We start from the raw sequence: 57,671 nt of genomic DNA on the forward strand, positions 1-57,671 counted from the left end.
GCAAGGATCTTGGGATGCGAGGCGAGGCTCAGGAAATCCTGCGAGGCCATATTTATTCCCGCCAGCCCGCGCCCTGCCCGATCACGCGCCACCACGCGCGGGCCGATGCGGCAGGCATTGGCCTTGCATGTGGCATCAAGCCCAGATTTCAGCCGCTCGTCATACCATTCCGTCATCGGCTGCCAGCGATCCATCAGCGAGACGCATCCGGCATCGAACTGGTCCATCGCCGTGGCGCTGGCAACTTCAGTGCTGTCGAGAGTGCAGGTCATCGTTCGGTCCTCGGCGATGCGGCAACAGCCGCGGTGCTTGAAAGGACAATGACCTGCCTTGCGTCAGCGCATCGTCATTCCTGTCTGACGCAGCAAATGACGGAGCGGATTTTCATTCGGACGCGGCCACAGTGGCGCTGACGGCGCGGGTCCAGCGCGCGTATCTCGCGTCCCGTTCTGCCCCGCCCATAGCCGGTACGAAACGGCGTTCCAGCGCCCAGGTCCTGGCGAATTGCTCGGGTCCGGGGTAAAGACCGGCCCGGTAGCCGGCAAGCCAGGCCGCTCCGAGCGCGGTGGTTTCCGTCACCACCGGACGATCTACCGGAGCGCCAAGAATGTCGGCCAGAAACTGCATCGTCCAGTCACTCGCCACCATGCCGCCATCAACCCGCAGCACCCCCCCGGCTGCGGTGGCCCAGTCTGCGCGCATCGCCTCCAGAAGGTCGCGGGTCTGGTAGCCCACGCTTTCCAGCGCCGCCCGCGCCAGTTCGGCCGGGCCGGAGTTGCGCGTCAGGCCGAAGATGGCCCCCCTGCATTCCGGCCGCCAGTAGGGCGCGCCAAGGCCGGTGAAGGCGGGCACCAGGATCACCTCTTGCGACGGATCGGCACTTTCGGCGAGGGGCTGGGTTTCCGGTGCGCTGCGGATGATCTTCAGCCCGTCGCGCAACCATTGCACCACCGCCCCCGCGATGAAGATGGAGCCTTCCAGCGCATAGCTGGTCTTGCCGTTCAGGCGGCTGGCAATGGTGGTCAGCAGCCGGTTGGTCGAGGGCACCCGATCCGCCCCGGTGTTCAGCAGGGCAAAACATCCGGTGCCATAGGTCGACTTCATCATGCCGGGCTGAAAACACGCCTGGCCCATTGCCGCCGCCTGCTGGTCGCCCGCGACACCGAGGATCGGGATTTCCCGCCCGAACAGATCGGGCCGCGTGGTGCCGAAATCATCGGCGCAGTCGCGTACTTCGGGCAGCAGCGCCATCGGAATATCCAGAAGCGCGCAGATATCAGGATCCCAGCGGTTCGCGCCGATGTCGTAAAGCAACGTGCGCGAGGCATTGGTGGCATCGGTGGCATGCACCTTGCCGCCGGTCAGGTTCCAGATCAGCCAGCTGTCGACCGTACCGAAAGCGAGTTCCCCCTTCGCCGCACGCGCGCGGGCACCGGGGATCGTATCGAGCAGCCATTTCAGCTTGGTGCCCGAGAAATACGGATCCAGCAGAAGGCCGGTGCGCTCGGTAATCAGCGCGGCATGACCGGCAGCGCGCAGACTTTCGCAGATCGGGGCAGTGCGGCGGTCCTGCCAGACAATCGCATTGTGCAGCGGCTGGCCGCTCGCGCGGTCCCACAGCAAGGTGGTTTCGCGCTGGTTGGTGATGCCAATGGCCGACACGGCGCCGACGCCCAGCCCTGCCCTTTCGATGGCCGCCCGCGCGGTCGCCGCCGTGGTGGCCCAAAGATCCGCCGGATCATGTTCGACCCAGCCGGAGGCGGGATAGTGCTGCGGAAACTCCTCTTGCGCCGAAGCGACCGGGCGAAGATCCGCGTCGAACAGGATCGCCCGTGACGAGGTGGTGCCCTGGTCGATGGCAAGGATATGGGTCATGGCAGCGCGGTCCCGTGGTCGTGGAAGAGACAGGTCCGGGCGACCGCAGCCGCCCGGACCCTTCATGGCATCAGTTCTGCCAGGATTTGATCAGCTCGTCATAGGACACGGTTTCGCCCTGCGGCTTTTCGTTGTCCAGCTTGCCGACCGGCGCGCCCGGCTGGTCGATCCAGTATTGCGGGTCCTGCTCTTCGTTCATCTTCGGGCCGATGTCGCCCTGAACGCCCGATTTCTCAAGCCGGATCAGCACCTTTTCCTGATCGGCGCACAGCGCGTCCAGCGCCTCCTGCGGGGATTTGGCCCCCGACAGCGCGTCGCCGATATTCTGCCACCACAGCTGCGCCAGCTTCGGATAGTCCGGGATATTGGTGCCGGTGGGCGACCACTGGGTCCGGGCGGGCGAGCGGTAGAACTCGATCAACCCGCCAAGTTTCGGCGCACGGTCGGTGAAGTGCTGGCTGTCGATGGTGGACTGACGGATGAAGGTCAGGCCGACATCGGATTTCTTCAGATCAACCAGCTTCGAGGTCACGAATTGCGCATAAAGCCATGCGGCCTGCGCACGATCCACCGGGGTGGATTTCATCAGCGTCCACGACCCCACATCCTGATAGCCGATCTTGGTGCCCTCGGTCCAATACGCACCATGCGGGCTGGGAGCCATGCGCCATTTCGGCGTGCCATCCTCGTTCATCACCGGCAGGCCCGGCTTCACCATGTCGGCGGTGAAAGCAGTATACCAGAACATCTGTTGCGCGATGGAACCCTGCGCCGGAACCGGACCGGCCTCACCGAAGGTCATGCCCATGGCTTCCGGCGGGGTATATTTCTGCAACCAGTCGATCGCCTTGGTCACGGCATAGACCGCCGCCGCGTCATTGGTTGCCCCACCCCGCGCCACGCAAGAGCCGACGGGCCGCGAGTTTTCATCGACCCGGACACCCCATTCATCGACCGGCAAGCCGTTCGGCTCGCCCTTGTCGCCCATGCCAGCCATCGACATCCAGGCATCGGTATAGCGCCAGCCGAGGCTCGGGTCTTTCTTGCCGTAGTCCATGTTGCCATAGACGCCCGAGGACGGCCCGCCCGCATAGCTCATGTCGCGGCCGGTGAAGAATTCGGCGATATCCTCATAGGCCGACCAGTTGACCGGCACGCCGAGGTCATAGCCATATTTGGCCTTGAAATCCTCCATGGTCTTGGGATCAGTGAACCAGTCGTAGCGGAACCAGTAGAGGTTGGCGAACTGCTGGTCAGGAAGCTGGTAGAGCTTGCCATCCGGCGCGGTGGTGAACTGGGTGCCGATGAAATCAGCCAGATCGAGACCGGGGTTGGTAACATCCTTGCCCTCGCCCGCCATCCAGTCGGTCAGGTTGCGGGCCTGCTGATAGCGCCAGTGCGTCCCGATCAGGTCGGAATCGTTGACATAGGCGTCATAGATGTTCTCGCCGGTCTGCATCTGGGTTTGCAGCTTCTCGACGACATCACCCTCGCCGATCAGATCATGGGTGATCTTGATGCCGGTGATGGCAGTGAAGGCCGGGGCCAGAACCTTGGATTCATATTCATGCGTCGCGATGGTTTCGGACACGACCTTGATATCCATGCCCGAAAAGGGCTTGGCCGCGTCGATGAACCACTGCATTTCCTTTTCCTGATCTTCGGGCGACAGGACGGTCATGCCCGCGATTTCGGAATCGAGGAATTTCTTGGCGGCGTCCATGTCGGCCCAGGCGGGGGCCCCCACGGCCAGCAGCGCCAGCGCCATTGCGGTTGATGTCAGTCTCATTGTATTCCTCCCTTGGAATGTGAAACAGGCGTTGAGCATTCTTGCCCTCTGGCGCGGGGTCCAGCCGCACCAGAGGGATCTTCCGGTCTAAACCCAGACGAAAACCGCCACGGCATAGACAAGGCACAGTGCGAGCCCGCCCCAGACAGGGGGGCCCGCGCAGAACAGCCAGGCCAGACAGATGAAGGCCGAGCCGAGAAGCGAGATGAACAGCCGGTCGCCGCGCGTCGTCTCGATCCGCAGGAGGCCGACGCGCGGGGTTTCGGGAAACCGGATCGCAAGGATGGTGAAGGTCACGAGCAGGCTCGCGATGATCCAGAAGAACAGCGCGACCGGGAAGGTCCAGGCCATCCAGCCGCCCTTGATCATCGGCGCGAACCAATCCTTCGCGCCGTCTTTTACCGGGGTAGCCCAGATCAGGAAGATCAGTGCGGCGCCAAGGACTGCGGCGGCGGTAACGTAGATCGCGGGCCAGTTGACGCGGTTTGCCGTGGTTGCAGACATGATCCAGCCCTCCTTCACACGCGGCCCAGGGCAAAGCCCTTGGCGATGTAGTTGCGGACGAACCAGATCACCAGCGCGCCCGGAATGATGGTCAGCACCCCTGCGGCGGCCAGAACACCCCAGTCCATCCCGCTGGCCGATACCGTGCGCGTCATGGTGGCTGCGATGGGCTTGGCGTTCACGCTGGTCAGTGTGCGGCTCAGCAACAGTTCCACCCATGAGAACATGAAGCAGAAGAAGGCCGCGACACCGATCCCGCTGGCCACCAGCGGCATGAAGATGCGGATGAAGAAGCGCGGGAAGGAATAGCCGTCGATGTAGGCGGTCTCGTCAATCTCTTTCGGCACGCCGCGCATGAAGCCTTCCAGAATCCACACCGCCAGCGGCACGTTGAACAGGCAATGCGCCAGCGCCACCGCGATGTGCGTGTCGAACAGCCCGATGGAGGAATAAAGCTGGAAGAACGGCAGTGCGAAGACGGCGGGCGGCGACATGCGGTTGGTCAGCAGCCAGAAGAACAGGTGCTTGTCACCCATGAAGCTGTAACGGCTGAAGGCATAGGCGGCGGGCAGCGCCACGGCGATGGAAATGACCGTGTTCAGCACCACATAGATGATCGAATTGACGTAGCCCATGTACCAGCTCGGGTCGGTCAGGATCACCATGTAGTTGCGGAAGGTCAGCTCGCGCGGAAAGATCGAGAAGGTTCCGGTGATCTCGGCATTGGTCTTCAGGCTCATGTTCACAAGCCAGTAGATCGGCACCATGAGGAACAGAAGATAAAATGTCATCACAAGGGCGGAGGAGCGGCTGCGCATCACTTGGCCTCCTGACGGTCGAGATTGGTCATCACGGTGTAGAACACCCAGCTCACCAGCAGGATCACGAGGAAATACATGATCGAGAAGGCGGCGGCGGGGCCAAGATCGAACTGACCCACGGCCATCTTCACAAGGTCGATTGACAGGAAGGTGGTCGAATTGCCGGGGCCGCCGCCGGTGACGACGAAAGGTTCTGTATAGATCATGAAGCTGTCCATGAAGCGCAGCAGAACCGCGATCAGCAGGACGCCCTTCATCTTCGGCAGCTCGATGTAGCGGAACACGGCCCAGCGGCTCGCCTGGTCGATGCGCGCGGCCTGATAATAGGCCTGCGGAATGGATTGCAGACCGGCATAGGCCAGCAGCGCCACCAGCGAGGTCCAGTGCCAGACATCCATCACCACCACCGTGGCCCATGCATCGAACGGGTCGGAGGTATAGTTGTAGTCGATCCCGATGGCGGCCAGCGTATGCCCCAGCAGGCCAATGTCACCGCGACCAAAGATCTGCCAGATGGTGCCGACGACGTTGAACGGGATCAGCAGCGGCAGCGCCATGACCACAAGGCAGAACGAGGACCAGAAGCCCTTCTTGGGCATGTTCAGCGCGACGAAGATGCCGAGCGGGACCTCGATGGCCAGAATGATGGCCGAGAACATCGCCTGCCGCAGCAGCGCGCCATGAATACGGTCGGAATGCACGGCCTCATCGAACCAGTCGAGCCCGGCCCAGAAAAATTCGTTGTTCCCGAAAGTATCGTTGACCGAATAGTTCACCACGGTCATCAGCGGGATCACCGCCGAAAAGGCGACCAGCACCAGCACCGGCAGCACCAGAAACCAGGCGCGGTTGTTCTGTGTCTTTTCCATCAGGCCGCCCTCCCCTGCGGTGCGACGCGCCAGTCGTCGGCATAGACGTTGATCTTGCCAGGCACGAAGGCCACGCGCGGCAGCGCCGGAACGGGCTGCCCTTCCGGCTGAACAATGTTGAAAGGCTGCCCCTCCAGTTCGGCCCGCAGGATGCGATGGCGCCCGACATCCTCGACCCGGCGAATGGTGACCGGCAGCCCCTGCCCTTCCGTCAGAACAGCATGTTCAGGGCGAATGCCGATCTGTACACGACCCGAGGGGGTCCCGTGATCGTCGCCCAGATCCACCCCTGCCCCGCTGACCAGCATGGCATGGGTGCCCGATACTCGCGCATCCAGAAAGTTCATGCCGGGGGAGCCGATGAAATACCCCACGAATGTATGTGCCGGGGTTTCGAAAAGTTCCTCAGGCGTGCCGAGCTGCACTACGCGACCGTCATACATCACCACCACCTTGTCGGCGAAGGTCAGCGCTTCGGTCTGGTCATGCGTGACATAGATCATCGTATGGCCGAACTCGCGGTGCAGCTGCTTGAGCTGTGTGCGCAGCTCCCACTTCATGTGTGGGTCGATGACGGTCAGTGGCTCGTCGAACAGGATCGCGTTGACATCCTCGCGCACCATGCCACGGCCAAGGCTGATCTTCTGCTTGGCATCGGCGGTCAGGCCCTGCGCCTTTCGCGACAGCATCGCCTCCATCCCGATCATCTGCGCAATCTGATCGACGCGGCGGTTGATATAGGCTGCGTCCTGCCCGCGATTGCGCAGCGGGAAGGCCAGATTGTCGCGGACGGTCATCGTGTCGTATACGACCGGGAACTGGAACACCTGCGCGATATTGCGCTCGGCCGTGGCGGCATCGGTCACATCGCGGTCGCCGAACAACACCCTCCCATGGCTTGGCCGCAGCAGGCCCGAGATGATGTTCAGCAGCGTAGTCTTGCCGCAGCCGGACGAGCCCAGCAGGGCATAGGCGCCACCATCCTGCCAGACATGATCCATTTCCTTCAGCGCGTAATCCTGTTCGCCCTTCGGATTGGGCAGGTAGCTGTGCGCGAGGTTCTTCAGCGTGATCTGGGCCATGGCTCAGGCCACCTGTGCATAGGCGGCAGGCGCAGCAAGCTGCCCGTCCGCGTCAAACAGATAGACATGCGCCGGGTCCAGCCAGACCTGCACCCCCTGCCCCGGTGTCAGGTCATGCACCCCGCCGACCAGACCGACCCAGCGATCCGTGCCATGGCTGACGTGGATGAAGGTTTCCGATCCGGTGATTTCCGTCACCGCGAGTTTGCAGGCAAATTCCACAGCCGCCCCGGACGGGCGATGCAGCGCCAGATGATTGGCCCTGAACCCGGCCAGATAGCGACCATCAGGCAAAGCGGACATCGCTCCGTCCGCCGCAACGGAGGCACTTTCGCCAAAGTGGACCTGCCCGCCCGTCTTGACCGCCGGCACGAAGTTCATTGGCGGGTCCGAGAAGACTCTTGCCGTAGTCGCATCATGAGGATTTCTATACACCTTTGCGGTAGGTCCGAACTGCGTTACCCGGCCTTCCCAAAGTGTCGCGGTATGGCCACCCAGCAGCAGCGCCTCTTCCGGTTCAGTGGTCGCATAAACGAAGATCGCGCCCGAAGCCTCGAAGATCTTCGGGATTTCGACCCGCAACTCCTCGCGCAGTTTGTAATCGAGGTTCGCCAGCGGCTCGTCCAGCAGCACCAGCCCTGCCCCTTTCACCAACGCCCGCGCCAGCGCACAGCGTTGTTGCTGCCCGCCCGACAGCTCCAGTGGCTTGCGCTCCAGCATCGGGGTCAGGCGCAGCATCTCGGCTGTCTGTCGCACGGCACGATCAATCTCGGCCGTGCTGCGGCGCAGGATACGCAGCGGCGAGGCGATGTTTTCATACACCGTCAGACCGGGGTAATTGATGAACTGCTGATAGACCATGGCAACGCCCCGGTCCTGCACCCGCAAGCCGGTCACGTCGCGGCCTTCCCACAGGATGCGTCCGGCACTTGGCTTATCCAGCCCGGCCATCAACCGCATCAGGCTGGTCTTGCCCGACAGCGTCGGCCCCAGCAGCACGTTCATCGTGCCGTTTCGCAATGTCATGCTGGTCGGGTGGATGTGATCCCGCCCGCCGACCACGCGCGACACGCCTTGCAGTTCCAACGTCATTCGATCTCCTCCACGATGCGCCTGCCCTCCTCTGGCTGACGCGCCGCCTATTCCGCTGCGGGACTGGCCATCCGGCCGGTCGATGTTGCACCGCGCTCAGCCATGAAGCCCTCCAGCGCGGCAATCTGTTCCGGGGTCATGTGCAGCCCGAGCTTGGTACGCCGCCACAGGATATCCTCGGCGCTGCGGGCAAATTCCTTTTCGACCAGCCAGTTCACTTCTGCCGCGGTCAGCCCGGCCCCAAACGACTGCCCGAGTTCAGCGAGGCTTGTTGCCCCGCCCAGAACATCGAACACATCTGTTCCATAGGTGCGTACAAGACGAAGGCTGTCTCGGGCGTCGAGAAACGGATATTCCGCGATCAGACGGTTTTGCAGGGCACCGACGCCGTCATGCGGGAAATCCCCGCCCGGCAGCGGAACGCGGGCTGTCCACGGCCCTTTCGCCTTGGGGAAATAAGGCGAGAGTTTCGCAAGCGCACTTTCCGCAAGCCGCCGGTAGGTCGTGATCTTGCCCCCGAACACATTGAGCAATGGTGCCCCGTCGGCATGCAGGCTCAGCACATAGTCGCGCGTCGCGGCTGTCGCGGATTTCGCCCCGTCATTGTAAAGCGGTCGCACCCCCGAATAGGTCCAGACCACATCATCGGGCGTCACCGGCCGGGCGAAATACTGGCTCGCGAAGGCGCACAGATAATCCCGCTCTGCCTCGGAACAACGCGCCTCCCCCGGCGCGCCGTGATGATCCTGGTCGGTGGTTCCGATCAGGGTGAAGTCCTGCTCATAAGGAATGGCGAAGATGATCCGCCCGTCACCGCCCTGAAAGAAATAGCAGCGATCATGGTCATACAGCCGCCTCGTCACGATATGGCTGCCACGCACCAGTCGGACGCCTTCGGTCGAAGGCACGCGGGCAACATTGCGGATCACATCCTCAACCCACGGCCCGCCCGCATTGACCAGCGCGCGCGCCTGATGAATTTGCGGGCCATGCACCCCGTCGGTTTCAACCCGCCACAGATCACCTTCGCGCGAGGCAGAAACGACCCGCGTGCCCACCATGATCCGGGCGCCCCGATCTGCCGCATCACGCGCATTCAGCGAGACCAGACGGGAGTCCTGCACCCAGCAATCAGAATATTCATAGGCCAACCGGAACCCCGGCCGCAGCGGCTTGCCCGCCTCGTCCTGCGTCAGATCCAGGCGGCGCGTGCCCGGCAAAATCTGCCGCCCCCCCAGCGTGTCATACAGGAACAGCCCCAGCCGGATCAGCCAGGCCGGACGGCGCCCCTTCAGCCAGGGCATGACCATGGACAACAGACGCGAGGTCGGCGTGCTTCCCTCAAACCGCATCTCGGGTGAGATTGGCAGCACGAACCGCATCGGCCAGCTGATATGCGGCATCGCAACCAGCAGCGTCTCACGTTCCTCCAGAGCCTCGCGCACCAGACGAAACTCGAAATATTCCAGATACCGCAACCCGCCGTGAAACATCTTGGTGGAGGCGGATGACGTTGCCTGCGCCAGATCGCCCTGTTCAGCCAGCGTGACAGACAGACCCCGCCCGGCGGCGTCGCGGGCAATGCCACAGCCGTTGATGCCGCCGCCAATGACGAACAAATCGGTTATCGCTGGCGAGCCGGTTACAGGCACGTCGCCCTCCGTTGGCAGGTCATCTTGATGTGTTCAAGGAGTAGCCAGTTTGCGCTATCGGTCAAGCGTTTATTTTCGGTTTTCATCTTTTTTAGAGCAAACACCGCTGGAAACGTTCGATTCAGGGCTAAAGTGAGCCTGATTCATGCTGTGTCGCAGAAATTTTGACCCAATACGAACATTGATGCGGAATTTCGAAAGAGAATGAACATGCATTTGCTGGCATTGAATGATCGAAGGGTTCCACATGGACGTTGAGGCACGCAGGGTCACTTCGATTTGATCGCCGTCATTGGATCATGTTGCCGCGACGGGCGGGTTGCCTCCGCAGGCATATTGTTGTCCGCGGACAATTCTCTGATGCCCTCCGCGCTTGCGAAGTTTCTCCAGCAATTGCCAGGGACAGAACGTTTCGCTCCGGGCGCCCAGCATTACCGACCTGAAATATGCACCGAGCTGATGAATGCGATCCTGCATTTCCAGTAAAAGCCAGATCGTCAGGGCAGCTTCCATGGCTCCTCGCTTGTCTTCGGCACGTTCGTAGCATTGACGTTCAATGCCCATCATTGGAGCCATCTGTCTTGCATGTGAGGTGATGTCCGCTGCGTTACGAATTGATGTCTGAAGGAAGGAGGCCGCTTGTGGGCAGATCTGAGTGATTTCTGACAGTACGGAAGTGTCAGGCTCAGTTTCCGCTGCCTTCTTATCAATAAGTTCTTTTTTTGAACTATGATGGTGGCGGACATTTTGGCCGTTGCTGGCGGACAGTTCTTCTGCCGGTTCTTCGCTTTCTGCCTGCAAAGTTTCAGCAGACAGAAGTGACAGCCAATGCCCCAGTTCTTCGGCAGACGGTTTGCGGCGCAGGACGCGCCTGGCGTCTTCCAGCAGAGGGGTCTCACCCTGCTTGGCGAGGCATGAGGCGATGGTCGACCGAAGCTTCGTGCGAAGGTAATCCAGATGGGCCTGTTGATCGGCTACCTGCCTTGCGAGGCTGCAAAGCCGCTCATAGGCATTGAAAAGAGGCGAGAGGTCGAGGCCGAAGCGCAGGACCGTGCCCATCTCGGGGTCGTGCTTGCAGTATCGCTTGCCGTTCGGACTGTCGATCCGCAGGAGGAAGCCCGCTTCGATCAGTTCAGCGAAGTGCCGTCGCAACGTGCGATCAGACACGCCGTTGCGGCGCAGTGCCAAGGTGGCATTTGAGGCGAAGACGCGGTTGTGATTGCGCTTGGGCGGCAAGCAGGACAGCAGCGTATCCAGCGTCGCAATGACAGGGGGGCGCAGGCCAAGAGCCGGCGCCGCGCGCCGCAGCGCCTCCATCATGGCAAATCGATCAGGGGTAGAATTGTCCGCGGACAATGAAGAATCAGTCTGCGACCGGATCGGCGCAGAGGCATGTCTGAAAGCCATGGCATTTCACGGCAAACCCAGGGTGAGTGCCCTGACCAATGGCCGAGCATTTTGCCAGAAACAGGCAAAATTCCATCAATCAGCCGAATCGGCTGTCTTGACTGGAGCGGAGAAGCTGGTAAATCTGTGGGTGCTAAGCAACAGATTGGGCTCTCCGAGGGTGACCTTGGGGGGCTCTTTCTTTTCCTGTGGCTGCGATGTGCTCCTTGTTGTTGTGTTGCTCGATATCGTCAGTCGCTGCGCTGTCCGGCTTTCCACGTCCGGTACAGGCGCAGGATCTCGTGTTCGGCGTTTGCACGCATCCAGCTTGTGAATGCGGCGTCGCCCTGGCCAAGGCGGATCGTGACCGAGCGCGGGGTGGCCTTCACCTCTGCAATTGTCGCGCCGGTCGCGTCTTTTACCGTGAGGCCGGGCGAGGCAGGAGCTGGTTGCGCCGCTGGTGTGGTTGCTCTGGTCGCTGCGGACTGAAGCTGCGCAAAGCGGTCGTCAGAGGGCAGGGCGGCGGCCGCAGGTGGAAGGGCCTGCACCAGATCCACAAGATCCAGCCCGTGATCCCGCGCGGCATCGGCCAGCTCTTCCCAGCGGCGGCGACCGATCCCGTGGGCGGGGCCAACGAAACGGATGACCTCACCCGGAATGGTGCGCGCCACTTTCGTCATGCGTGACAGCATAGGCTTGTCGATGGCAAGTGCGTCCAGAATCACCGCAGGCTCATAGCCGTTTTCGGCCAGTTCAGAGACGAAAACCGCCTTTTCGATGAAGCTCGGATCGACCCGAAGGCTGTTTTCCTGACCTTGCGCAAGAATGGCCTGTTCATCGGTCAATGACCGGATCAGGGCCTTCGCAGGAAGTCCGGCCAGTTTCAGCGCCTGCAACCGGCGGCGGCCATAGACGATGCGATACCGTCCGGGCGCCTCGGCCAGCGGGCGCACCATGATCGGCACTTGTTGTCCGTGCAGCCGGATGCTTTCAGCCAGATCAGCGACATCCGCATCCGTGATCGCAAGGCGGTCACGGGGGCCATCATCCTCGATCAATGCGGGATCAAGCTCCCGGATCGCATTGGAGGACAGGTCGCGCAGGGTCGATTTCACACCAGACATCGGCCCGGTATTCGGGAAACGTGGGCGCGATTCCGCAGGAACAGTCTCTGTTTGCGGGGAGGGCGGCGGGGGAGGTTGAAAGATGTTGCGGCGCGCCATCAGCTGTTCCTCCGACCCCAGGCCTGCTGGATCACCGCCTCAAACTCGTCAGCGACGCCATTCACGCTTTCCAGAATGCGATCCAGCGTCTTGCGGACGACCTGATTGGGGTCCAGCTCGTAAATCGTCTGTTGCGTCATCCCCGCATCGGAAATCGCGGTGGATTTGAGCATCGGCGTATTCAGCACCTGCTCCAGCAGGATCGAACGCAGAAAGCCCGCCATCTGCGCCTGTGGCACATCGGTCGGCTCGTACCGGGCGATGAGGAATTTGAGGAACTTCCAATCGGTCGGTCCCATGGATTCCTCCAGCGTTCTGACAGTTTCACCTGCCATTTCAAGGAATTGCGCCATAGAGGCGACATCCAGCATGCTGGGCACCACTGTAATCAGCAGGCCGGTAGAGGCCAGCAGCGAAGACATGGTGGTAAAGCCAAGTTGCGGCGGGCAGTCGATGATCACCAGATCATAGGCGTTCTCGACCTCGCTGAGCGCGATGGCCAGCCGCTGCGTGAACGGCGGCTCGATCCGGTGTTGCAAGGCATAGGCGGTTTCGGTCTCGTATTCCGAAAGCAGCAGCCCAGCCGGCGCAAGGTCGAGATTGTGGAAATAGGTCTTGCGGATGATTTGGCTCAGCGGCACCGGGTCTTCATAGCGCAAGGCATCATAAACAGTCCCTGCTTCCGCGAATTCGATCTCGGGGCGGTAGCCGAACATGGTGGTCAGACTGGCCTGCGGGTCCATGTCGATGGCCAGAACCCGATAGCCGCGCAGGGCATAGCGCTGCGCCAGATGGATCGCGGTCGTGGTCTTGCTGGACCCGCCCTTGAAATTGACGATGGAAATGACCTGCAAACCATCGCCTTCGCGCCGACCTGGGCGATAGGTCTCGCCATTGCGTCCCGTGCGGGCCATGACATCGCGGATCTGGTCGATCTCTTCAGCGGAATAGAGTCTGCGACCGCGGGAATCCGTCTCTACATCCGGGAAATCGCCCTCCTGGTGGCGCGTTCTCAGATTGGACATCGAGATGCCCGTCAGTTCCGATACTTCGGCGGGATGAAACTTGCGCAGCGTTTTGCGGCTTCCGGGGTGGAAGCTGTTCCGCATATGGTTGTTCAGCGCCTCGGAAAGCCGGGTGGCGTTGGCGCTGATCATGCCGGCAATGCTGCCGGGTTCGGGGAGTCTGTCGCTCGTCATCCTATCCTCGATGGTCTCTTTGCGGACCACTTTCTCTTTCGTCGCAGAAGGGCGTCAAAAACGAAACCATGCGACAACTGGAGTGATGGCACGCAACTTGTCACGCGGCAACAGAATTTTTCGTCGCTATGGCGCGCAGTCGTGCCAGGAAGTTCATCCTGTGGTCGAAATCATGCGGGCAAATAGCTGATATAACTTGAAAAAGTCAAACATCTCGCCCCACGCGCGGCCTCAGGGCCATCTGCTGCCAGACGTGCGGGTGTTGCTGAAAGATATCCACAAGAGTTATCCACAGGTGAGCGGGCCGGTCCTGTGGCGAATCCTGCGGGGATATTTTGTCGCGGCGGGACAAGAACGGCAACCGACGGATTCGGCGCGGATATCCGTATCATGCAAGGGCCGTCGACGGGCGGCGCATCGGAAGGCGGGACAGCATGCCGGATCAGGGCACAGAGGATATCCAGCGGATGATCGCGGGGGCAGGGCGGCGCAATCGCGGGCGCTGGCTGCTGCTCCCCTTGCTGATCATCCTTTTGGCGGGGGCGTTATGGCTCTGGCGCAGTCCCGATTCAGGCGGAACAGTCTATGTGACCGAGCCTGTCCTGCGTGGCGACCTGACCGCCACGGTCACGGCGACCGGCACGGTGCAGCCGACCACCGAGGTCGAGGTATCGTCCGAACTGTCGGGAACGCTGTTGTCCGTCGATGTCGATTACAACGACGAGGTTTCGGTGGGACAGGTGCTGGCGCGGCTGGATGATACCAAGTTGCGGGCGCAGGTTGCCAATGCCGAAGCGGCGCTGGCCGCGGCGCGCGCCCAGCTTGTGCAGGCCGAGGCGACACAGCGCGAAACGGAAGAGCTTTATGAAACCCAGGCCGAGTTGCAGAAGCGCGGGGTGGTGAAGCACAGCGACTTCATCACCTATGAGGCGAACCGTGACCGTGCTCGCGCGGCGACGGAGGCGGCGCGGGCATCCCTGACACTGGCCGAGGCCAATCTGTCACTGCAACGCACCGATCTGGACAAGACCGCCATCCGCTCGCCAATTGCCGGGGTGGTGCTGAAGCGCGATGTTTCGGCCGGGCAGATCGTTGCCGCCTCGCTGTCGGCGCCGACGCTGTTCACTCTGGCAGAGGATCTGCGCCGCATGCAGGTGCTGGTGGATATCGACGAGGCCGATATTGGTGAAATCGCGGTGGGCAACGCGGCCAGCTTCACTGTCGATGCCTATTCGGGCCGCAGTTTCCCCGCGACGATCACCCAGGTTCGCTATGCGCCCGAAACCACGGATGATGTGGTGACCTACAAGGGCGTGCTGGCGGTGGACAACGCCGATCTGACCCTGCGCCCCGGCATGACGGCGACTGCGACCATCGTGGTGACCGAGGCAAAGGGTGTAATCCAGGTGCCAAACGCCGCGCTGCGTTATGCGCCGCCGCAGATAGCGGAAGATACGGGCGGCGGCGGGGCAGGGGGGCTGATCGGTTTGATCATGCCCGCGCCTTCGGGCACTCAAAGCGGGGTTGCCAGTGGCAAGACGGTCTGGGTGTTGCGGGCGGGTGTGCCGGTCGAGGTACAGGTGATCCCCGGCGCTTCCGACGGCAGGCGCACCGTCATCACCTCGGGCGAGCTAGCCGAGGGTGATCAGGTCATCACCGATCAGCACGAAGCGCCCAAATGACCGCGCCGCTGATCGAATTGCGCGGCATTACCCGTCTCTATGGGAGCGGCGAGGCGCTGGTGCGGGCGCTGGACGGGGTGGACCTGACCATCAGCCGCGGCGAGTTCGTCGCCATCATGGGGCCGTCCGGGTCCGGCAAGTCGACCGCGATGAACATCATCGGTTGCCTCGACCGGCCGAGTTCCGGCAACTACCTGTTCAACGGCGTCGAGGTCGCGACGCTGGATCAGGATCAGCGCGCGCTTCTGCGCCGTCACTACCTCGGCTTCGTGTTTCAGGGCTTCAATCTGCTGCCGCGCACCACGGCGCTGGAAAATGTGGAACTGCCGCTGATCTACAAGGGCCAGCCCAAGGCAGAGCGAGTGGCGCGCGCGCGGCAGGCACTGGCCCGTGTCGGGCTGGACGGGCGGGAAGATCACACCCCCGCGCAGCTGTCGGGGGGGCAGCAACAGCGCGTGGCCATCGCGCGTGCGCTGGCGGGCGAGCCGATGGTGATGCTGGCGGATGAACCGACCGGCAACCTCGATACCCGCCGCAGCGTCGAGATCATGGAGCTGCTGCAACAGCTCAACCGCGATGCCGGGCTGACCATTATCATGGTGACACACGAGGAAGACATGGCCGCCTATGCCGGGCGGCTGGTGGTTTTTACAGATGGCAAGGTGGTGCGCGATGCGCCGACCCGCGCAAGGGGGACGTAATGCTGCTTGAAACCATTCGTCTCGCGCTGACCGCCATCATCCGCAATGCGCTGCGGTCCTTCCTGACCGTGCTGGGCGTCGTGATCGGCGTTGCGGCCGTCATCGCCATGGTCACAGTGGGGCAGGGATCGTCAGAGCAGGTTTCGGCCAATGTCGAGGCGCTTGGCACCAACATGCTTATCCTCCGCCCCGGCACCCGCATGATGGGGCCGGGCGCCCGCAATACCGCGCCCGCTTTCCGGCTGGCCGATATTCAGGCGCTTCAGGATCTCGACAGTCTGTCGTCGGTGGCGCCCGTCGTCTCGACCTCGGAGACCGCCGTTTTCGGCAATACCAACCGTACCACCAGCGTGACGGGAACGACCTCGGCCTATCTTGACATCGGCGCCTGGCAGATCGCGCGCGGGCGTGGCTTCACGCCGGCCGAGGACCGCAGCGGGGCCAATGTGTGTATCATTGGCGAGACGGTACGCACCGCATTGTTCGGCGCGACAGATCCGACGGGCGAGAAAATCCGCATCAAGGCGATTTCCTGCGAGGTGATCGGGCTGCTGGTGGCCAAGGGCGCGGGTTCCTTCGGGCAGGATCAGGACGATATGGTCATCATGCCTGTGCGGACGGTGCAGCGCCGGTTGCTGGGCAGCCAGGATGTGGCCTCCGTCATGGTACAGGTTGCGCCGGGCCGGTCCAGCGAACGTGCGATGTCGGATATCCAGACCCTGATGCGCGACCGGCGGCATATCGCGCCGGGGCAGGAGGATAATTTCGCGGTCAATGATATGAAGGAACTGGCCTCGATGCTCAATTCCGTCAATTCCGTGCTGACGGGGCTTCTGTCCTCGGTCGCGGCGGTCAGCCTGCTGGTCGGCGGAATCGGAATCATGAACATCATGCTCGTCTCCGTCACCGAACGGACTCGCGAAATCGGCATCCGTCTTTCGGTTGGTGCGCAGGCCAGCCAGGTGCTGATGCAGTTTCTGGTGGAGGCGGTCGTGCTTTCGGTGCTGGGCGGGATTGTTGGTATTCTGGCCGGTCTGGGGCTGGCCTTCGTAGCGGCGCAGATCATGGCGATCCCGTTTTCTCCCAGCCCCGGAGTTGTGTCCCTTGCCTTCGGGTTTTCGGCGGTGGTCGGGATGGTGTTCGGCTATTTTCCGGCCCGCGCTGCGGCGCGGCTCGACCCGATCGAGGCCCTGCGACACCAATAGCCGCAGGGCCGCTCCAGGTTCGGCTTACGCGCCGCTCTGCCGCCAGGCCTGGGCCAGCCGGTCTTTCAGCCGGGCATGGAACAGCCGGTCTCCGATGATGTGCAGGTGATTGGTGCCGGGCACGATCTCGGAGGCTGTAGCGCGCGGCGACAGGCGCCGCCAGTCCACGAGATTGAGCCCGCGGCTGAGGCTGTCCCCCGCGCTGAACGAGGCGACAGGCACGTCCAGCGCGGCCAGCCGGTGCCTGCGAAACACCAGCGCATTGTCGATCAGCACCCAGAACGTATGTTCGCGGCTGGACACTTCCGGGCCGTCGAAGGGCAGGGGGTCGGCCTCGTTGCCGATGAAGCGCAGAAACTGGTCGAAGCAGTCGGCATCCATAAGCCCGATCAGCCGGTCCCATTCCGGCCGCATCCGGGTGCGGGCCAGCCAGGCGTCAAGCTCGGCTTTCAGCCGCGCGCGTTCGCCGGGGGCGAACTGCGGGGCGGCGCCGGGCGCGAAGTCGGTGCCCAGATCGCAGACATCGACCTGTGCGACCAGCCTCAGGTCGATCTCGTCCTGCAACTGCCGCGCTGCCTCCCAGGCCAGAAGCCCGCCCCACGACCAGCCCAGAAAGGCGCAAGGGCCGCCGCGCGCCTCGGCCCGGATATGGGCAACGTAATCTGCCACCACCGCCTCGACCGAAACATTCAGCGCCTTCTGCTCGTTCAGCGAATGGCACAGGAAGCCGGTGACGGGCTGGTCCGGCCCAAGGTAATCGGTCAGCCGTTGATATTCGCGGGTCGAGACCAGCAATCCGGGGAAGCAATACAGCCGGGGCAGGGTGCCTGTGGCGCGCAGGGCAATGGCGTTGCGCCCTGTGGCATTTCCCGCGTCTATCCGGCCAGAAAGTGCGCGGACCGTCGGGGCGTCGAACAGGTCGGCCACCGTCAGCGCCACACCGGGCCACAGCCCGCGCAGCCGGGCCAGAACCTTCAGCGCCACCAGAGACCGCCCGCCCATAGCAAAGAAATCATCGGTCACTCCGATCCCGTCATGCCCGATCTCGGCCCGCCAGACGGACAGCATCCGGGCTTCGGTGTCTGTCGCCGGGGTCACGCCTTCCGCTTTCCGCTGCACCCGGCCCGGCGGAGGCAGGGCGGCCCGATCCAGCTTGGCATTCGGATTGGTTGGCATCCTGTCCAGTACCACCACCGCCTGCGGCAGCATGTGGCGCGGCAACCGGCTCTCCAGCGCGGCCAGCAGATCCTCGCCTGTCACGGTTGCGGGCGCGACGACATAGCCGATCAGCCGCTTCTCGCCCTCCTCCTCGCGCAGCAGCACAAGGGCCTCGCTGACGCCCGGCTCGGCCAGAAGCGCGGCCTCGATCTCGCCGGGTTCGATCCGGTAGCCATTCAGCTTTACCTGAAGATCGGCCCGGCCAAGGAATTCGATGGTACCGTCTTCACGCCAGCGCCCCAGATCGCCGGAACGGTAAAGCCGCGCGCCCGCAGGCCCGCCAAGGCGCGGCCCGAAAGGATCGGGAACAAACCGGTCTGCGGTGGTTCCGGGCCGCCCGACATAGCCCCGCGCCACGCCCGAGCCGCCCAGATGGATCTCGCCAACCACACCGATGGGGCAGGGCATCATGTCTGGGTCCAGCACATAGGCCCGACGGTCGCCTACCGCCCGACCCAGCGGGGCATAGGCCCCGTCGAACCGCGTGCCCGCTGCGACCTTCCAAACCATCGGCGTCATGATGGTTTCGGTCGGGCCATAGCCGTTGATGAGCGTCCGGGCCTTCAGCGCGCGGCTCAGCAGGTCGAAGGTGCTTTGGGCCAGACCCTCGCCGCCAAAGGAATAAAGCCGCATCGGTGGTGCCTCTCCCGTCGTTTCGGCCCATTCGGCAAGCTGTTGCAGATAGGTGGTCGGGATAGAGGCATTGTTGCAGCCGTGTTCCCGCATCGCCGCCAGGGTCTGCTCCGGCGTCCACAGTGGCCCGTCGGGGATCACGACGGAACCGCCCATCATAAGCGGCACCATCCAGCGTTCATGCCCGCCATCGGACGAAAACGGCAGGAAGGGCAGTTCGCGGCTCTCCGCGCTCATCTCATAGACGCGGGCGGTGGTCTGGTTGTGCAGGCTCAGCGGCCCGTGTTCGACCGCCACCCCCTTTGGCTTGCCGGTCGAGCCGGAGGTGTACATCACATAGGCAAGCTGGTCGGGATGGATCGTGACTGCCGGATCGGTGTCAGGGAAATCCCCGTGCGGCAGGTCATCAAGGCACAGCACATGCGCCGCAAGCCCGGCAGGCAGCCGATCACGGTAACGGCGGCGGGTCAGGACGACGCGAACCCCCGCATCAGTCAGAATGTGATGGTTGCGGCTGGCGGGGTGATCCGGCTCGACCGGAATATAGGCGCCGCCAGCCTTCAGCGTGGCAAGGATCGCGATCACCGCTTCGGCGCCGCGCTCGACCAGAATGGCCACCGGCACCTCGGCGCCCACGCCCAGCGTGATCAGCCGATGTGCCAGCCGGTTCGCCGCCCGGTTCATGGCATCGTGGCTCAGCCGGTCCGGCCCGCAGATGATGGCCAGCTTGTCGGGCGTCTGTGCGGCATGGGCCGCGATGATTTCATGCGTGGCGCGCGGATCGGCCGGGGTGTCATCAGGATAAGGGGCCGACAGACCGGCCAGTTCCGTATCGCTGAGCAGGGGAAAAAGAGCCAGCGGGCGCTGCGGATCGGTCAGCGCCGCAGCCAGCAGGCGGTCGAGGTGTTCAAGCAACCGCGCGATCAGCGCCGGTTCATGCAGCCCTTCTGCATGATCAGCGCTGAGCGTTACCTGCCCGTCTGCCGCCACCTCGGCCAGAACCACGCATTCACCCTGTGAGGCGGGCCGGGGGCGGGTGATCCGGGTCACACCGTCCGGCAGCGGATTGGCCGGCCATATATGCAGCGTCAGCGCACCCAGCGGATGCCGGTCTGCCCCGGCATGGCGCAGCATGTCCTGCACCAGAAGCTCCGAGGGCAGGGCGTCGGCCCGCGCCTCGTTGATAGCCGCCGCGATCCGGTCACCGAAAGCGGCAAAGCCTTCGCCCGGATCGTAGCTGACCAGCAGTGGCAACAGATCCTCTCCCCGCCGCGCAGGATCGGGCGAGGGCTGCCCGAGTGCGAACCGTAGCCTGTCCTGTCCGCAGTAGCGGGCCAGCAGGGCTGCAAACCCGGTGGCCAGGATATGTTCTGCCTCTGCCGGGGGCAGAGGGATCGAAAGGGGGGGCGTGGTCAGCAACCGCACTCTGCCTTCCGACCCGCCATGGCGCTGCGGCAGCCGGGCGAGGGCATGGCCCTGGCCCAGCCGGTCCCGCCAGCGCTGCATCTTTGCCCGGGGTGCGCTTTCCGGCATCTGCGCGCCCAGCAAGAGCGGTGTCGGGCTTTGTCCGGCAAGGGCTGCAAACAGCGCCCGCTCCATCGCGGCCAGCGTCGCCGCATCGCCAAGGACCGGATGCAGGGCGATGGCCAGCGCATGTGTCCCGCCAAAGCCCGGAACAAGATCGACCGTGGCCAGCGGCCCCGCGTCCAGCGCAAGGTGCCGGTCGGCCAGCAATGCAACGGCGCGGGCTGCCGGGTCGGTGGCGGGGTCGTGCCGCCGCAGCTCGGTGCGGGGAGGGGCGGATTGCAGACGCAACACCTCGCCGCCCGGCCGGCGCAGCAACTCTGCGCTGAAGGCCGGATGCGCGGCAATCATCGCTTCGGCCGCCATCGTCAGGGTCGCTCCGCCGAAACGGGCAGGAAAGTGCAATACCAGATCGGGCCGCGCGAAGGGGCCAAGCTCACCCACCTGATCATGGGCAAGGATCTGGCGCTCTTTTGCTGTCAGCGCAAATCCGTTCTGTGCGGGTGTGGGATGCAGGTCGTTCATGCGTCCATCACCTTCCGCAGCGCAGCCGGGCGCGGATCGGCCCAGAGGGTTTCGATCTGCGCGAGGCAGGCATCGCGCGTCCCTTTGGCACCCTCCGCGATCCACCCTTCGGGCAGCGGAAGCAGGGCGGGCCAGACGGAATGGCGGCCCTCGCCATTGCGGACGATATGCCAGTCGCCACCGGCAGTCAGAGAACGGGTCATGCTACTCCCTCGTGCATCTCGGTCGCCTCAATGACGTGGGGCCGGGAGGATAATTCACATCTGCGGCAAATATTTTCGGCGCGAGGTGAATTTTCGCGCGGCTCTTCCGTCCTGACGATGAAACAGCTGTGATTGACCGATGACCGCGACAGACCTTGGCGCCACTGACCTGACACGAACGCTCTGGCGTTGCGGCCTGCCCGCGATGGCGGGACTTGCAATCAACGCGGTTCATCAGAGTGTGGATGGTGCCTATCTGGGCCATTTGGGCACCGGGGCACTGGCCGCGGTGAGCCTTGTGCTGCCGCTCACCGGGGTGACGGCGGCACTTGGTGTCGGGCTGGGGGCGGGCACCGCGACCGCCATCGCGCGGCGCCTTGGTGCAGGGCGGCAGGAGGAGGCCGGGCAAATTGCCTCTGCCGCCATGGGCCTCTGTCTCGGATTGGCGCTGCTGGCGGCGGTTGTGCTGTTTCTGGCGCGGGGCCCATTGCTGACTCTGCTGGGGACAGAGGCCGACCTTAGGCCGCAGGCAGACATCTATCTGCGGCTGATGGCGGTTTCCGCCGGGCTGGGCACAGTGCAGATCCTGTGTGATTTCATTGCGATTGGCGAGGGCAACGCGCGCTTCAGCCTGCAGAGCCTGATCCTGTGTTTCGGCCTGAACCTCGGGCTTGATCCGTTGCTGATCTTCGGCGCGGGCTGGGGGGTGGCAGGCGCGGCCCTTGCCACGATCATCGCGCAGCTTGTGACGCTGGGTGTATACCTTTGGTATTTCCACACGTGGCGCGGGTCGGTGCGCCTGCATCTGCCTTCTTCCGCATGGCGCCGGATCGGCCCCGTCCTTCGGGTCGGCGCGCCCGAGGCACTGGCACTGCTTGCCACCACCGGCGCGACCTTGCTGCTCTATCGCCTCGCCGCGATGGAGGCCGGGGTGGAGGGGCTTGCCGCGTTGGGTATGGTGCTGCGGTTGCTGACACTGGCGGTTCTGCCGGTCGAGGGGTTTTGTCTGGGGGCGCAGGCCGTGCTGGCCCATGCCGCCGGGCGGGGCGATACCGGGCGGCTGGCACGGGCGGTCTGGCGTCTGGCTGCGGTGACGGCGGGGGCCACCGCCGTTGCGGCGGTTCTGCTGGTGCTGGTGCCCGATCTGGCGCTGCGGGCTTTCGCCGCCACGCCGGAAACGGCGGCGCTGGCGCGGCCTGCCTTGCTGCTGCTTCTGCCGGCCCTGCCGCTGATGGCGCTGCGGGCGGTGGCGCAGGTCTTGCTGCAAGCGACCGAACGCGCCGGAACCGCGCTGGCGCTTGGTCTCGCCACCTGGGGCTGGCTTCTGCTTCCGCTGCTCGCCGTGCTGGTCCCGCAGCACGGCTTCCTTGCCCTGCCATTGTCGCTTTCCTTAGCTGCCGGGCTTGCCGGTCTGGCGGCGCTTGTTCTTCTTTGGCGCGCGACCCGCGTGCCCCTGACCGGAGCCCCCGCATGACCCATCTGCCGCCCCTATCACCCGACCTGACCCAAGCCCTGCTTGCCGCCGCCGCCCAGCCGCATCACGCCACATCGGTGCCGATCTTCCAGACCTCCTCTTTTCTTTTCGACCGCTACGAGGAGATGGCGGCGGCTTTCGACGGCAGTTCTGACAGGTTCATCTACACTCGCGGCAACAACCCGACCGTGGCAGAGCTGGAGCGCCTGATCGCCGGGCTGGAGGGCACCGAAGCCGCACGAGGCTTCGCCTCGGGCATGGCCGCGATTGCGGCGGCGGTGATGCCTTTCGTACAGTCGGGCGACCGGGTTGTCGCGGTGGAAAACCTTTATTCCGATGCGTTCCGGCTGTTCGAGGTGGTGCTGAAGAAATTCGGTGTCACCACCACCTATGTGGATGGCAGCGACAGCGCGGCGGTGATCGCCGCCCTGCCGGGCGCGAAACTGCTCTACCTTGAAAGCCCGACAAGCTGGACCTTTACCCTGCAAGACCTGCCCGTGATCGCCCGTGCCGCGCGGGCGGAAGGTGTGATCTCGGTCATCGACAATTCCTGGGCCACGCCGCTGTACCAGCGCCCGGCCGAGGCGGGGATCGACCTCGTGATCCATGCCGCCTCCAAATACCTTGCCGGGCACAGTGACACGATTGCCGGGCTGGTGGCCGGGCCGAAGCATCTGATCGCGCGCATCAATCACGAAGCCTACCACTACCTTGGCGGCAAGATGTCGCCTTTCGATGCCTGGCTCGTCCTGCGCGGGATGCGCAGCCTGCATCTGCGCATGGCCCGGCATATGGAAAACGGCCTTGCGCTGGGGCGGGCGCTGTCTGACCACCCCGAGGTGACTGCCCTGCGGCACCCGGCTTTCCATCCCCATCCGGGGCGGGCCGGGTTGTCGGGGTTCGGCGCGCTGTTCGCCTTCGATCTGGCCGAAACTATCGACATCCCCCGTTTTGCCAATGCGCTGCGACTGACGAAGATCGGCGTCAGCTGGGGCGGGCCGGAAAGCCTGATCATCCCGGCTAAGGCCGCGCTGGATCTGGCGGGCAGCGCCAATTCCTTCCGGCGCTTCGGGGTCAGCGGGCGGTCGATCCGTTTTGCGGCAGGGTTGGAGGAGACCGGGGCGCTTGTCGCCGATGTGCTGGCAGCCATCGACGAGGCGCGGCTGTGATCCCGGTGGCCGAGGGCCTGGCGCAATGCGGCGGCGCCCGCTGGTTCGATCTGGCCGACCGCGTGACCGGCGTCGTACGGCGGGTGTTCCTTTGGGTGCCTCCGGGCGAGGCTCCGGCGGAGGGTTGGCCTTCGCTTTTGATGACGGATGGCAATGCGGTGATCGGCACGGCGGTCGATGCGATGCGGGCGCAAGCCTTCTATCCGACCGGCACCAATCTGGGCTGGGGCGTGCTGATCGCGGTCGGCTATCCCACCGATGACGCCTATGACCCGTTTCGCCGCAGCTGGGATCTGGGGCCGCCGCCCGGCGCCAGCTATCCGCCCTTCTGGCCCGATACGCCGGAGGTCAGAACCGGCGGCGGGGCCGAGATGGCGCGCTTTCTCCTGGAGGATCTGCGCGATTTCCTTTCAACCCGCGTGGCACTTGATCCGGCGCACGCCGGGCTGTTCGGCCATTCCTTCGGCGGGCTTTTCGCGCTTTGGCTGCTGTTCACCCGACCGGATGCCTTCACCCACTGGATCGCGGCCAGCCCGGCCATCACCTGGGAAAACAGCTTCCTGCTGACGCACCGCGACGGCTTCGATCCCGCCGGACGACGGTTGGTGGTGCTTCTGTCAGCGGGCGAATGGGAAGGCGATGATCTGGCGCCATTCCAGCGTGCGGCACCGGATGCCGAAAGGCGGCTGGCGGAAAAGGCGACAACCCGCACCATCGCGGCCGCGCAGGAGATGGCCGCTCATCTTGCCGCTTTGGGTCTGGCTGTCCGCTATGAAACTTACGCAGGTGAAACCCATATGTCTGTTCTGCCGGTGGCGGTGAACCGGGCGCTGCACTGCGTCTTTGCGCTGGGGGCGCCGCAATGAAAATCGCCGCGCGGGGTGAATATCCCCCGGCGTCGCGCGTCACAGGGGTATGACCCCTGCAAATCCGAAGGATCATTCATGAGCTTCGACGCTATTCCTGTTCCTCTCCTCGCGCGGCGCGACGGAGACCGCATCCTGATCGGCGACCCGGTGGAAGAGGTGCTTTCACTGGCCGATGACGGGGCGGGTCGCCTGCGGCTTGCGGCCCCCGCAGGCGGCCTGACCACCGCACTCGCGGCCTTCGAGGCTCTGACCGCGACGGGCGATGAAACGGTGGTCCTGCTGGAGGGGCCGGGATGGGAGCGGTTGGCACCCGACCTGACCGAACGCGGGATCGCTGTACCCTTCGACGGCACGCTGGCGGTGTTTCCGGCGCTGTTCTGGCAGGTGCCTGACCGCTGGCTGATGCACCCGGCCCCGGCATGGCCCGAACTTTTCTGCCGTGGCCCGCACGGCCGTCACCCCTTGCGTCCGCCCAAGCCGCAGGGGCTGCTGTATCGCCGCCATATTCCGTGGCTGGACCAGTGGTTCACGCTGCGGGCCCTGCATATGGGCGACCTGCCAGCCTTCCATCGCTGGCAGAACGATCCCCGCGTTGCGGCCTTCTTTGAAGAGGCGGGCACGCTTGAGGATCATCGCGCCTATATCGCGCGCCTCGCTGCCGATCCGCATATGCTGCCGGTCATCGGGGCACTGGACGGCCGGGACTTTGCCTATTTCGAGCTTTATTGGGCGCGCGAGAACCGGCTCGGGGCTGTGCACGACTGTGGCGCATGGGATCGGGGCTGGCATGTGCTGATCGGCGAGGAAGATGTGCGCGGCGCCGATTATGTCACCGCCTGGCTGCCCTCGCTGATGCATTACATGTTCCTTGCCGAACCGCGCACGCGCAGCCTTCTGGGCGAGCCGAAGGCCAGCCATGCGCAGCAATTGCGAAATCTGATGCGCGGCGGTTTCGCCCGGCTGCGCGATTTCGACTTTTCACACAAGCGCGCCACGCTGGTGCAGCTTGATCGCCAGCACTTCTTTGAAAGCAGGCTCTGGGCCAGGCCGCCTGAAACCGACGGCCTGCCGCTGCGCCTGTCCCCCGCCACGTTACTTTGAGGCAGATATGACCGAGACCATTCACGATCTGATCGGCGTGGGCTTCGGCCCGTCGAACCTTGCACTGGCCATTGCGCTGCACGAACGTCAAAGCCCGGTTGACGCGCTGTTTCTTGAGGCGCGGCCCGGCTTTGCCTGGCATCCGGGCATGATGATCCCCGGTGCCGACATGCAGGTGTCGTTTCTCAAGGATCTTGTCACGCTGCACAATCCCGCCTCGGGGTTTTCCTTCCTCAGCTACCTGCACGAAAGGGGGCGGCTGGAACGCTTCGTCAACCGTAAAAGCTTTTTCCCCAGCCGGGTGGAGTTCAACGATTATCTCGGCTGGGCGGCGGCAAAGCTGGGCACCATCTGCGCCTATGACCAGCGGGTGACAGCCATCGAGCCGGTGGAACGGCAGGGGCAGATCACGCTGTTGCGCATTCGGGCCGAAGACGAATGTGGCCGCGTCACCACCCGCCTGGCGCGGCAGATCGTGCTGGCGCCCGGTGGGGCACCGCATTGGCCCGCCCCTTTCGCCGATCATCAGGGCGTGCCGGGGCTGAGCCATTCCAGTGATTTCACCCATGCCGTGCTGCCCCGTGTGAGGCCGGGCCAAAGCGTCGCGGTGATCGGCGGCGGGCAAAGCGCCTCTGAAATCTTTGCCGCGCTGGCCGCGCATCCGGCGGGCCTTTCGGTCGATCTGATCCTGCGGGGGCATGCGCTGAAACCGGCGGATGACAGCCCCTTCGTCAATGAGATCTTTGACATTGCGCATACTGATCTTCTGTTCGGAATGCCGCCCCGGCAGCAGCAGGCGTTCCGGCAGGATTTCGCGGCGACCAACTATGCGGTGACGGATATCGACCTGCTTCAGCAGATCCATGGCCTGCTCTACGAACAGTCGGTCATCGGCGAAGAACGGCTTGCACTGCGGCGTGATACGGCGGTGGCGGGCCTCCGGCCTGGCCCGGCGGGGCTGGCTCTGACACTGAAGACCCCGCAGGGGCGGCAGGACCGGCATTATGACCATGTGATCCTGTGCACCGGCTACCGGCGCGAGGCTGAAACACTTGGCCTGACTGGTATTGCCTCGTGGATTCAGTGCGGGCAGCCCGACCGGCAGTATCGCCTGCCGATGCGGCCGGGGTTCCTTCCGGCGATCCATGTGCAGGGCTATAGCGAACAGACCCATGGTCTGTCGGATACGCTGCTATCCGTTCTGGCCGTGCGTGCGCAGGAAATCGCCGCTTCGGTCGAAGCGGCGCACCGGGGGCAGCTTCTGGCAGCGGAATAGCTGGATAAGGGCTTGAGCGCAGCCTGAGGTTGTGCAATCTGGCGGTATCCACCCACGCAGAGCGTCGGCAGACAGCAACCGCCTCGCCGTCCGTTCCCCGGACGGCCCTGCCCGTGGAGTCTGGCTGTGACCTCTGTCGCCCCGCTGCCCGTGCGTTCTGCACCGGCCCTGCCTTCGTCCTTTGCCCATCTCTTGCAGGAAATGATCGACAAGCGGCAAATGCTGCTGTGCGACGCCATCCGCATCCTTGGCGCGACCGACCGCGCCGAGGATGTGCTGCAAGAGGCGATGTTGCGCTGCCTTGACCGCAGCGACCCGCCCCGGATCGACCGGCCCACACAATTCGCCCGACGGATGGTGCGCAATCTTGCCATTGACCGGCTGCGGCGCGAACGTCATCTGGTGACGGGAACGCAGGAAGAACCCGCGACCAGCATCGACAATCCCGAGGCGCGACTGGCTGGCCGGCAAGCCCTGCGCCAGCTTGACGCCCGGCTCAGGGACTGCCCGCCCCGCGACCGTGAACTGTTCCTGCGGCATCGGCTGCTGGGCGAGCCGCAGAACCGTCTCGCGGCCGAATTCGGCCTGTCGACGGCGCGGGTCAATGCGATCATCGCGCGGCTGCACAGCCAGCTTGCACCTTTGCGCCCGGAGCCTGTGCCGGAATAGGCTCACAGCCCCGCAGGCAGCACCACCGGACCGCCGCTGCCCGGCAGGTGCAGGCAGTCAAAGCCGATGCCGAAGGTCTCGCGCAGCGGGCCATCGGCCAGCACATCGGACGGTGGCCCGCTGGCCACCAGCCGCCCGTCACGCAGTGCAAGCACATGGTCGCACAGCCGCGCGGCAATCGTCAGGTCATGCAGGATCATCACAACGCTGCGGCTTTCTCCCAGACGCCGCAGCATCTGCACTAGCCCGGCCTGATGCGGCAGATCCAGAAAGTTCAGCGGCTCGTCCAGCAGCAGGGTGCCGGAGGCCTGCGCCAGTACCAGCGCAATCCAGGCCCTTTGCCGCTGCCCACCCGACAGGCTTTCGACCGCGCGATCCGCAAGCGGGGTCAGCCCAACCTCGTCCAGCGCCCCCGCCACCGCGGCCTCGTCCGCGCGGGTCATTGGCCGAAAGGGCCGCAACCACGGTGTACGACCGCGCGCGACCAGCTGACGGACAGTCAGGCCCGGCGGTGCGATGGCGCTTTGCGGCATCAGCGCGATGCGTCGCGCGCGGTCGCGGTGGGTCAGGCTGGCGACGGGCTGGCCCGCGTGGTGCAGGCTGCCGCTTTCCGGTGGCAACAATCCGGCGAGGCAGCGCAGAAGGGTGGTCTTGCCACAACCGTTCGGGCCGATGATGCCGGTGATCCCCCCTTGTGGCAGGGCAAAGCTCAGCCCGTGCAGCACTTCGGTGCGGCCAAGCCGCAGGGTCAGATCCTGCACGGCGAAAGGCATGGCGGTCTCCTAGCTCGACTTGTCAGACATCTGGCGGCGCAATACGACCAGCAGGATCGGTGCGCCGATCAGCGCGGTGTAAAGCCCGGTCGGCAACAGCGCTGCGGGGGCCAGACCGCGTGCCAGCACATCGGCCAGCGTCACGAACCCGGCGCCCACCAGCGCGGCCAGAAACGGGTCGGGGCGCCCGCGTGCGAGCCAGCGCGATACCGGCCCCGCCGCCAGCGCGACAAAGCCAAGCGGCCCGCAGAGTGACACCGCGCCCGCCGCGATCAATGCGGCAAGCAGACCCAGCGCGGCGCGCAACACCCCGACCCGCAGGCCCAGCGACCGGGCCAGATCATCACCCAGTTCCAGCCGGTCAAGGATGCGCCGCGCGGTAAACAGCGGCGCCAGCAGCGGCACCAGCCAGAGCGCGTGGCCCACCTCGGGCCAGCCTGCGCCATTCAGCGTGCCGGTCAGCCAGGCCATCGCCATCGAGGCATTGCCGTCGCCCGCCCGCAGGATCAGTGCCTCGGTTCCCGCTCCGGCCAGCAGGGCAAGGCCCAGCCCCTGAAGCACGACCGCGCGCGGGGCCAGCCCTTCGCGCGGATGTGCGGCCAGCCAGCCCAGCAGGATGATGGCCGAAACCGCCCCCACCCATGCGCCTGCCATCGGGGGTAATCCCGCCATAAGCGCCGCCACGGCGCCAAAGGCGGCGCATTGCGTCAGCCCGATGACATCGGGCGAGGCCAGCGGATTGCGCAGCAGTGTCTGGAACACCAGACCCGCCGCGCCAAGGCACATGCCCGCAACCAGCCCGGTGATCAGGCGCGGCAGCCGCAGCGACCACAGCATCCGTCCCACCCCCTCGGGACCGGAGAACAGCGCCTGCATAACCTCGACCGGCCCAAGCCAGCTTCGCCCGGCGGCCAATGCCAGACCCGCGAGGGCGACCAGTACCAGAAGTATCAGAACAAGCCGCATCAGTCTTCCTTTCGCAGGATCGACCGGATGAGCAGCATGAACATCGGCGCCCCGATCATCGCCAGAACGATGCCCAGCGGCAGTTGTGCGGGGCGCATCAACCAGCGCCCGGCAATATCGGCAAGCAGGGTCAAACCGGCGCCCAGCGGGCAGGCCAGAAGCATTGTGGCCCCCAGCCCCGCGCCCGATGCCAGCCGCCGTGCCAGATGCGGCGCAATCAGGCCGATGAAGCCAACCGGCCCCGCGATGGCGACCGCCGCCCCTGCTGTCATCGCGATGGCGGCCAGCGCGAGGCTCAGCACCCGGCCCGGATGCAGACCAAGGGCGGCCCCCAGATCCTCGCCCAGCATCAGCGATTCCACCTGACGTGAAACGGCAAGGCCGAGGCAGATGCCCGTAAGGCCCAGCGGCGCGAGGGCGGCCAACCGCCCGGTATCGGCCAGCGCAAGCGAGCCCACCATCCAGAAGCGATAGAGGTTGCGGGCCTCGGGGTTCATCAGCACGACGAAAGACACGACCGACAGGCAGAGGCTTGCGAAAGCTGCGCCCGCCAGTGGCAGCCGCAGCGTGCCACCGCCGGAACCGGCCAGCAACCGCACCAGCACGGCGGCAGCGGCCGCCCCGCTCAGCGCGAAGGCCGCGGTTGCGGCCGATCCCATCGGACCCAGAAACCACAGCCCTGCGACGACGGCCAGTGCTGCCCCCGCGTTGACGCCGGTCAGGCCGGGATCGGCCAGCGGATTGCGCGTCAGCGCCTGCATCATCAGGCCGGAAACTGCCAGCGCCGCCCCGATCATCAGCGCGGCCAGTGCGCGGGGCAGCCGCATCTCCACCACCACGGCCTGCGCAAGATCCTTCGGGTCGCGCGCGACCAGCGCCTGCCACAGCAGGCCGGGGCCATAATCCTGTGCGCCCAGGCACAGCGCCGCCACGAATACCACGGCAACCCCGGCGCACAGCAGCGGCAGGGCAGGGGGAACGGAGCGTTGCGGAAGAACGGAAGAGGGCACGATGAAAACCTGCGCGGGGAAGGAGGGGCGGCTGGCTTCGTGCTGACTGCGGAATGATCCATGCCCGCCCGGACGGCGCGGGTCAACCCCTTCGCTTGACCCGCGCCGGAGATCACGGTAGCCCGGTCCTGTCCCCAGCCCGTCGCCAGGCATTCCGTCAACTGAAAGGTCGACCATGCCCCGGCTGCTGCCTGCCCTCTGCCTCCTGTTTCTGCTTTGCCTGTTTTCCGCGCCGCGCGCGCAGGCCGATCCGGTGCAATTGCGCCATGCCTTCGGCGAAATCACGGTCGATCCGGCCAAAGTGCGACGCATCGTATCGGTCGGCTACCACGAACAGGATTTCCTCTATGCGCTGGGGCTGGCCCCGGTAGGGGTGCATGAATGGTTCGGCGGCCACCCCTATGCGACCTGGCCCTGGGCGGAACCCGCGCGCATCGCGCTCGGGGCACGGCCCGAGGTGCAGACTGGGTTTGAAATCGACGTCGAATGGGTCTGGATGATGGAACCTGACCTGATCGTGGCGACCTTCGCCCCGATGGATGCCCAGACCTACGCCCTGTTGTCGGAGATTGCCCCGGTGGTTGGGCGGCCCGAGGGCTATCCGGCCTGGGGCGCGCCCTGGGAAGAGGAGTTGCGCCTGATCGGTCGCGCGACAGGCCGGGAGGCGGCAGCCGAAACCGTCATCGCCCGTACCGGCGCGCGGATTGCTGATGCGGTCGCGAGCCACCCTGAGTTTCGCGGGCTGAGCGGCACGGCCGCTTTTTTCAACGACGGACAGATCATCGGCTATCGCCCCAGTGACGGGGCGAACCGTCTGCTGGGCCAGTTCGGTATCCTGACGCCGCCTGCCTTTGATGACATGGCGAGTGCGGGCGGCAATTTCATGGTCAGCTCCGAACGGTTTGATCTGTTTGATCTGGATGTCCTGCTGTGGCTTGTGGATGGTCCGATGCAGTCCGAGATCGAAGCGCTGCCGACCTGGCGCAATCTGCGGGTGGCACGGGAAGGGCGGGCGATCTGGGCCGACCAGATGATGACCGGGGCGATGAGCTTCCAGTCTCCGCTGTCGATCGACTGGGCGCTGGAGCGTCTGGTGCCGATGCTGGCCGCAGCGGTGGATGGCGATGCGGCAACAGCCATCCCGGCGGGTCCGGCAGAGATGCCCGGCGCGCCTTGACATTTGCGTGAGGGGTGACCACAACCGCCCCACCAAGGCAGCGCCCCGGCGCAACCACGGCAGGAACCCGCGTGCCCGCACGCTTTCAGACCTCGCGCCGTGACTTGCCGGGACTTTCCCCGCCCCTGATGCTCGCGGCCCTGCCCGGATGGACCCGTCATGTCAGGACCTATGATCTTTTCCCGCTGCCGACGCCCGCTGCTCGCGTTTGCCCTTTGCGGCGCGGCTTTCACCCCCGCATCGCTTCATGCTGAAGAGGCCGTCAGGCTGGGCACGATCTACCTTGAAGGCGGGGACGGTGGCGCGATCTCGGGCGGAACGGGCTATACTGTCAGCGAAACCGCGACCGGCATAAAGGCTGGCGTGCCGGTGACCGAAGTGCCACAGGCCGTTGGCGTGGTGACCGAGCAGGAACTGAAAGACCGTGACCCGGTCCAGATCGAGGATGCGCTGGCCTATGTGCCGGGTGTGACGGCATCCGTCTGGGGGGTGGATGACCGCTATGACCAGTTTGCCCTGCGGGGATTTGATCTGGGCACTTCGGGCATCTACCGGGATGGCCTGCTGAACAAGGCGATGAACTTTTCGGGCTTCAAGGTCGATCCGTTCATGGTGCAGCGCATCGACGTGCTGAAGGGGCCGTCCTCGGTGCTGTACGGGTCGAATGATGCGGCAGGCATGGTGAACATCATTACCAAACGGCCGGTCTTTGCCCCCTTTACCGAGGCGCGTCTGTCCTATGGCTCGCATGATACGGTCGAGGCGGGTCTGGACACCGGCGGCAGCAACGCGGATCAGACACTCGCCTGGCGTCTGACCGCGCTGACCCGCGAGGGGGCCAATGCCGAGAAGAACACCCGCGACGACCGCGATCTTCTGGCGCTTGGCCTGACCTGGGCGCCGACCGACCGCACATCGGTCACCTTCCTTGGGCACATCCAGCGCGACCGGCTGGCGCCCAACAGCTTCATCCCGGTCGCGGGCGAGGATTATCCGGCGGAAAAGGGAGAGCTGCCCGCTTCCTTCACCAATGCCCAGCATCCGTGGAACCGTTTCGACACCGAACAGGCCTCGATTGGCTGGCAGGCGGAACATGCCTTCAACGATGCGCTGAAGCTGCGGCAGAATTTTCGCTATGCCCGGCAGACCACCGACTACCGGCACATCTATTTCAACGGGATGATCCTGCCGGATTACACGCCTTCGGACGACACGATGAACTTCGCGGCCTTCTCGGTGGACGAGACGGCGAAGACCGCCGCGCTGGATACGCAGCTTGAGTATCGCTCGACCCTCGCGGGGGGCGAGAACATCCTGACCTTCGGTATCGACCTGTCGCGGCGCGAGGTTTCGGGCAGGATGGGCTGGGACAACAGCTATTCCGTGCCGGTCAGCGATCCGTCCTATGATTTCGTGGTGACCGCGCCCGGCATCTATCAGGACAACACCACCAAGGTGATCGAGAAGGGCCTCTACCTGCAGGACCATCTCCGGTTTTCCAACGGGGTGACGGTGACCGGCGGATTGCGGCGGTCGTGGGTGGAAAATACCACCGACAACCATCTGTCGGGCTCCACCAGCCGGCAGGACGATACTGCCACCACCGGCATGATCGGTGCAACCTGGGATCTGGGCAACGGCTTCGTGCCCTATGCGAGCTATGCCGAAAGCTTTACGGTGAATATCGGCAGCAGCTTCAGCGGTGAGCAGTTCCGGCCGACCGAGGGCAAGCAGGTCGAGGTCGGTCTGCGCTATCGCCCCGAAGGCAGCAACCTGCAATTCGCGGCGGCGCTGTTCGACATCACCAAGACCAATGTGCTGACCTCGGACCCCGGCAACCCCGGCTTCTCGGTACAGACCGGTGAAGTCCGGCATCGGGGCGTGGAGCTTGAGGCGCGCGGACAGGTCACCGAACAATTGTCGGTGGTGGCAGGCTACACCTATCTTGATGCCAGGATCACCAAATCGAATGACGGCGATGCGGGCAACCGCACTCCGCTGGCGCCCAAGCATCAGGCTTCGATCTGGGCGGATTACGCCTTCGCGGGCAAGGCCGAGGGGCTGAGCCTCGGGGCTGGTCTGCGCTATGTCGGTGAAACCTGGGGCGATACGGCGAATACCCGGTCAGTGGATTCATATGTTCTGGCCGATATGGCGCTGCGCTATGACTGGGAGGGTTATTCCGCCGCGCTTGGTGTGACCAACCTTTTCGACAAGGATTATGCGGCGACCTGCGATGCATCGGTCGGTTGCATCCGGGGCGAGGGGCGTGAAGTGACACTGACCCTGTCGAAACGGTTCTGACACAAGGCATGACCGGGCGGAGCGACCCGCCCGGTCAGACCGGGATGGCGGTGGTGTGCTTCACCCGCCGCAATACGAAGATCGACGATGAACTGGCGATCGCCTCGTGATCCAGAATTCCGTGCATCAGCACCCGTTCATAATCTGCCACGTCCTGCGCCACGATATGCAGTAGATAATCCCAGTCGCCGCTGATCGAATAGCATTCGATCACAGCCTCCTGCCGGTCAATGAACGCCTCGAAGGCGGCGCGCATTTTGCGGGTCTGAGCGTTCAGCCGGATCTGGCAGAAGATATCCAGCCCGCGGCCCAGCCGGGCCGGATCGACCAGTCGGATTTCGGGGCCAAGAACCCCCGCTTCCTCAAGCGCCTTCACACGCCGCCAGCAGGATGCGGCAGAAGATCCGATCCGTTCGGCCAGGTCCTGATTGGACAGGCCGGCCTCGCGCTGCAAGGTTTCAAGGATTTTGCGATCCATCGCATCTATCTGGGTCATATGGTTCGCATTCGTGGCATGAGTGAACTGTCTGTATCGAATTTATCCTGAATCTTGGAAGATATGAAAGAAAATTTCGCGTTTCCTGCTGTAGAATCCTTCAAGGATGAAGGAGGGCGCGATGGCAGGAAACACGGCAAGGATCATGCGGCGCAATGCGCCCGAGGTTGCGGTGGACTGGCAGGCGGTGTTGCGACACATGGCTCTCAGCCGCGCGCTGGACGCGATGGAGGAAACCCGCCTCGTCCCGGAAAAGAAGGTGCTTTACCAGTTTTCGGCGCGCGGGCACGACATGGCGCAGATCCTTCTCGGTCTGCGGCTGGACGGCAGGCATGACGCGGTCTGCGGCTACTACCGCTCGCGTCCGCTTCTGCTGTCGCTGGGGGTGGACCCGGAAGATGCGCTGGGGTCGGCGATGGGCCGGGCAGGGGGCTATTCCGACGGGCGCGATATTGGCGTGGTGTTCAACCATCCGAACCCGAATGGTGCAACCGCCCTGCCGATGTGCGGCGGGGTCGGCGCGCAATACACGCCGACCGCAGGCTGGGCGCAGGCGCTGGAGTTTCATGCCCGCGTGCTGGGTTCCGCCGAACATGGCAGCTCGATTGCCGTCGTTCTGGGCGGCGATGGCTCGGTTGCCTCCAACGGGTTCTGGTCGGCGCTGACCATGGCTACTACGCAGCGCCTTCCGATGCTGTTATATATCGAAGACAACGGTTTCGGCATTTCCGTCGCTTCGACCATGCAGACGCCGGGCGGCAATATCGCAGCCAATCTTGGGTCATGGCAGGGGCTGAAGATCTTTGCGGGCGATGGCACCGATCCGGCGGAAGCCGCGCAACTGACGGCCGATGCGGTGGCCTATGTGCGCGAGGAACGTGCGCCCGCCATGCTTCGCCTCACCGTGCCGCGCCTGCAAGGCCACAGCTTTCAGGATACGCAGGCCTACAAATCCGAAAAGCTGGTGCAGGCCGAGCGAGCCCGCGACCCCTGGGACAAGTTGAAGGCCTTCCTCGTCCCTTCGCGGATGACTGCGGCAGAGTGGGAAGCGGCGGTGCAGACTGCCGCCGAAACCGCCGAAGCCGCGCGCCTTGCCGCCGAGGCGCGTCCGGTGGCCGAGCCGACCACCGTGTTGCGGCATGTTTTTGATGATGGCGAAATGCAGCAGATGGGCGGCTTGCGCCCCGCTGGCTGGGAGCCGCCGCCGATGTCCGACACGCCCCGGCCCGAAGGCCAGCGGCTGAATATGGTCACCGCCATCCGCCGCGTACTGGAGCAGGAGCTTGCCTCCAATCCCCGCATGGTGGTGTTTGGCGAGGACGTCGGGCCGAAGGGCGGGGTTCACGCCGTAACGCTGGGCTTGCAGGACAAGTTCGGAGGCGAGCGGGTGTTCGACACCTCGCTGTCCGAAGAAGGTATCATCGGCCGGGCGGTCGGCATGGCGCTGGCGGGTCTGTTGCCGGTGCCGGAAATCCAGTTCCGCAAATATGCCGAACCGGCCACAGAACAGCTGAATGACTGCGGCTCGATGCGCTGGCGCACCAACAACCGCTTTGCTGCGCCCATGGTGGTACGGATGCCGGTCGGGTTCTTGAAATGTGGCGACCCCTGGCACAGCCAGACCAACGAGGTCGCCTTCATCCACAGCCCGGGCTGGAAAGTGGCGGCGCCCTCGAATGCCGAGGATGCGGTGGGTCTGTTGCGCAGCGCCTTGCGTGGCAATGATCCGGTGATCTTTCTGGAACATCGCGCCATGCTGGATCACCCCTGGGCGCGGCGCCCCTGGCCGGGTGACGATTACGGTCTGCCCTTCGGCAAAGCGCGGCTGGTGGCGGAAGGGCGGGGGGCCACGCTGGTCACATGGGGCGGCATGGTGGATCGCTGTCTTGAGGCCGCGAATGGCCTGTCGGTCGATGTGATCGACCTGCGCACGCTGATGCCATGGGATCGCGCGGCGGTTCTGGCCTCGGTTGCGCGGACCCATCGCTGCCTGATCGTGCATGAAGACCTGCAAACCGCCGGCTTTGGCGCAGAAATTGCGGCGGTGGTCGCCTCGGAAGCCTTCACTGCGCTGGATGCGCCGGTGGAGCGTCTGACCATGCCCAATATTCCCAGCCCGCATAACCCGGCTTTCCTGAATTGGGCCGTGCCCTCGGTGGCGGCGATCCGGGCGAAGCTCGAAGATCTGATGGGGTTCTGACATGATCGATGTTCTTGTCCCGCTGGAGCAGGAAGGCACTGAGGCGGTGATTTCCAACTGGTTGAAGGCGGTGGGCGATCAGGTCGCGCTGAACGATCCGCTGGTTGAGCTGGAAACCGACAAGGTTTCGGTCGAGGTGCCTGCGCCCGTGGCCGGGCGGCTGGCGGAAATTCTGGTCGCGGCAGGCAGTCAGGCGACTCCGGGCATGGTGCTGGCGCGGATAGATACCGCTGACGCTCGGGTCGAAGTGGCGTCGCCGCAACCGCAGGCGGCGCCGGATCAGCCGGATATGTCGGGCTGGCATTCGCCTGCGGTGCGCAAAGCGCTGGCCGAAACCGGGCTGGACCCGGCGGCGATCACCGGCTCGGGCCGGGGCGGCAGGCTGACGCGGGCCGATGTGGACCGGGCGGCAGCCAGCGCACCCGTTGTCGCCTCACCGGCACCCCGGCCGAAACCCGCGCCGGTATTGCAGGGCCAAAGCGTGCCGCATGATACCATGCGGCTGGCCATTGCCCGCAACATGCAGAAATCGGTCAGCGAGGCGCCGCAGGTGACAGCGGTGTTCGAGGCGGATTTCAGCGCGATCATGGCCCATCGCACCGCCCACCGGAAAACGTTCGAGGCGCAGGGCATCGCGCTGTCTTACACTGCCTATATCGTTCTGGCGGCGGCACAGGCGATGCAATCTGTACCTCAGGTCAACAGCCGCTGGCATGACAGCCATCTGGAGCTGTTCAGCGACATCAATATCGGTGTCGGCACAGCCCTGGGCGACCGCGGACTGGTGGTGCCGGTGCTGCGCCGGGTACAGGATCTTTCGCTTCAGGGGGTGGCCGCACAGCTTCAGGATCTGACCGGCCGCGCGCGTGAGGGCAGGCTGACCCCCGAGGATATGCGGGGCGGAACATTCACCATCTCGAACCACGGGGTCTCGGGTTCGCTGCTCGCCGCGCCAATCCTCATTCACCAGCAACAGTCCGCCATCCTTGGGATTGGCAAGCTGGAAAAGCGTGTTGTCGTACGCGAAGTTGGTGGGATCGACACCATCCAGATCCGCCCGATGGCCTATGTCTCGCTGACCATCGACCATCGTGTGCTCGACGGGCATCAGACGAATGCATGGCTGACACGTTTTGTGGACGCGCTGGAAAACTGGCGCGGCTGAGCGGAAGAGCGGTGCGTAAGAGGGTCGACGACAGGCGCGGTGCCGATTTTCCCGGCCAAAGTACCCTGGATGACAGTCCCGTCATATCGCGGGATGCGGTGCCCGACGATCTGCGTCGGGTGACTGCGGCTTTACGGCGAAGCAGATTGTATCCCGATCTGCCTTGCCACCTGAACGAAGGCTTGCACCTGAGGCGACTTGTTTGCACGTTTCCAGACCAGCACCGTCCGGCTGCGGAACGACGGATGCATGATTTGCCGGACTTCTACGGCGCGGCCGAGAAACCCGATCAGGCTTTCGGGATAGATTGTTATACCAAGCCCGGCAGCCACCAGGCCGTTGAGAGCCAGGGTATTTGACGCTTCAAGCGCCACGTTCAAAGCAATGCCCTCGGCCGAAAACAGATCGTTCAGGCGCCAGCGGTATTCCTCCCATTCCCGCATGTTGCCCAGGATGACCGGCTGGTCTGCAAAATCTGAAGGGACGATTTTGGGGCGTAACAGAAGCGGATGGTTGCGGGGGGTCACGACATAGAGCGGTTCGGAGGTCAGCTGAAGCGCGTGGAAATCCGGGTGATCGAAGGGACCGATCATATAGCCGACATCCACCTCTCCGTTTGCAAGGGCGATCTTCTGGCCCTGCGTGCGGATATATTCCAGCCGGACATCAATATAGGGATGCGCCCGCCTGAAGCGCAGGACGGCCGAGGGCATCAACTCGGTCGCGGCGAATGCCATGTAGGCGATACGCAAAAGCCCGGACTTGCCTTCTGCGAGGCGCCGGGCAGCCTGAATGGCTTCATCATAGCCGCGCAGCAATTCGGAGTTGTCGGTGAAGAATCTCTGGCCCGCCTGCGTCAGCGAGACTTCCCGTGTCGTCCGGTCCAGCAGGCGGAAGCCGAGGCTTTGTTCCAGCTTCTGAATGCGGCGGCTGAGGGCCGATTGGTCAAGGTTCAGCCGCTCTGCCGTACGCCGGAAATTCAGGTCCTGTGCAAGGGCAAGAAATGTCTGGATGTTTTCAAGGCCAGGCAGTGTCTTCATGCGATTGGTCCCGTTCGTCGCGGTGATTTGAGTGATGCAAATTATGCATCAATAAAGGATGAAGCGTCATTTCACAGCCGTCAATCTGCCTGCCAAATTCTGTTTCAGGGCCGCCGAACCCAAGCTCCCCAAGGTCGTCGGCAGCTCGGAACATTCGATTGCGCTTGTGCGTGATCGGCATCAGAGGATGACAGGAGACTAGAATGAGCGATGTTGACGCGAAGGAACTGGACCGGCTGTTGCAGCAGGCTTTCGACACGGCCAGCAAGCTGTATCAGCAGCGTGGCTTCCAGCGCCGCGTGGGCTTTGGCAGGCGTCCTGCACTGGTGAGCGTCGACCTCGCCAATGCCTGGACCCGTCCCGGCAATCCCTTCACCTGCGATCAGGAGAAGATGGATAACGAGATCATCCCCGGCATGCAGAAACTGCTCAAGGCCTTCCGCGCCGCGCACCTGCCGGTCGTGCATGTGACCACGGCCTACGAAATCACCGACCGCAAAGCCGATTTCACCGACATGGGCCTGTGGCACAACAAGATTCCTGTCGATGTGGTGGATCTGAAGAACAAGGATCTGTGGGCGATCGACAGCCGCATTGCGCCGGTCGATGGCGAATATACCCTGCTGAAGAAGCGCGCCTCGTCCTTCCATGGCACAGAACTGGCGGGTATCCTTCGGGCGAACAATGTGGATACGATCCTCGTGACCGGCGTGACGGCCTGCGCCTGTGTGCGTCAGACCATCTGCGACGGCATTGCGGACGGCTTCCGCACCATCGCGGTCAAGGAAGCCATCGGTGACCGCGTACCGGGCGCGGTGGCGTGGAATCTGTTCGATATCGACGCCAAGTTCGGTGACGTCCACACCGTCGATGAATGCGTGGCCTATATCGACAGCCTCGCTGCGCAGAGGGTCGCTGCCGAGTGATCGTCATGCCGGGCCGGAAGGCCCGGCATTTGCCATTCGCCCGAAAGAGGCGAGCAAACGACAGGAGAGCTGAAATGGCCAGAATTGGCGTCGACGTCGGCGGAACGAACACCGACCTCGTGCTGGAATGCGCGAAGGGCGTATTCTACCACAAGATTCCCACGACCCTGAAGAACCAGTCCATAGGCGTGGTCGAAGGCGTGCAGGGCATCTGCCGCAAAGCGGGCATTGATCCGGCCGAGGTGGAAACCATCGTCCATGGCACCACCACCGCGACGAATATCACGATCGAACATAACGGTGCCGAATGCGGGATGATCACGACCGAAGGGTTTCGCGACATCCTGCACATCGGGCGGCACAAACGGCCCTATAACTTCTCTCTCCATTTCGATGTGCCGTGGCAAAGTCAGCCTCTGGTCAAGCGGCGCAACCGGATTCCGGTGGCCGAGCGTATCCTGCCCCCCACGGGCGAGATCGCGACCCCTCTTGACGAACGGGCCGTGCGCGATGCCTGCGCGGTGTTCAGGAAGCGCGGGATCAATTCGGTCGTCATCGGCTTCATGTTCGCCTTCCTGAACGACGCGCATGAGGTACGGGCCAGGGAAATCGTGCTGGAAGAGATGCCCGACGCCTATGTCACCCTGTCGTCCGAGGTTGCCAAGGTGATGCGGGAGTATGAACGTTTCTCGACCGCCGCGATGAATTCCTATGTCGGACCCAAGACCGCCTTCTACCTGCGTGACCTCGACTCGCGGCTGCGCGAGGCGGGGGTGAAGTCCAAGCTTCGGATCATGCAGTCGAATGGCGGTGTTTCCACGGTCGAATCCTGCGCGAGGCGGCCCATTCGCATCCTGATGTCCGGCCCGGCGGGCGGGGTTATCGGCGGCGCTTCCGAAGGCGCGATGGCGGGTGAAGCCAACATCATTACCGTCGATATCGGCGGAACCTCGGCAGATATTTCCACCATTCCTGCGGGCGCGGTGAAGATCATGAACCCGCGCGACACCTATGTGTCAGGCCATCCCGTGCTGACGCCGATGATTGACCTTGTCACCATCGGTGCGGGCGGCGGATCGGTTGCCTATATCGACGAGGCGGGGGCTTTCCATGTCGGCCCGCGTTCGGCCGGATCGGAACCGGGGCCTGCCTGCTATGGCCGTGGCGGCACCGAACCCACTGTAACCGATGCGCAGATCGTGCTGGGACGGCTGGACCCAGATATGGCGCTGGGGGGCGATCTGAAGCTGGATGCAAGCCTGTCTCACAAAGCGATAGAGGAAAAGATTGCCGTTCCGCTGGGCATGACGGTCAAGGAGGCGGCGCTGGGAATCATCCGTATCATCAACAACAACATGGCGCTGGCGATCCGGTCAAACTCGGTCGCCCGGGGCATCGACCCGCGTGAATTCTCGATCATGCCGTTTGGCGGGGCGGGTCCGCTGCATGGTGTCGCGCTGGCCGAGGCGATGTCCTGCAAGGACGTGATCGTGCCCGTCGCGCCAGGCATCACCGCCGCAGTCGGGCTGTTGAAGACCGATCTGCAATATGAACACACCGAAGCGGTGATCGTCGAATTGCTGAAGGCGGGAGAGGCGGAATTTGTGCGCATCAATGCTGCCGTCGCCTCCCTGCGGGACCGGGTTCAGGCAGAACTGGACAATGACGGCATTCCACGCGACCAGCAGACCATCACCGTGATTGCGGAATGCCGCTATCATGGGCAGGGTTTCGAATTGCGCGCGGTGATGCCCGAAGGGCCGGTTGTCCGGCAGAATGTGCATGTCATCACCGACAGCTTCCACGACCAGCATCAGCAGGATTATGGCTACAGCTACCGCAAGGCCGAAGTGGAACTGATCACGCTTCGGGCCATCGGGTCCGCTGCGGTCCGAAGGATCGAGATCCCGGCAATCCCTCGGACCGACGGTTCCGGCATCGACCGTGCGCTGATGTTCGTGCGCCCGACGACCTTTGATGATGGCCGGACGCTGGAAACCCCGCGTTATGACCGCACGAGGCTTCTGGCGGGTGACCGCGTTCCGGGACCGGCGCTCTTGCACCAGCACAACGCGACGACCCTCGTCCCGCCCGGCTATGTGGCCGAGACGCTGGATTACGGGAACACCCGCATCCGCCTGATCGGCGCGTAAGGAGACACGCCCATGAATGTCATGACCAATCCTGATGCCATCACCGTCGATCCGATCACGCTGCAGGTGATCCGCGGCAGCTTTGAAACCATTGCGGAAGAGATGGGGCACGTCCTCTATCGCATGTCCTTTTCCTCGATCATCCGAGAAAGCCAGGATCTTGGTGCGGGTCTGTTTGATGTGAACTTCAACACGCTGTGCGAGTCGGAATCGACGCCCATGCATATCGGGTCGATCCCCGGCTATCTGCGGGGCATCGCCGAAACGCTGGAGGATGACACATGGTACGAGGGGGATGTGGTCGTTCATAACCACCCCTATTTCGGGTCCAGTCATACGCCCGACCTCGCCATCGTGGTGCCTGTTTTCTATCAGGGACGGCTGGTGGGCTTCGCGGGCAACACGGCGCACCATGTCGATATTGGCGCCGCGACGCCGGGCCTGATCATCGATGTGCCCGACGTCTATGCCGAAGGTATGCTTTTCGCGGGGACCAAGCTCTACCGCAAGGGTGAACCCAACAACGCGATGTGGAACTACATCCGCCGCAACAGCCGCGCCGCACAGCAGCTCGTGGCGGATATCGAAGCGCAGATTGCCTCGGCCCGGCTGGGGGCGAAGCGGTTTGTCGAGCTGCTCGACAAATATGGTGAGGCAACGGTCTTCGGTGCGGCGAACCAGTTGATGGATTATGCCGAACGCATGACGCGACAGCGCATCAGCGAAATTCCCGATGGCGACTATACCGCCGAAGGCTGGCTGGACGATGACGGGCGCAACCGCGACAGGCAGCTGAAGGTCAAGGTCACTGTCCGCGTGCGGGGGGATGAGGTGGAGGTGGATCTGACGGGTTCCGCCGATCAGACGCCGACCGCCTATAACGTGCCCTTCGAGGGGTCGACCAAGGTCGCGGCTTATGCAGGGTTTCGCAAGCTCCTGCTGGATGCCGCCACCTCGGATGTGCGTGTCCCGTCGAATGAAGGGTCTTTCCGCCCGATCAGGGTGACAGCGCCTCTGGGGTCGATCTTCAACCCCCGTGCCCCCGCCAGCGCGGAGGCACGCTTTACCCAGTGCAACCGCATGATCGACCTGATTATCCGCGCGCTGGCCCCTGTGATGCCGGAAAAAGTGATTGCAGGGTCTTCGGCCTCGATCAGCTTCGCGGCCTATTCGGGCGTGCGGCCGTCCGGTGAATACTGGGTGTTTCTTGAGGTCAACGAAGGCGCCTATGGCGGGCGTCCCCGTTCGGATGGTCCTGACAGCATTGACAACCTGATGGCCAATACGCGCAACAACCCGCTTGAAGATCTTGCGATGCATATTCCCATGATCTGCGACCGCTATGAATTGCGCGACGACCAGCCGCCCGGCGCTGGAGAGTTCCGTGGCGGTATCGGGGTGGTCAAGGCTCAGCGGGTGCTGACGACCGCCTTCATCACCCACGAATCCGAACGGCACACGGATGCGCCCTGGGGCATCTTTGGCGGGCGGGACGGGACGGTGGGCCGCTGCACCATCACCAACCCGAACCGCCCCGGAGACCTGCGCGAGATGCCGTCGAAGTTCTCGGGTCTGGCTGTCGAGGCCAATGATGTGATGACCTACTACAGCCCGAACGGCGGCGGGTACGGCGATCCGCTGAACCGTCCGCCCGTAAAGGTGCTGGAAGACGTGCTTGACGGGTTCTGCACCGTCGCCGATGCGCGCGAGGTATATGGGGTCATCCTCGACATTGACGCCGAAACGGTGGACATGGCCGCGACTGAAAAGCGCCGTGCCGCCATGCAGAAAGCCAGCTGACAGCGAAAGGGGCCGCCGCATGCGGCCCCTTCTCTCATCCAGGGATGACACGGGCCCGCGTGAAGGCGGTGCACGAAGAAAACACTCATCCCGACAACAGGGAAAACGTGACCATGACAACGACAGACAACACGGGCGCTCAGTCATCTGACCGAACCGCGCTTATCGAGGAAAGTATCCTGCCCACAAGGGCCTGTCAGAGGCCCATCGGGATGCTGGGCTATGCGTGGATCTGGGTCGGCATCGCTGTGATCATCGCCACCTATTCGCTGGGCGCGAGCGGCGTTGCCGGGGGATTTTCGCTGACCACGGTGATCCTGACTATCTTTGCCGCGAACCTTGCCATAGGCGCTTTCATGATCCTGACCGCGGATATCGGCACTGAACACGGCCTGTCCTTCGCCGTGTATCTGCGCGCGCCCTTCGGTATCCACGGCACACATCTTCCGGCGGTGTCACGCGGGCTGGTTGCCGCGATGTGGTTCGGTATCCAGACCTATCTGGGGGCGTTGGCGCTGAACGGGATCGGAGAATATTTCCTGGGCTTTTCCAACTGGTTCGTCTGGTATCTGGTGTTCGGCCTTGTCCAGATCGGCAACACCATGCTGGGAATGAAGTCGGTGGAGCGCCTCGCCGCCCTAGCAGCACCTGCGATCATCGCGATTTCGGTGTGGATGTATTTCTCGCTGGAAGGGCTTGCCCGGACCAACGGGCTGAATATCTGGACCTTCCGCGCCGAAGGGCAGATATCGCTGCTGGTATTGTTCATTGCGAACATGGGCTTCTGGTCTACTCTGGCCATCGATATTCCCAACCTGACGCGCTTTGTGAGAACCGGGACACGTCAGCGCGGCTTCTTCGCCCGCAACCGCAACATCTTTGCGGCGCAGCTTCTGGCGCTGCCGGTAACGCAGGCGATGATTGCGGGGATCGGGGCGGTGTCGTTCATCGCAACCGGCAACTGGAACCCCGTCGAGGTGATTCAGGGCGATGCGCAGGGAATGGCGCTGGTGATCCTGCTGGCTCTGGTCGTTCTGGCGCAGTGGTCTACCAACAACTCTGCCAACCTGATCCCCGCTGCGCTGACCTTCATCAACCTTGCGCCGCGTGCCATCACCTACAAGACTGGCGTGGCGCTGGCAGGTGTTGTCGGTACACTTTGCTTTCCGTGGGAAATTCTGGGCAATCTCTTTGTCTTCCTCGGCTACTATGGCGCCTTCCTGTCGGCCATTGGCGGCATCATGGTGGCGGATTATTACGCGCTTCGGGGTCGCAAGCTGAACGTGCCGGATCTGTTCAACTCAAACGGACAGTACCGTTACACGGGGGGCTTCAACATTGCGGGCCTGCTGGCGTGGTTCATTGCTGGCGGCCTTGCGGCCTGGTGGTCACAATACGCCTTCGTCATCGGCTTTCCGGCAGGCTTTACAGCCTACCTCTTGCTGATGAAGGCGCTGGTATTGCCGAACCATCCGCAGGCCGAACTGGGTCGCGGCAACGGCGATGAGTTCCTTGCGGCAACTGTGGGCAAAGACTGGGTCCATACCGGCTTTGGGGCCTTTGCCCGTGTGGACTGCGATGCCGGGCATGAACTGCCGGCGCGGGAAGATCTCTGATTAACGGCGCTGCCTCCCTCCCCGGAGGGCGCCCAAACTCCGGCTCGCCGCGCGCGAGCCGGTTTTTTTGCAGACAATTCAGGGCAGTTCTGTCGAAAGCCCCGGAGACATCTGGCATGCGAAGGGCCGGACAGAGCCGGCGGGAAGATGCGATGGAACTGGATGAATCGGCAGGGCGATCCGTCACCGCTGCGCTTTCGGCGCATCGGCTGCGCAAAATGCGCCGCAGTTTGGTGTGACTGCCAGGTGGTGGAAGCGGTGGCAGCAGGCCAGCCTTGGTTCAGGCATGCACAGCAGGGAGCGACACCGTGACAGCCACCACCTACAGCATTTCTCTGATCGGGTTTGGCGGCGTGAACCGCGCTTTGGCCGAACTGATCGTCACCCGGAACGATGTCTGGCAGCGCGAGCTTGGCTTTCGGCTGATGATCGTCGGGGTCAGCGATCTGACACTGGGCTCGATCATTGCGCCGGGTGGCATTGACCCGCGGGTTCTGACCCGGAGCCGGTTCGAGCCGGGTGGCTTTGCGGCTCTTTCGGGGGGCAGCGCCGATCCGCGCAGTCTGATCGTGGTGCGCAACGCCCCGGCCGATATCGTGGTCGAGGCCACTTTCACCGATGCGCAGACGGGGGAGCCTGCCATCTCGCATTGCCGCGCGGCGGTGGCGGCAGGGCGCCATGTCGTCACCAACAACAAGGGGCCGGTGGCGCTGGCAGCCCGCGCGCTGACGGAACAGGCCAATCGTCTTGGCCTGCGGTTCGAATGCGAAGGCAGCGTGATGAGCGGCACGCCGGTGCTGCGCCTTGCGCGTGAGGCTTTGGCGGGATCACAGATCACCGGATTCAAGGGCGTGCTGAATGGCACCTCCAATTTCATTCTGGGCCGGATGGAGGCGGGGCTGAATTTCGCGGCAGCGCTGCACGAGGCACAGGCCGCAGGCTATGCCGAGGCCGACCCGACGGCGGATGTGGAGGGCCATGATGTGCGGCTTAAGGTCGTGATCCTGGCAAATGAGCTGCTGGGGGCTGATCTTCTGCCTGCTCAGGTAGAGTGTTCTGGGATCACTGCCATTACGCCTGCGCATCTGGCCGAGGCGGCGGCGCAGGGGCGGCGCTGGAAACTTATCGGCTCTGCCATGCGGCAGGCGGATGGTCAGGTAACGGCGCAGGTGCAGGCGAAATGCCTGCCGCTGTCGCATCCACTGGCGGGGATCAGCGGCGCAGTGAATGCGGTGACCTTTGCCACCGATCTTCTGGGGGATGTGACGATCTCGGGTCCGGGCGCCGGACGGGTGGAAACCGCCTATGCGATCCTCTCGGATATCATCGCGCTGCATCGCGACGGGGTTGCCGCCAAATGCTGCGAGGCCGCAGAATGACGTTGCAAGCCCCGCTCACCCCGCGCGAGATGACTCTCACCCCGACCATTGCAGTCCGCTCTCCCTTTGATGGAGCCTGGCTGGCGGATGTTCCTGAAACCCAGGTCGCCGATCTGCCGGCCTTGCTGGCGCGGGCGCGGATCGGGGCCGGGGTGGCGCGGGCCTTGCCCCGTCATGCCCGCGCCGCCATTCTGGACAGGGCGGCGGCGCAGATCGCCGCTGACGCCGAAATCTTTGCCCGGCGCATCGTGCTGGAGGCGGGCAAGACCATCCGGCAGGCCCGTAAGGAAGTGGCGCGCTGTGTGAACACGTTGCGCCTGTCGGCGGATGAGGCGCGTCGCGGGGGTGGCGAGGTGATCCCCTTTGATGCCTTTCCGGGGTCGGAAAGCCGTCAGGGCTGGTTCACGCGTGAGCCCCTGGGAATGATTGCGGCCATCACGCCCTTCAACGATCCGCTCAACCTTGTGGCGCATAAGCTTGGCCCCGCCATTGCCGGAGGCAACGCGGTTCTGTTGAAACCGTCGGAACTCGCGCCGCTCTCGGCGCTGGCGCTGGTGGATGCGTTGGTTGCAGCCGGTTTGCCGGAGGTGGTGGTGACGCCGATGATCGGCGGGGCCGAGCTGGGCCGGGCGCTGGTGTCGGCCCGCGATGTTCGGATGGTCAGCTTTACCGGCGGCTTCCGCACCGGCGAGGCGATTGCAGCGGCGGCGGGGCTGAAAAAGCTGGCGATGGACCTTGGGGGCAATGCCCCTGTGATCGTGATGGCCGATGCCGATCTGGACAAGGCGGTGGCGGGTTGTGTGTCGGGGGCGTTCTGGGCGGCAGGGCAGAATTGCATCGGCGCGCAGCGGCGGCTGATCGCCCGCCCGGTCTATGAGGCCTTCCGGGATCGCTTTGTCACGGCCACACGGGCGCTGGTGACAGGCGATCCGATGGCAGAGGACAGCGATATGGGGCCGATGATCTCGGAGGCGGCGGCAGGTCTGATCGCCGCGCGGACAGAGGCAGCGGTGGCACTTGGGGCGACAGTCCTGTGCGGGCACCAGCGGCAGGGCGCGCTGCATGCCCCGACCGTGCTGGAAGGTGTGCCGCATGCGGCGGCGCTGTGGCAGGAAGAGGCCTTTGCGCCGGTCGTGATGCTGGAGCCGTTCGATAATTTCGAGGAGGCGATTGCCCGCGCCAATGCGATCCCGTTCAGCCTGCATGCGGGGATTTTCACTGCGAGCCTTGAAACCGCACTGGCGGCAGCCGAGCGGATCGAGGCTGGCGGTGTGATGATCAACGACAGTTCGGATTACCGTTTTGATGCCATGCCCTTTGGCGGGTTCAAATATGGCAGCCTGGGGCGCGAAGGTGTCCGGTTTGCCTATGAGGAGATGACCGAGCCGCGCGCCATCTGCCTGAATCGGGGGTGACACCGCATCGCCGCGCAGGTTGTCGCGTCTGCGCGGGAAAAGCCCGGAACTGGCTAAAAGATTGCAGATTTTCGGCGGGTGGGGCCGGTATTCTGCCGGAAAGGAAGGGATATCCCGATGCCGGTCTTGCTTGAAATCATCGGAGAGGCGGGTCAGGCCGAACGGATTGCCCGTGAGCTGGATGGTGCTGGTCCGTTTCAGGCACGCGCCTGTGATCTGCACGCGCCCGTGCCTGTAGGGGAAGCATCGCCGGACTTTCTGTTGTTTTTACGCGATCGCGGGCAGGGGATGACCCTTGTCGCCGGGAAGGAGAAGCTATGATCTTTACAAGCACGCGCGGCCACGCGGCACCCGTCCCGCTGCGGGCCTTGTTGACGCGGGGCACGGCACCGGATGGCGGGCTTTACATGCCGCAAAACTTTCCCGCCCCGGACCTTCAGTGCGCGCTGGCCCTGGGGGCGCTGCCCTTTGCCGATCTGGTGGCGGCGCTGATCGCACTGTTTGACGACCGGCCTGAAGCCGGGTCCGCGACACGGGCAGCGATTGCCCGTGCCTATGCGCGCTTTTCCACAGCCGGGGCGCCGCCGGTGACGGCGCTGACCGAGCGTTGTCATGCGCTGGAGCTGTTTCATGGCCCGACGCTGGCCTTCAAGGATTATGCCCTGATGCCGCTGGCCGAACTCATCTCGGAGGAGATGCAGCGCAGCGGTGGGGAGGCGACCATTCTTTGATGGCGCTTGAGGAAGCGACGAAGCAGGTTTCGATCCGGCTGGCCATCCGCGAAGGGAAAAGATGCGCGCCTCACGGAACGACGGATGCGATAACGGGCGCAACGTTGAAGGCATGCGAGCCGACGAGCGCCATCATCAACAGATAGCTGCCGATCAGGGCTGGTTCGACGCTGGTGCCGCCTAACGCGCCGAATTACAAAAGAATTCCGGCCGGCAAGGCGGCAGCAATGGCGGACGGGACCGCGTGTTTACCTGTTGTATATGAGCCGCCTGCGCTGGCCGGATTCACGCGTTCTTTACGCTGCACCCGACACTTCCGAATAGCCCCTTTGCGGGCCAGCGCCGGAAGCTCTGCCAGTAAACCCTTGGGGGAGAGCTGCAATGGCTGACCTGATTTATCTTGCGCTGGGGCTTGGCGGGTTTGCCGCCTTCTCCGGCCTCACCTTTCTGATCGCGCGGATCTGAGGGGGTATCCATGTTTGACATCATCCTTGGCCTCGCAGCCGCTGTTGGGGTCTTCGGCTTTCTGGTGCTGGCGCTGATCCGCCCCGGCCGGTTCTGACGGGGGCATCATGCAGGATCTTCTTGGATATACCCTGTTTTGCGCGGTTCTGACTGCGGCGGGCTGGGCGCTGGCCGCGCATATGTCCGGCGTCTTTGCCGGGCGCCGCAACCTGATGTCGCCGGTTCTGGCGCCGGTGGAACAGAGGTTCTACCGGCTGGCGGGCATCCGGCCCGACAATGCGCAGGGCTGGAAGGCTTATGCGCTGGCGGTTCTGGCGTTCAACGGCCTCGGGTTTCTTGCGCTTTACGCGATCCTGCGCCTGCAGGGCGTGCTGCCGCTGAACCCTGCCGCCATCTCCGGCATGCCCCCGGATCTGGCCTTCAATACCGCGATCAGCTTCGTCACCAACACCAACTGGCAGGCTTATTCCGGCGAGACACAGCTGAGCTATCTGTCGCAGATGGCCGGGCTGACGGTGCAGAACTTCGTGTCTGCCGCGACTGGCATGGCGGTGGGTGTGGCGGTCATCCGGGGCTTTACCGGGCCGAAAGGTGCGGGGCTGGGCAATTTCTGGGCCGACATGACGCGGTCGGTGCTTTATGTGCTTTTGCCGCTGGCCGCGATCCTCGGATTTGCGCTGGTGCTGCAAGGCGTGCCGCAGACTTTACAGGGGGCTGCCCATGTCACCACGCTGGAGGGCGCCGGGCAGATACTCCCGCGAGGGCCGGTGGCGGCGCAGGTTGCAATCAAGCAACTGGGCACGAATGGCGGCGGTTTCTTCGGTGTGAACTCCGCCCATCCGTTCGAGAATCCCACGATCCTGTCGAACATGCTGCAATGCTTTTCGATCCTGCTGATCCCGGTCGCCTTCTGCTTCCTGTTCGGGCGCATGGCGGCGGATCGGCGGCAGGGCCGGGCGATCTTCGCGGCTATGGGCCTCATGTTCGTTGCCGGGCTTCTGATCATCTGGTGGGCCGAGACGGCAGGAAATCCCGTGCTGAACCCCGGCCCGAACATGGAAGGCAAGGAACTGCGCTTTGGTGCGGGCCTCTCGGCCCTCTGGGCGGCTGCGACCACCGCCGCCTCGAACGGGTCCGTCAATGCAATGCATGACAGTTTCATGCCGCTGTCGGGGCTGGTGCAACTGGTCAACATGCAGGTGGGCGAGGTGATTTTTGGCGGCGTGGGGGCAGGGCTTTACGGTATGTTGCTTTACGTCGTGCTGGCTGTGTTTCTGGCGGGCCTGATGGTGGGACGTACGCCGGAATATCTGGGTCGCAAGATCGAGGGGCGCGAGGTCACGCTGGCCATGCTCGCCTTTCTGTCGATGCCGCTGGGCATCCTGGGCGGGGCGGCGCTTTCGGCCACGGTCCCCGCCGCGCTGGTCTCGCTGCAAGAAGCCGGTCCGCATGGCCTGAGCGAGATCCTCTACGCATATTCCTCGGCCGTGGGGAACAACGGTTCGGCCTTCGCCGGGTTTGGCGCGGCAACGCCCTGGCAAACGACGGCGCTTGGTCTTCTCATGCTGATGGGGCGCTATGCGATCATCCTGCCGATGCTGGCCATCGCCGGATCGCTGGTCGCGAAATCCCGCGCTCCGGTGACGGCAGGCACCTTCCCAACGCATGGGCCGCTGTTTGTCCTGCTGCTGGTGCTGACTGTGCTGGTGCTGGGCGCCCTGACTTTCTTTCCGGTTCTGGCGCTTGGTCCCATCGCCGAACAGGCCGCGCTGACTGCTGGCCAAAGCGACTGACATTCCGGGCGGCCGGGACGCGGCCGCCTTTTCCCCTGACAGGATTCAATCCCATGTCCATCCCGTCCACCGCCCGGTCCGGGCTGTATCCGGCGGCGCTGAAGACCGCGTTTGTCAAGCTTCACCCCCGCGCCCTGATCCGCAATGCGGTGATCTGCGTGACCGCTGTTACTGCGGCGCTGACCACAATTCTTGCGCTGCGTGACCTGATGACCGGCGCGCCCGGTTGGGGTGTCACGCTGCAAATCGCCTTCTGGCTCTGGGTCTGCGTGATCTTCGCCAATTTTGCCGAAGCCCTGGCCGAAGGGCGCGGCAAGGCACGCGCCGACAGCCTGCGGGCCACCAAGGCCGAAACCATGGTGAAACTGCTGGCCAGCGAGGATAGCCCTGAGCCGAGCCTTGTGCCATCGGCCACTTTGCGCGCGGGACAGCTTGTTCGCGTCGATGCGGGCGACCTGATCCCCACCGATGCCGAGGTGATCCGGGGCGTTGCCTCGGTCGATGAAAGCGCCATCACCGGCGAAAGCGCCCCGGTGATCCGTGAGAGCGGGGGCGACCGATCCTCGGTCACCGGCGGCACAAGGATCGTGTCTGACAGCCTGATCCTGCGCATCGTGGCAGAACCGGGCAAAAGCTTTCTGGACCGGATGATCGCGATGGTCGAGGGTGCAGAACGTCAGAAGACGCCGAACGAGATCGCCCTGAACATCCTGCTGTGCGGGCTGACACTGATCTTCCTCATCGTCACCGTGACGCTGGACCCTTTCGCACGCTACTCGGGCATCGTGATCCCGGTGGTTACGCTGGCCGCTCTTTTCGTGACCCTGATCCCGACGACGATCGGCGGGCTTTTGTCAGCCATCGGCATCGCGGGGATGGACCGTCTGGTGCGCGCCAATGTCATCGCGAAATCCGGGCGCGCGGTCGAGGCGGCGGGCGATGTGGATACGCTGTTGCTGGACAAGACAGGCACGATCACCTTCGGCAACCGCATGGCTGATGCCTTCCTTCCCGCACAGGGCGTGGCGGAGCGGGATCTGGTGCACGCAGCCTGTCTGGCATCTCTGGCGGATGAGACGCCCGAGGGCAAAAGCATCGTAGACCTCGCGCGCCGGATGCAGCCGGAACTGGCCGCTGCGGAGGCCGGGGGACAGCCGGTCCTGTTCAGCGCCGAGACACGGCTTTCTGGTGTTGATCTGCCTGGCCGAACACTGCGCAAGGGCGCCGTGGATGCCGTCGAGCGGTTTGTCGGGCACCGGCTGGATGCGGCGCTGCGGGCGCGGGTCGATGAAATCGCGCGTTCCGGCGGGACACCCTTGCTGGTGGCCGAGGGCGACCGGCTTCTGGGTGCCATCCATCTGAAGGACGTGGTGAAACCCGGCGTGCGCGAACGGTTCGCCGAACTGCGAGCCATGGGGATCCGCACGGTGATGATCACCGGCGACAACCCCCTGACTGCCGCTGCCATCGCCGCCGAGGCCGGGGTAGATGATTTTCTGGCCGAGGCCACGCCCGAGATGAAGCTGGAGTATATCCGCCGGGAACAGGCGGGCGGGCGGCTGGTGGCAATGTGTGGCGACGGTTCGAACGATGCGCCCGCGCTTGCGCAGGCCGATGTGGGTGTTGCGATGAACTCGGGCACACCAGCCGCGAAGGAGGCGGCGAACCTGATCGACCTTGACAGTGATCCGACCAAACTGATCGAGGTGGTGCTGGTGGGCAAGCAACTGCTGATCAGCCGGGGCGCGCTGACCACCTTCAGTATCGCCAATGATGTCGCCAAATATTTCGCCATCCTGCCGGCGATCTTTGTCGCCGCCTATCCGGGGCTGGGTGTGCTGAACGTTATGGGTCTGTCCAGCCCGCAAAGCGCCATTCTGGCGGCGGTGATCTTTAATGCGCTGATCATCGTGGCGCTGATCCCCCTCGCGCTGCGCGGGGTGAAATATGCGCCCGGCAGTGCGGCGGCGCTGTTGCGCCGGAACCTGACGATCTACGGCCTCGGCGGTCTGATCGTGCCCTTTCTGGGGATCAAGGCCATCGACATGGCCGTGTCCGCCCTCGGTCTGGCCTGAACGGAGATTTGTCATGCTGACCCAACTTCGCCCCGCTTTCGTCCTGCTGCTGGCCATGACCCTGCTGACCGGGCTGGCCTATCCGCTGGCCATGACCGGGATTGCGCGGCTTGTCGCGCCCGGTGCCGCAAGCGGCAGTCTCGTGTTCCGCGATGGTCTGCCTGTCGGGTCTGATCTGGTCGGGCAGGCCTTCGCGCGGCCTGAGTACCTGCACCCCCGTCCGTCGGCCAGCGATTACGGGGCCATGCCTTCGGGTGCATCGAACCTTGGTCCTGCCTCGGCCGGTTTGCGCGACGCGATTGGCGCGCGGCGCGCGGCATGGCAGGCGGAAAACGGTGTATCGCCGCCGGTTGATGCGGTGACAGCCTCTGGCTCGGGGCTTGATCCGCATGTGTCGCCGGAAAATGCGCAGGGGCAGGCGGCCCGGATCGCCGCCGCGCGGGGCGTGCCGGTGGCCGATGTGCTGGCGCTGATCACGGCCGCGACCGAGGCGCCCTGGCTGGGGCTTTACGGCCAGCCGCGTGTGCATGTGCTGCGGCTCAATCTGGCTCTTGACGCCGCCCTGCCGCTGCCGCCTGCTGGCACGAACTGAGGAGCGCGCCTTGCCCGACCCCGCCCGCCCCACGCCAGAGGCCCTTCTGCCCGCCGCCCGCCGCGAAGGCCGGGGGCATCTCAAGGTCTTTTTGGGTGCGGCGCCCGGGGTCGGCAAGACCTATGCCATGCTTCAGGCCGCGCGCAGCCGTGCGGCCGAGGGCACCAAAGTGCTGGTCGGCGTGGTCGAGACCCATGGCCGGGCCGAGACAGAGGCGATGTTGCGCGGGCTGGACGTGCTGCCCCGCCGCCCGGTCTATCACAATGGCCGCATCCTTCAGGAAATGGACACTGAGGCGCTGATCGCACGGCGGCCTGATCTGGCGCTGATCGACGAGCTGGCGCATTCCAACCTGTCCGGCGGGCAGCATGACAAGCGCTGGCAGGATGTCGAGGATGTGCTGGCGGCGGGGATCGACGTCTATACCACCCTGAACGTGCAGCATGTCGAGACACTCAATGACACCGTGGCCCGGATCACCGGGGTACGCGTGCGCGAGACAGTGCCGGATTCGGTGCTGGAATCCGCCGATGAAATTGCGCTGATCGATCTTTCGCCGGACGAGCTGATTGCCCGCCTGCGCGCGGGGAAGGTCTATGTTCAGGATCAGGCCGCGCGGGCTGTGGCGAATTTCTTCGCCAAGGGCAATCTGACGGCGCTGCGCGAACTGGCGATGCGGACGGCAGCCGACCGGGTCGATGCCCAGTTGCAGGAGCACATGGCCGTCCATGCCATCGAGGGGCCGTGGCCCACGCAGGAGCGCATTCTCGTCGTGCTGCCGGAAGGTTCGATCGGGCGCGACGCGGTTCGGATCGCCAAACGTTCGGCCGATCGGGCGCGGGTGGAGTGGCTGGCCGTCGCCCTGACCAGCCTGCGCGCCGAGGCCCGCGCCGAAGACAGCACCAGCCCCGCCCTGCGGCTTGCCGAACGGCTGGGCGCCGAGGTGACTGTTCTGCAGGCCGACGGCGCGGCAGAGGCAGAGTTGCTGGATTTTGCCCGCCGCCACAATGTCCGCCGGATTGTGGTTCCGCGTCCGCCCGTCCGCGGGTTTCTGGCCCGCCGCCTGATGCCCCGCCCGCAGGAACAGGTGGTGGCGGGTCTCCTGCGCGGTGCGACCCGGTTCGAGCTTACGCTGGTGACCGACGAAGATAGCCCCGGCCGCCGGACGCCCCGCGCGGCGGGCCCTTCTTTGCCCGATGCCGGTCGCAATTTCGCGCTGGTGGCCGGGGCGGTGGCGGCAACCACGCTGCTTGCGGTTCTGGCCGACCGCTTTATCCCGGTTTTCAGCCTGTCGCTGCTGTATATGACCATGGTCGTCGCTGTCGCAGCCCGGCTTGGGCGCTGGCCCTCTGTCGCGGCGGCCGTGCTCAGTTTTCTGGTCTACAATGTCCTTTTCACCGAGCCGCGCTTCTCATTGAGGATCTGGAGCCAGGGCCAGTTCCTGACGCTGCTGCTGTTCCTGGCGGCCTCGATCCTGACCGGCAATCTGGCGGCCCGGCTGCGGGACCGGGCCATCCTGCAACGGGCGATTTCTGACCGCACCCGCAAGCTTTACGATTTCTCGCGCCGCGCGGCGGCGGCGGCTTCGGTCGATGATGTGGTCTGGGCAGCGGTCAGCCATGTCGCTGCCGTGCTGGAATGCGAAACCATCCTGCTGCTGCCCGATGATGCGGGGCAACTGGCCGTTGTCGGTGCCTTCCCGCCCGAAGACCGGATGGAGCCGCGCGAAACTTCGGCTGCGCGTTACGCATATGACAAGGGTGAACCGGCGGGCCGGGGATCGGCCACCTTGCCTGCCTCGCGCTGGCTGTTCCTGCCGCTTTCGGCGGCAGAGCGACGTATCGGTGTGCTGGGGCTGACTTATGCCGACGGGCGTGAACCCGCCCCAGGCGACCGGCATCTGGTCGAGGCGCTGGCCGATCAGGTCGCGCTGGCGCTGGAGCGGGTGCGGCTGGCCGATGATCTGGCGCAAAGCCGGGTGCTGAGCGAGACAGAGCGCCTGCGCGTCGCGCTGCTTTCCTCGGTCAGCCACGATCTGCGCACGCCGCTGGTGTCGATCCTCGGCGCAGCCGAGGGGCTGGATCAGGCCGGGCTGGCGCCCGATGGCCGCGCCCAGTTGGTCGATACCATTCGCGAAGAGGGTGAACGGCTGGACCGCTATATCCAGAACCTGCTGGACATGACCCGGCTGGGTCACGGCGCGCTGAAGCCGCGCACCACCACGGTCGATCTGCGTGAACTGGCCGGTGCAGCCCGCCATCGACTGCGAGGTGCGCTGCGTGATCAGCCTGTTGAGGTGGCGATCCCCGCTGACATGGCCCCGGCCGAGGTGGACCCGGTGCTGATCGAACAGGTTCTGGTCAATATTCTCGACAATGCGCGCAAATATGCCGGGCCCCGCAGCCCGATCCGCATGTCGGCCCGGACCGAGCGTGGCCGCGCCGTGCTGGTGATCGAGGATGACGGACCCGGCCTGCCTCCGGGCGCCGAAACACAGGTGTTCGACATGTTCTGGCGCGCCGATCAAGGCGATGGAGGGCAGTCCGGCACCGGGCTGGGCCTTGCCATCTGCAAGGGGATCGTCGAAGCCCATGGCGGGCGTATCCGGGCCGAAGCCGTTCATCCTGACGGGCATGGCACGCGGATCACGCTTGACCTGCCGCTCTGGAATCCCGAGGTATCTGCATGACCGCCCGCATCCTGATCGTCGAGGACGAGGCTCCGATCCGCCGTTTCCTGCGTATCGCGCTGGAGGCCGAGGGGCATCTGGTGTCCGAAGCGGCAACGGCGCACGAGGGGCTGGCCCTGGCCGCGAAAGAAGCTCCGGCCGCGATGATCCTTGACCTCGGTCTGCCGGATGCTGACGGGATCAGCGTGCTGCGCGGGGTGCGGGAGTGGACGCAGATGCCGGTTCTTGTGCTGTCGGTGCGCAACGACGAGGCGGGCAAGATCGCCGCACTGGATGCCGGCGCGCAGGATTACGTCACCAAACCATTTTCAACAGGCGAATTGCTGGCGCGGCTGCGCGGCCTGCTGCGCGACCGCGCGGTCGAGGGCGGCAGCGCGTTCCTGACGCTCGGCCCGCTGGAAATTGACGCCGCAGACCATCGCGCCAGCCTTTCCGGCGAGGATCTGCGCCTGACCCGCAAGGAATTCGACCTCCTGTGGCTTCTTGCCAGTCATGCAGGGCGGCTGGTCACGCAGGACATGATCCTCCGGGCGATCTGGGGGCCTGCCCATGCCGGGGACAGCCAGTATCTGCGGGTCTACATCCGCCAGTTGCGCGTCAAGCTGGGCGACGATGCCGCCGATCCGCGGTGGATCTTCACCGAGCCGGGCGTAGGCTATCGACTGGCGGCGGGGTAGGTCGCGGGAGTGGTGGCCGGGATGTGCTCCTCTTGTGATCTTTCCAGATCGCACAGGGATTGGAGAGGAACGGGTTTCACAGGGAAGTTCGCATTGAAGAAGCCGGACTCCGGGATGGTTGCGCCGCGTGTGGTGGCCAGACGAGCAGCCACCGTCCCTTCGCAATATCGGCCCTGACAGGGTCCCATACCCGTGCGGCATTCAAGTTTCACCGCGCTTGCGGTGGACAGGAAGGGGTTCTTGCGCAGCGCTGCATCCAGCGCACCGCTGCGGATCAGCTCGCAGCGGCAAACGATCACGTCCTCAGCCCCTGACAGCCGTGCCAGTGCCTCGCGTTTCGGTTCGAACATGGTCTGGATCACGCGGGAAAACCGGCCCGCCCGTGCCAGAATGCGGCCCGCCCGCCTGCGCTGCGTCGGATCTGCCGCAACCCCAAGCGATGCGGCGATGCCCAGACCGGCCATCTGCCCCTCGGCCCGGGACCGTTC

At 64.4% G+C, this 57,671-nt stretch carries 47 protein-coding genes (2 of these 47 cut by a window edge); 27 read left to right on the forward strand and 20 right to left on the reverse strand.

The window, feature by feature from the left end; translation table 11 throughout:
- The 12 genes from IE126_RS09765 to repA form a co-directional block, all read right to left on the reverse strand.
- Positions 1-272, reverse strand: the beginning of a protein-coding gene (locus IE126_RS09765) for an aminotransferase class I/II-fold pyridoxal phosphate-dependent enzyme (protein WP_054303028.1). 1,051 nt of this gene lie to the left of the window's left edge; 272 of the gene's 1,323 nt are visible here — the first part of the coding sequence; its start codon is at positions 270-272; the stop codon falls past the left edge of the window.
- A gap of 112 nt (positions 273-384) precedes the next feature.
- Complete coding sequence (gene glpK / locus IE126_RS09770; protein WP_189380842.1) at positions 385-1,875, reverse strand: glycerol kinase GlpK; 1,491 nt, start codon at positions 1,873-1,875, stop codon at positions 385-387.
- Positions 1,876-1,945: 70 nt separating this feature from the next.
- Positions 1,946-3,664: an ABC transporter substrate-binding protein gene (locus IE126_RS09775; protein ID WP_054303026.1), complete on the reverse strand. Its 1,719-nt coding sequence runs from the start codon at positions 3,662-3,664 to the stop codon at positions 1,946-1,948.
- 87 nt (positions 3,665-3,751) lie between these two features.
- The gene (locus IE126_RS09780) at positions 3,752-4,168 is read right to left on the reverse strand and encodes a DUF2160 domain-containing protein (RefSeq protein WP_189380843.1); all 417 of its coding nucleotides are present in this window, start codon (positions 4,166-4,168) and stop codon (positions 3,752-3,754) included.
- A gap of 14 nt (positions 4,169-4,182) precedes the next feature.
- The gene (locus tag IE126_RS09785; RefSeq protein ID WP_054303025.1) at positions 4,183-4,986 is read right to left on the reverse strand and encodes a carbohydrate ABC transporter permease; all 804 of its coding nucleotides are present in this window, start codon (positions 4,984-4,986) and stop codon (positions 4,183-4,185) included.
- Complete coding sequence (locus IE126_RS09790) at positions 4,986-5,858, reverse strand: carbohydrate ABC transporter permease (protein ID WP_108129141.1); 873 nt, start codon at positions 5,856-5,858, stop codon at positions 4,986-4,988. Before IE126_RS09790 ends, IE126_RS09785 begins: the two co-directional genes overlap by 1 nt.
- A complete protein-coding gene (locus IE126_RS09795; protein WP_189380844.1) occupies positions 5,858-6,940 on the reverse strand; it encodes an ABC transporter ATP-binding protein in 1,083 nt (360 codons plus the stop codon). Before IE126_RS09795 ends, IE126_RS09790 begins: the two co-directional genes overlap by 1 nt.
- Before the next feature lie 3 nt (positions 6,941-6,943).
- On the reverse strand, positions 6,944-8,032 hold the full coding sequence (locus tag IE126_RS09800) for an ABC transporter ATP-binding protein (protein ID WP_189380845.1): 1,089 nt from the start codon (positions 8,030-8,032) through the stop codon (positions 6,944-6,946).
- 47 nt (positions 8,033-8,079) lie between these two features.
- Complete coding sequence (gene glpD, locus IE126_RS09805) at positions 8,080-9,684, reverse strand: glycerol-3-phosphate dehydrogenase (RefSeq protein ID WP_189380846.1); 1,605 nt, start codon at positions 9,682-9,684, stop codon at positions 8,080-8,082.
- 297 nt (positions 9,685-9,981) lie between these two features.
- Positions 9,982-11,091: a plasmid replication protein RepC gene (gene repC / locus IE126_RS09810; protein WP_268245809.1), complete on the reverse strand. Its 1,110-nt coding sequence runs from the start codon at positions 11,089-11,091 to the stop codon at positions 9,982-9,984.
- Positions 11,092-11,321: 230 nt separating this feature from the next.
- Positions 11,322-12,293, reverse strand: a complete 972-nt coding sequence (gene repB / locus IE126_RS09815) for a plasmid partitioning protein RepB (RefSeq protein ID WP_189380847.1) — start codon at positions 12,291-12,293, stop codon at positions 11,322-11,324.
- A complete protein-coding gene (gene repA / locus IE126_RS09820; RefSeq protein ID WP_054303018.1) occupies positions 12,293-13,492 on the reverse strand; it encodes a plasmid partitioning protein RepA in 1,200 nt (399 codons plus the stop codon). Before repA ends, repB begins: the two co-directional genes overlap by 1 nt.
- Positions 13,493-13,926: 434 nt before the next feature.
- Between repA and IE126_RS09825 the strand changes: the two genes are divergently transcribed.
- Genes IE126_RS09825 through IE126_RS09835 form a run of 3 tightly spaced genes read left to right on the forward strand, consistent with a single transcriptional unit; the run spans position 13,927 to position 17,080 of the window.
- Complete coding sequence (locus IE126_RS09825; protein WP_189380848.1) at positions 13,927-15,174, forward strand: efflux RND transporter periplasmic adaptor subunit; 1,248 nt, start codon at positions 13,927-13,929, stop codon at positions 15,172-15,174.
- Positions 15,171-15,875 carry an ABC transporter ATP-binding protein gene (locus tag IE126_RS09830; RefSeq protein ID WP_189380849.1) on the forward strand — a complete coding sequence of 235 codons (705 nt, stop codon included), beginning with the start codon at positions 15,171-15,173 and terminating at the stop codon, positions 15,873-15,875. Before IE126_RS09825 ends, IE126_RS09830 begins: the two co-directional genes overlap by 4 nt.
- On the forward strand, positions 15,875-17,080 hold the full coding sequence (locus IE126_RS09835; protein WP_189380850.1) for an ABC transporter permease: 1,206 nt from the start codon (positions 15,875-15,877) through the stop codon (positions 17,078-17,080). The genes IE126_RS09830 and IE126_RS09835 overlap by 1 nt, the downstream gene beginning before the upstream one ends.
- A gap of 24 nt (positions 17,081-17,104) precedes the next feature.
- On the opposite strand, the gene IE126_RS09840 is transcribed toward IE126_RS09835, so the two are convergent.
- Both IE126_RS09840 and IE126_RS09845 read right to left on the reverse strand, forming a co-directional pair.
- Positions 17,105-20,980, reverse strand: a complete 3,876-nt coding sequence (locus IE126_RS09840; protein WP_189380851.1) for an amino acid adenylation domain-containing protein — start codon at positions 20,978-20,980, stop codon at positions 17,105-17,107.
- Complete coding sequence (locus IE126_RS09845; RefSeq protein ID WP_189380852.1) at positions 20,977-21,183, reverse strand: MbtH family protein; 207 nt, start codon at positions 21,181-21,183, stop codon at positions 20,977-20,979. Before IE126_RS09845 ends, IE126_RS09840 begins: the two co-directional genes overlap by 4 nt.
- A gap of 139 nt (positions 21,184-21,322) precedes the next feature.
- Here IE126_RS09845 and IE126_RS09850 point away from each other — a divergent pair, with 139 nt between their 5' ends.
- From IE126_RS09850 to IE126_RS09875, 6 genes are all read left to right on the forward strand, one after another.
- Positions 21,323-22,657: an MATE family efflux transporter gene (locus IE126_RS09850; RefSeq protein ID WP_189380853.1), complete on the forward strand. Its 1,335-nt coding sequence runs from the start codon at positions 21,323-21,325 to the stop codon at positions 22,655-22,657.
- Entirely contained in the window at positions 22,654-23,826 is a 1,173-nt protein-coding gene (locus IE126_RS09855) for a PLP-dependent transferase (protein ID WP_189380854.1), read from the forward strand. The genes IE126_RS09850 and IE126_RS09855 overlap by 4 nt, the downstream gene beginning before the upstream one ends.
- A gap of 5 nt (positions 23,827-23,831) precedes the next feature.
- Positions 23,832-24,692, forward strand: a complete 861-nt coding sequence (locus IE126_RS09860; RefSeq protein ID WP_229825377.1) for an alpha/beta hydrolase — start codon at positions 23,832-23,834, stop codon at positions 24,690-24,692.
- A 78-nt stretch (positions 24,693-24,770) separates the two neighbouring features.
- On the forward strand, positions 24,771-25,796 hold the full coding sequence (locus IE126_RS09865; protein WP_189380855.1) for a GNAT family N-acetyltransferase: 1,026 nt from the start codon (positions 24,771-24,773) through the stop codon (positions 25,794-25,796).
- Between the two features lie 7 nt (positions 25,797-25,803).
- On the forward strand, positions 25,804-27,072 hold the full coding sequence (locus IE126_RS09870) for a lysine N(6)-hydroxylase/L-ornithine N(5)-oxygenase family protein (RefSeq protein WP_189380856.1): 1,269 nt from the start codon (positions 25,804-25,806) through the stop codon (positions 27,070-27,072).
- 126 nt (positions 27,073-27,198) lie between these two features.
- Complete coding sequence (locus IE126_RS09875; RefSeq protein WP_145693602.1) at positions 27,199-27,741, forward strand: sigma-70 family RNA polymerase sigma factor; 543 nt, start codon at positions 27,199-27,201, stop codon at positions 27,739-27,741.
- Between the two features lie 2 nt (positions 27,742-27,743).
- Here IE126_RS09875 and IE126_RS09880 read toward each other — a convergent pair whose 3' ends face one another.
- Genes IE126_RS09880 through IE126_RS09890 form a run of 3 tightly spaced genes read right to left on the reverse strand, consistent with a single transcriptional unit; the run spans position 27,744 to position 30,667 of the window.
- Positions 27,744-28,514, reverse strand: coding sequence for an ABC transporter ATP-binding protein (locus IE126_RS09880; protein WP_108129130.1), 771 nt, complete (start codon positions 28,512-28,514; stop codon positions 27,744-27,746).
- 9 nt (positions 28,515-28,523) lie between these two features.
- Complete coding sequence (locus tag IE126_RS09885) at positions 28,524-29,480, reverse strand: FecCD family ABC transporter permease (protein WP_189380857.1); 957 nt, start codon at positions 29,478-29,480, stop codon at positions 28,524-28,526.
- Positions 29,480-30,667, reverse strand: coding sequence for a FecCD family ABC transporter permease (locus IE126_RS09890; protein ID WP_189380858.1), 1,188 nt, complete (start codon positions 30,665-30,667; stop codon positions 29,480-29,482). Before IE126_RS09890 ends, IE126_RS09885 begins: the two co-directional genes overlap by 1 nt.
- On the opposite strand from IE126_RS09890, the gene IE126_RS09895 reads away from it, so the two are divergent.
- Together IE126_RS09895 and IE126_RS09900 are read left to right on the forward strand one after the other, a co-directional pair.
- Entirely contained in the window at positions 30,666-31,667 is a 1,002-nt protein-coding gene (locus IE126_RS09895) for an ABC transporter substrate-binding protein (RefSeq protein ID WP_189380859.1), read from the forward strand. The genes IE126_RS09890 and IE126_RS09895 overlap by 2 nt on opposite strands.
- Positions 31,668-31,826: 159 nt before the next feature.
- The gene (locus IE126_RS09900; protein WP_189380860.1) at positions 31,827-33,971 is read left to right on the forward strand and encodes a TonB-dependent siderophore receptor; all 2,145 of its coding nucleotides are present in this window, start codon (positions 31,827-31,829) and stop codon (positions 33,969-33,971) included.
- 34 nt (positions 33,972-34,005) lie between these two features.
- Here IE126_RS09900 and IE126_RS09905 read toward each other — a convergent pair whose 3' ends face one another.
- Positions 34,006-34,467 (reverse strand): Lrp/AsnC family transcriptional regulator, encoded by a 462-nt coding sequence (locus IE126_RS09905; protein WP_108129126.1) that lies wholly within the window; start codon positions 34,465-34,467, stop codon positions 34,006-34,008.
- Positions 34,468-34,588: 121 nt separating this feature from the next.
- On the opposite strand from IE126_RS09905, the gene IE126_RS09910 reads away from it, so the two are divergent.
- Both IE126_RS09910 and IE126_RS09915 read left to right on the forward strand, forming a co-directional pair.
- Positions 34,589-36,667 carry a transketolase C-terminal domain-containing protein gene (locus IE126_RS09910; RefSeq protein WP_189380861.1) on the forward strand — a complete coding sequence of 693 codons (2,079 nt, stop codon included), beginning with the start codon at positions 34,589-34,591 and terminating at the stop codon, positions 36,665-36,667.
- A gap of 1 nt (position 36,668) precedes the next feature.
- The gene (locus IE126_RS09915; RefSeq protein WP_189380862.1) at positions 36,669-37,832 is read left to right on the forward strand and encodes a dihydrolipoamide acetyltransferase family protein; all 1,164 of its coding nucleotides are present in this window, start codon (positions 36,669-36,671) and stop codon (positions 37,830-37,832) included.
- Positions 37,833-37,963: 131 nt separating this feature from the next.
- On the opposite strand, the gene IE126_RS09920 is transcribed toward IE126_RS09915, so the two are convergent.
- The gene (locus tag IE126_RS09920) at positions 37,964-38,872 is read right to left on the reverse strand and encodes a LysR family transcriptional regulator (RefSeq protein WP_054302998.1); all 909 of its coding nucleotides are present in this window, start codon (positions 38,870-38,872) and stop codon (positions 37,964-37,966) included.
- A gap of 203 nt (positions 38,873-39,075) precedes the next feature.
- Between IE126_RS09920 and IE126_RS09925 the strand changes: the two genes are divergently transcribed.
- The 14 genes from IE126_RS09925 to IE126_RS09990 all read left to right on the forward strand — a co-directional run bounded on the left by IE126_RS09925 (position 39,076) and on the right by IE126_RS09990 (position 57,183).
- Complete coding sequence (locus tag IE126_RS09925; protein WP_189380863.1) at positions 39,076-39,798, forward strand: isochorismatase family protein; 723 nt, start codon at positions 39,076-39,078, stop codon at positions 39,796-39,798.
- Between the two features lie 74 nt (positions 39,799-39,872).
- A complete protein-coding gene (locus IE126_RS09930; protein WP_054302996.1) occupies positions 39,873-41,951 on the forward strand; it encodes a hydantoinase/oxoprolinase family protein in 2,079 nt (692 codons plus the stop codon).
- 12 nt (positions 41,952-41,963) lie between these two features.
- Positions 41,964-43,751, forward strand: coding sequence for a hydantoinase B/oxoprolinase family protein (locus tag IE126_RS09935; protein WP_189380864.1), 1,788 nt, complete (start codon positions 41,964-41,966; stop codon positions 43,749-43,751).
- Between the two features lie 113 nt (positions 43,752-43,864).
- Positions 43,865-45,367, forward strand: a complete 1,503-nt coding sequence (locus IE126_RS09940; RefSeq protein WP_189380865.1) for an NCS1 family transporter — start codon at positions 43,865-43,867, stop codon at positions 45,365-45,367.
- Positions 45,368-45,675: 308 nt separating this feature from the next.
- A complete protein-coding gene (locus tag IE126_RS09945; RefSeq protein ID WP_108129120.1) occupies positions 45,676-46,746 on the forward strand; it encodes a homoserine dehydrogenase in 1,071 nt (356 codons plus the stop codon).
- Positions 46,743-48,161 (forward strand): aldehyde dehydrogenase family protein, encoded by a 1,419-nt coding sequence (locus tag IE126_RS09950; protein WP_229825379.1) that lies wholly within the window; start codon positions 46,743-46,745, stop codon positions 48,159-48,161. The genes IE126_RS09945 and IE126_RS09950 overlap by 4 nt, the downstream gene beginning before the upstream one ends.
- Before the next feature lie 117 nt (positions 48,162-48,278).
- Entirely contained in the window at positions 48,279-48,482 is a 204-nt protein-coding gene (locus tag IE126_RS09955) for a hypothetical protein (RefSeq protein WP_189380866.1), read from the forward strand.
- Positions 48,479-48,892, forward strand: a complete 414-nt coding sequence (locus tag IE126_RS09960) for a PALP domain-containing protein (protein WP_054302993.1) — start codon at positions 48,479-48,481, stop codon at positions 48,890-48,892. The genes IE126_RS09955 and IE126_RS09960 overlap by 4 nt, the downstream gene beginning before the upstream one ends.
- A 475-nt stretch (positions 48,893-49,367) precedes the next feature.
- Complete coding sequence (locus IE126_RS26380) at positions 49,368-49,454, forward strand: potassium-transporting ATPase subunit F (protein ID WP_082400935.1); 87 nt, start codon at positions 49,368-49,370, stop codon at positions 49,452-49,454.
- Positions 49,455-49,464: 10 nt separating this feature from the next.
- Positions 49,465-51,150 (forward strand): potassium-transporting ATPase subunit KdpA, encoded by a 1,686-nt coding sequence (gene kdpA / locus IE126_RS09970; RefSeq protein ID WP_189380867.1) that lies wholly within the window; start codon positions 49,465-49,467, stop codon positions 51,148-51,150.
- 53 nt (positions 51,151-51,203) lie between these two features.
- Positions 51,204-53,225 (forward strand): potassium-transporting ATPase subunit KdpB, encoded by a 2,022-nt coding sequence (gene kdpB / locus IE126_RS09975; RefSeq protein ID WP_189380868.1) that lies wholly within the window; start codon positions 51,204-51,206, stop codon positions 53,223-53,225.
- Between the two features lie 13 nt (positions 53,226-53,238).
- Complete coding sequence (gene kdpC / locus IE126_RS09980) at positions 53,239-53,817, forward strand: potassium-transporting ATPase subunit KdpC (protein ID WP_054302990.1); 579 nt, start codon at positions 53,239-53,241, stop codon at positions 53,815-53,817.
- Between the two features lie 10 nt (positions 53,818-53,827).
- The gene (locus tag IE126_RS09985; protein WP_229825381.1) at positions 53,828-56,506 is read left to right on the forward strand and encodes a sensor histidine kinase; all 2,679 of its coding nucleotides are present in this window, start codon (positions 53,828-53,830) and stop codon (positions 56,504-56,506) included.
- Complete coding sequence (locus IE126_RS09990; protein WP_189380870.1) at positions 56,503-57,183, forward strand: response regulator; 681 nt, start codon at positions 56,503-56,505, stop codon at positions 57,181-57,183. The genes IE126_RS09985 and IE126_RS09990 overlap by 4 nt, the downstream gene beginning before the upstream one ends.
- On the opposite strand, the gene IE126_RS09995 is transcribed toward IE126_RS09990, so the two are convergent.
- Positions 57,162-57,671 carry the 3' portion of an FAD/NAD(P)-dependent oxidoreductase gene (locus tag IE126_RS09995; protein ID WP_229825383.1) on the reverse strand. 966 nt of this gene lie beyond the right edge of the window, so the window shows 510 of its 1,476 coding nt (coding positions 967-1,476); its start codon lies off the right edge, out of view; it ends in the stop codon at positions 57,162-57,164. The two genes, IE126_RS09990 and IE126_RS09995, sit on opposite strands and share 22 nt — an antisense overlap.

It is taken from the genome of Gemmobacter nanjingensis, assembly GCF_014652195.1.
Classification (GTDB): domain Bacteria; phylum Pseudomonadota; class Alphaproteobacteria; order Rhodobacterales; family Rhodobacteraceae; genus Gemmobacter; species Gemmobacter caeni.

What these genes read in the sequence shown, in the direction of transcription:
- glpK (WP_189380842.1), bottom strand. Translation starts at nt 1,875, where the DNA reads ATGACCCATATCCTTGCCATCGACCAGGGCACCACCTCGTCACGGGCG.
- IE126_RS09775 (WP_054303026.1), bottom strand. Translation starts at nt 3,664, where the DNA reads ATGAGACTGACATCAACCGCAATGGCGCTGGCGCTGCTGGCCGTGGGG.
- IE126_RS09780 (WP_189380843.1), bottom strand. Translation starts at nt 4,168, where the DNA reads ATGTCTGCAACCACGGCAAACCGCGTCAACTGGCCCGCGATCTACGTT.
- IE126_RS09785 (WP_054303025.1), bottom strand. Translation starts at nt 4,986, where the DNA reads ATGCGCAGCCGCTCCTCCGCCCTTGTGATGACATTTTATCTTCTGTTC.
- IE126_RS09790 (WP_108129141.1), bottom strand. Translation starts at nt 5,858, where the DNA reads ATGGAAAAGACACAGAACAACCGCGCCTGGTTTCTGGTGCTGCCGGTG.
- IE126_RS09795 (WP_189380844.1), bottom strand. Translation starts at nt 6,940, where the DNA reads ATGGCCCAGATCACGCTGAAGAACCTCGCGCACAGCTACCTGCCCAAT.
- IE126_RS09800 (WP_189380845.1), bottom strand. Translation starts at nt 8,032, where the DNA reads ATGACGTTGGAACTGCAAGGCGTGTCGCGCGTGGTCGGCGGGCGGGAT.
- repC (WP_268245809.1), bottom strand. Translation starts at nt 11,091, where the DNA reads ATGGCTTTCAGACATGCCTCTGCGCCGATCCGGTCGCAGACTGATTCT.
- repB (WP_189380847.1), bottom strand. Translation starts at nt 12,293, where the DNA reads ATGGCGCGCCGCAACATCTTTCAACCTCCCCCGCCGCCCTCCCCGCAA.
- repA (WP_054303018.1), bottom strand. Translation starts at nt 13,492, where the DNA reads ATGACGAGCGACAGACTCCCCGAACCCGGCAGCATTGCCGGCATGATC.
- IE126_RS09825 (WP_189380848.1), top strand. Translation starts at nt 13,927, where the DNA reads ATGCCGGATCAGGGCACAGAGGATATCCAGCGGATGATCGCGGGGGCA.
- IE126_RS09830 (WP_189380849.1), top strand. Translation starts at nt 15,171, where the DNA reads ATGACCGCGCCGCTGATCGAATTGCGCGGCATTACCCGTCTCTATGGG.
- IE126_RS09835 (WP_189380850.1), top strand. Translation starts at nt 15,875, where the DNA reads ATGCTGCTTGAAACCATTCGTCTCGCGCTGACCGCCATCATCCGCAAT.
- IE126_RS09840 (WP_189380851.1), bottom strand. Translation starts at nt 20,980, where the DNA reads ATGAACGACCTGCATCCCACACCCGCACAGAACGGATTTGCGCTGACA.
- IE126_RS09845 (WP_189380852.1), bottom strand. Translation starts at nt 21,183, where the DNA reads ATGACCCGTTCTCTGACTGCCGGTGGCGACTGGCATATCGTCCGCAAT.
- IE126_RS09850 (WP_189380853.1), top strand. Translation starts at nt 21,323, where the DNA reads ATGACCGCGACAGACCTTGGCGCCACTGACCTGACACGAACGCTCTGG.
- IE126_RS09855 (WP_189380854.1), top strand. Translation starts at nt 22,654, where the DNA reads ATGACCCATCTGCCGCCCCTATCACCCGACCTGACCCAAGCCCTGCTT.
- IE126_RS09865 (WP_189380855.1), top strand. Translation starts at nt 24,771, where the DNA reads ATGAGCTTCGACGCTATTCCTGTTCCTCTCCTCGCGCGGCGCGACGGA.
- IE126_RS09870 (WP_189380856.1), top strand. Translation starts at nt 25,804, where the DNA reads ATGACCGAGACCATTCACGATCTGATCGGCGTGGGCTTCGGCCCGTCG.
- IE126_RS09880 (WP_108129130.1), bottom strand. Translation starts at nt 28,514, where the DNA reads ATGCCTTTCGCCGTGCAGGATCTGACCCTGCGGCTTGGCCGCACCGAA.
- IE126_RS09885 (WP_189380857.1), bottom strand. Translation starts at nt 29,480, where the DNA reads ATGCGGCTTGTTCTGATACTTCTGGTACTGGTCGCCCTCGCGGGTCTG.
- IE126_RS09895 (WP_189380859.1), top strand. Translation starts at nt 30,666, where the DNA reads ATGCCCCGGCTGCTGCCTGCCCTCTGCCTCCTGTTTCTGCTTTGCCTG.
- IE126_RS09890 (WP_189380858.1), bottom strand. Translation starts at nt 30,667, where the DNA reads ATGGTCGACCTTTCAGTTGACGGAATGCCTGGCGACGGGCTGGGGACA.
- IE126_RS09900 (WP_189380860.1), top strand. Translation starts at nt 31,827, where the DNA reads ATGTCAGGACCTATGATCTTTTCCCGCTGCCGACGCCCGCTGCTCGCG.
- IE126_RS09905 (WP_108129126.1), bottom strand. Translation starts at nt 34,467, where the DNA reads ATGACCCAGATAGATGCGATGGATCGCAAAATCCTTGAAACCTTGCAG.
- IE126_RS09910 (WP_189380861.1), top strand. Translation starts at nt 34,589, where the DNA reads ATGGCAGGAAACACGGCAAGGATCATGCGGCGCAATGCGCCCGAGGTT.
- IE126_RS09915 (WP_189380862.1), top strand. Translation starts at nt 36,669, where the DNA reads ATGATCGATGTTCTTGTCCCGCTGGAGCAGGAAGGCACTGAGGCGGTG.
- IE126_RS09920 (WP_054302998.1), bottom strand. Translation starts at nt 38,872, where the DNA reads ATGAAGACACTGCCTGGCCTTGAAAACATCCAGACATTTCTTGCCCTT.
- IE126_RS09925 (WP_189380863.1), top strand. Translation starts at nt 39,076, where the DNA reads ATGAGCGATGTTGACGCGAAGGAACTGGACCGGCTGTTGCAGCAGGCT.
- IE126_RS09930 (WP_054302996.1), top strand. Translation starts at nt 39,873, where the DNA reads ATGGCCAGAATTGGCGTCGACGTCGGCGGAACGAACACCGACCTCGTG.
- IE126_RS09935 (WP_189380864.1), top strand. Translation starts at nt 41,964, where the DNA reads ATGAATGTCATGACCAATCCTGATGCCATCACCGTCGATCCGATCACG.
- IE126_RS09940 (WP_189380865.1), top strand. Translation starts at nt 43,865, where the DNA reads ATGACAACGACAGACAACACGGGCGCTCAGTCATCTGACCGAACCGCG.
- IE126_RS09950 (WP_229825379.1), top strand. Translation starts at nt 46,743, where the DNA reads ATGACGTTGCAAGCCCCGCTCACCCCGCGCGAGATGACTCTCACCCCG.
- IE126_RS09955 (WP_189380866.1), top strand. Translation starts at nt 48,279, where the DNA reads ATGCCGGTCTTGCTTGAAATCATCGGAGAGGCGGGTCAGGCCGAACGG.
- IE126_RS09960 (WP_054302993.1), top strand. Translation starts at nt 48,479, where the DNA reads ATGATCTTTACAAGCACGCGCGGCCACGCGGCACCCGTCCCGCTGCGG.
- IE126_RS26380 (WP_082400935.1), top strand. Translation starts at nt 49,368, where the DNA reads ATGTTTGACATCATCCTTGGCCTCGCAGCCGCTGTTGGGGTCTTCGGC.
- kdpA (WP_189380867.1), top strand. Translation starts at nt 49,465, where the DNA reads ATGCAGGATCTTCTTGGATATACCCTGTTTTGCGCGGTTCTGACTGCG.
- kdpB (WP_189380868.1), top strand. Translation starts at nt 51,204, where the DNA reads ATGTCCATCCCGTCCACCGCCCGGTCCGGGCTGTATCCGGCGGCGCTG.
- kdpC (WP_054302990.1), top strand. Translation starts at nt 53,239, where the DNA reads ATGCTGACCCAACTTCGCCCCGCTTTCGTCCTGCTGCTGGCCATGACC.
- IE126_RS09990 (WP_189380870.1), top strand. Translation starts at nt 56,503, where the DNA reads ATGACCGCCCGCATCCTGATCGTCGAGGACGAGGCTCCGATCCGCCGT.